This is a genomic window from Lunatibacter salilacus (assembly GCF_009797935.1).
Lineage (GTDB): Bacteria > Bacteroidota > Bacteroidia > Cytophagales > Cyclobacteriaceae > Lunatibacter > Lunatibacter salilacus.
The window spans coordinates 403,700-461,370 of sequence record NZ_VOLC01000001.1 but is presented as its reverse complement, the minus strand read 5'-3'; the positions used below and the strand labels follow the sequence as shown (position 1 = coordinate 461,370).

Genomic DNA, 57,671 nt, shown 5'->3' with positions numbered 1-57,671 from the left:
AACAATATTCAATACCTGATTAAACTTTCTTACCCCTCGCTCTGTCTAAGTGTAGCATTTACATTATAGCTATGAAAATTTCTACACTTGTTTTTCTATTTGCAATGCTTTTTGGCATTCAATCCCTTGAGGCCCAACAAAGAGGCAATCAAACACCGCCAATGATCCGCGGTCAGCTCTTGGAGGGTACTACCAAAGAGCCCCTTATCGGGGCCAATGTCCTTATCAAAACACTGGGCGACACACTTATTTCTAACACCGTAACAGGTGCTGACGGAACCTTTGAATTAGCTTACCCGCGGCTTCCTTCTTTTTTATTGGAAATATCGTATGTGGGATATGAAAAAATCACCAGAACAATGAGTAGGGGTGTCCCGCTGGATCTGGGTGTCCTTACCCTAAATGAAGACAGCAAATTACTTGGTGAAGTGGTCATTCAGGGAGAAACTGCAGTGGGTGAAATGAGGGGTGATACTGCTGTATTTAATGCCAGTGCTTTTAAGACTAGGGAGAATGCGATGGCGGAGGACTTGATCGGTAAGCTTCCAGGCATAACCATTGAAAACGGCCAGGTGCAGGCACAAGGGGAACAAGTTCAAAAGATATTGGTAGATGGTAGGGAGTTCTTTGGCACTGACCCGTCTATTGCGTTGAGAAATTTACCTGCCGATGCAATTTCAAGTGTCGAGGTGCTGGACCAACGCTCAGACCAGTCTCGGCTTACGGGATTGGATGATGGTAACTACGCAAAAACGATAAATATCATTACCAAAAGCGGTATGGCTAACAGTCACTTTGGTCGTATATATGGGGGGTATGGTACTGATAATCGATATTCCTTAGGAGGAAACATCAATTTTTTTAGAGGAGATAAAAGAATTTCCGTCATAGGAATGTTTAACAACGTCAATCAACAGAATTTTTCCTCAGATGATATGCTCGGACTTACGGCTGGCGGTACGGGCGGCGGCGGACGACGCGGCGGTGGTGGCGGCGGCAGACCTGGAGGTGGCGGGGGCGGTAATTTTGCCGTTGGCCAAAACAATGGCATCGTTACTACGAATTCCCTGGGTTTGAACTACAGCGATAAGTGGGGTGAAAAGATAAACTTTACAGGAAGTTACTTTTATAACGATACGGACAATAACGTATTGGATAGAACTAATCGAGAGACAGTACTTACTGAAACGCAGCGGCAGTATTATCAGGAAAACCAACTGTCGACCATCAACAACCGAAATCACCGGATGAGCGGTAGAATGGAATATGATATAAACGAGAAAAATGCGATCGTCGTAAGTCCATCGATCAACTATCAAAACAATGCCCGTTACAGCAATCTGGATGGTTTAAATCTGAATACAAATCAGGAGCCTTTGAGCGATACTAGAACCATCACGGACAACGAAACAGAGGGATATAGCATTTCCAATTCCTTTACTTACAGATATAAGTTTGACAAAAAAGGCAGAACCTTCTCCACGGATTTATTTACTTCATTTAATAAGAGGGATCAACTCACTGACTTGCTTGCCGCAAACAGGGATTATGTTCGTAATTCGATGGATACCCTTGTTCAAGAGACCATCGCATTGTCTGATGGCTTTAATTACAATGCCAATTTTACCTATACAGAACCATTATCAAAACGCTCTGTTGGTACGGCCAGATATTCAGTGGGTAATAACAAAAGTGCCGCAGATCAAAAAACTTTCCAACTGGCCAATGAGCAGGGAATCATGGTTTTGGACACAGCACTGAGTAATGAGTTTGATAACAGATTTCTTACCCAACGGGCAGGCTTGGGATATATGTACAGTTACAAAGGCTTGAATGCAAACGTCAATTTGGACTATCAATATGCGGTCTTGGACAACGATATCTTATTCCCGACTGAAGGGAATTTTTATCGTGACTTTAGAAATGTGTTGCCATCAGTGGTCGTCAATTATCGGACAGAAAAAGGAATCAGTTACCGGTTCCGATACCGTACCCGAACCAACGAACCCAGTGTCAATCAACTCCAGAATGTCATCAACAACAATAATCCGATTAATCTGACGGTAGGTAACCCGGATTTAGGACAGGCTTTTAACAACACGTTCTTTTTCAACATGTCTAAAGTGGACATGGAGAAAAATAAGACACTCTTTATGTTCCTGTTTGCTTCTCTTACCGATAATTTTATCGGCACTAATACCTTTATAGCGACGCAGGATACGCTAATCAACAACGAGGTGCTTCTTCGAACCGGGGGGCAGTTGACACGCCCGGTAAATATGAACGGTCAAATGATGAGCCGACTGTTTGTCAACTATGGAACCAGCATTCCAAAACTAAAGACGAAGGTAAATTTTAATCCAGGAATCAGCTACGGCCGCACACCAGGTATCATCAACGACCAAATGAATATCAACGAGAACTTTGATTACAGAGCAGGAATCACTTTGGCCAGTAATATTAGCAAGGATGTAGACTTTACCTTATCCACTTCTGGGACTTATACTGTTGTGAAGAGTAGTTTACAGTCCAACCTTGAAAACAATTATTATATCCAAAATAGCAACTTGAGGTTTTACTACTCGCCTAATGACGGAAAGCTCTTTTTCGCCAACAATGCGAGCAACATGTTGTACCGAGGACTTTCTGAGGGACTAGATCAGTCTGTCTGGTTATGGAATATAGAAGCAGGCTATAGGTTTATGAAGAACAACAAAGCAGAACTGAAGCTATTCGTCTTTGATGTGTTGAAACAAAACAACGCCATTTCCAGAACCATATCCGACGTGGCTATCACGGATGTATTCTCTAACGTTCTGACCAGATATGGGATGTTGTCATTCACCTATATTATTGGAAACTTTAAGAAAGCGGAAGAAACTCCTTCTGATGGAGGATTCCGCCCTTCGGGGAGACCGGGCGGCGGCCCAGGTGGTGGAGCAAGAAGTTGGTAAGAAACATAGGTATCTACTTAAAAGGCCGGGAATATTTCCGGCCTTTTGTTGCGTGAACATTTTTAAAGACGTTGTCTTTAATATTCTAGTCAGACTAAAATTGTTTGTGTATTTTACCGTAGAAAACGAATATTCGGAATTTTATTTAAACTAGAAATCATTTCAGAAGTTATTTAAATGTATTTTAATTGGTGATCAAACCATTAACAAGGCCTATAACCATTAATTCGAAAAACATATTTTAAAAGGTTTGTTTAAACTCCTAGAGTTTAACAAGGTCTGATTCCTCACCTCAGGGAAAGAATCAGACCTTGTTTGTTTTTGCTAAAATCAATAATTATTTGCCCCAGAAGGTAAATTCATTGAAATTAGCTTCAGTTTCCCCACTGATTGATGAAATTCCAACAATTCTGATGAACTTGTATGTCCTTCCGTTTGAAGGTATATTTACCGTAGGAGAATGATCGGTGTTATCCTGCACATCAAGTAATTTCACCCACCCTTTGGATTCTGCGTCATTTTCCCAAACCTCCAGACCCAATTCAGATAAATTTCCTGTAGGACTACTTCCTAATTCATTCGTCGCCCAGATCTGAAAGTGGCGGGGACCTCTCTCCCCGCAACATTCAGGTCTTTGATCGATTTTAAAACGAGTGGTTTCTATTGCTGCACCCAAATCAATGCTCATAACCCATGGGTATAGATCATTGGGCTCTGAACAGCTATGCCAAAATCCAGTGGAAGTTGTTCCATCCAACAATTTGGAATATTCGGATCCCCAGCACCCATCGGAAGCGTCTCCGGGAAGGCGCAAAAAAGACATTGGGCTTTTGGGCACAATTCTGTCTAAGGGCAAATTAAGCTCACTGGTGTTTGACTGGAAAACCTCCATTTTTCCTAAAATTGGAAAATAGTAGCTTCTTATTTCCAATGTGCTTCCCAGTAAATAATTATCAATCAGTGTTGACGATTGATTGTTTGCAATTTCCATAATCGTCTCTAATCCAAATTCATCCAAATATTGAATTTCTGAATACGCCATATTCGAAGTTGCGGGTGTCCAATTAATCAGAATTCCGTCCTCTACCTCTACCAATGGTCCAATTGATCTGGATAGTAACGAGTTTCTATAATTTTCTCCCAAGACCCTTGCCGGAAATTCCCGTTTGACAGAGGTGTTTCCTTTGTTGTCCATAAGAACCATTTGAAAGGTATATTCTCCCTCTTCAAGTGCTAGTTCAAAATGAATAGTGTCATTTCCGCTTCTGGTTCTTGCCACATCAAATTCATGGTCTACTGTACCCTCCAAATTGGAAAGAACTCCTTTAGAGATTTTTGGATCCGCATTAATGGCTACATTGAATTTTAACTTGTTAAAACCTTGTTCAACAAACACTGAATCAGGAGCTCCGATATATATTTTTCCGGCGTCTACGATAAATTCTTTATAGGTATCTCGCAGGTCAGAAGAGCAGGAAAACCCTGTAATCAACAAAGCAAACCACAGTAACTTTTTGCTATTATTTCTATCTGATTTCATATTATTAATTTTCTATTTGTCCCCAAAAACCTAATTCCATCACATGCATAAACTTTGCGCCGGACCACGACTCCTTATTAACAAATCTGATGTATCGGACAGCAGGAACTTCAATATTACACTCAAATTCCTCACCATTGGTAGCTTGGGCTAAATCTTCCGCACTATTTACTCCCAACGGACCTCCTGAAGGTTTAATAACTTCGCCATTTTCAATCAACTTAAACCAACCCTCAAGTGATTCGCCATTATCTGCAGGTAGCTCATTTGTCCCCCAAAGATCAAAATATCGGGGATTGCCATGTCGGAATTCCCATCCATCTCGTCTTTGCCAAAACTTAAATCTGCTAAGTTTGGCATCAACCCCCAAGTCTATTGTGAATGCATGGTACGGTTCATCATACGGAGCAAAAACAATCCCCAAATTATCCTGAGAAGTATGAAATCCGGATCCGGCAATGGAGCCATTCCACATATTGGTTTTTACCCAACCGAAGGCGGATCCTGCATCTCCTTGCATAGAAATGTCCCTAAATAGGGATCTGTCTAGCTGAATCTCTTCTAAGGGAACAACTGTGGATTCAAATATGTCCGTAATATTGTCCCATCTGTCAATAGCCCGAATCCCAAATCCCGAACTGCTGGGAGGAAAATTTCGGAATGTTAAATGGCTTCTTTGGTCATCAGCAATAAAAGCAGACTGATTATATACCATGTTTCCATTTTGATCAGCTTTATATAGAAGAATTTCTGCTTTGACTTCTAAATCGTTGTTATAAACAAGCCTCACGCCACCAAAATCTTCAGTGAGATCAAATGAATCAAATAAAATATCAATGGGTGCTCTTTCCGGAAATATAGAGACTGAAATCGGTTCCGACGCCACATTTCCCCGGCTTACAGTGCTTAATTGAACTTCTTGGGATTTGCTTTCTCGAAGACCCTCTATATCAATAAAATTTTTGTAAATGGAGGAACGAGTGCTGATCTTGCGTCCATTGTCTAGTACATATTGGGCCTCTACAAACAATGCATTGTCATCTGCTGGAACTTTGTAGGTAATCCGGGCTCCACCAGCTAAGTTCTGAACTTCGACTTCTTGTACTAGACCGGGCGCATCTCCACCTAAAATTAGGGGGGTGTTCAATTCTTCTTCGCAGGAAATCAATAAGAATGGTAATACCCCAGCAATAAGCTTCTTAATTAAGTTTTTCATAATGCAGAATAGTTAATGTTTACCAACCGGGATTTTGAACCAGGTTATTATTTGAAATAATATCAAATTCGGCAATGGGCCAGAGGTAGTCCCTATTGAGGAAATTATGCTTTCCATAGGTGATTACGTTATAATAGGTCTCGGTATTATCCCCTTCTATATTCCATCCCTGAATATCCCTGTTAAGAAAGTCAATAGATTTTTTCCATCTTCGTAGGTCCCAGAACCGATGACCTTCAAAAATAAGTTCAATCATGCGTTCATCATGAATGATCTGTCTTAAACCTTCCTGAGAAGTCGGTTTGGACGGGTTGTTGGAATGAGCGCTCCACGATTCGAGAACCCCATTGAGGCCGGCTCTTTCTCGAACTTTATCTATCCATTCATATGCGGCAGTTGGACCTGAGGATTCATTTAAGGCTTCTGCATATAGCAAGTATAAGTCGCCAAGCCTCATTAATGGAAATGGGTAAGACCTAATAGAATAACTATTCGTAGAGGTTTGTTGAACGTTTTGATAATAAACTAGCTTTTTTGCCCAATAACCTGATTGGGTGTACCTCGTTTCGTCCAGTCTGCCTGCCCTTTGCCCCCGTTTACCTTCAACGACTAACGCATTGAGGTCATTGGTTACTCCGTGGCCAAACCAAACGCCACCATCAAATCCCAAAGAGGCATAATAGCGTAACTCCCTGTTTAGATTTAGTTTAGCAGTCTGAAAGCCGGTTCTAACATAATGACGGTGGTCTGGACCTGCAGTAGTAACTGCGTACCGATTTCCATAGTCAAAATCTTTGTCTTCGTTGATTGGGACACCATTTTCAGAATAAAATTGTTCTGCGACATGCAGAGGTGGTCCCCAATATGATTGAGTGCTTTCCCTGTTTTCAGCAGTTAATCCAATTGCAATCTTTGCTTGTGAAAGTCCCTGAAGACCACCGACTGCACTGGTGCCACTTGCCCAGATTATCTCCTCATTCCATCTTTCAGTAATACTGCCTCGAACACTTAGTTTTCTAACCGTAGTATCAGACCAAGAAAGTGGGGCGTTGGGGAAGGTATATAATAAATGTCCTGCCTGATGTGCGATATCTATTGCTTCTTTGCAGGCCACTGAGGCAAGGTCCCATTTGGAATTATCGGACGTGATGTTGAATAGCGGGTTACCCTCTTTATCTACAAAATTCGCGTAGTCGGTATTTCCATTAAAAAGCGGGCTTGCTGCTGTTACAAGAACTTGTGCTTTTAGCATGGCAGCGGCGACAGCAGTTCCCCTTCCCAGCTCTAGCGCACGATCTTCTATTACCAAGGGTAAATTGGGAATGGCTTCGTCCAATATCTCCACGATATAATTTACCACGTCATCAATCGGTTCTCTTTTTACCCTGACTGCCTCAGCCCCACTGCTTACTTCAATATTTTCACGGATCACTGGTATGGGACCGTACATCCTCATTAGGTAAAAATGAAAATATGCTTTTAGGAACTTAGCCTCGGCTGCCCAAATGGTTCTCTCTGAATCTGTCAGGTTGAAAGGCCTATCCAAATTTTCCAATAGAATATTGCAATCACGCAGAGCAACGAACAAATTTCTGACTGTTCCATTATTTCCCCAATAACCCAAAGCCGGATCAACTACATTTTGCCCACCTCTATTGATTCTTCTACCAGCCCATGTCCTAGATACATTGTCATTTACAAACACTTCGTCACCTGCCACCAATGCCGGATTGGATGTACCATTATATGGAGGTAAATAGGCATATAGGGTTGCCAAGAATCTTAAAGTGCTTTCCCGTGTTTGAAATGCATCTTCAATCACAGCTATATTATCAGGAATAACATCTAGAAAATCACCACATGAAGCGGATGAAAAAACTAAAAGTAATCCAATGCTCAACTTTATTAGTGTCTTTTTCATATCATTTGAATCAAAAGCCTACATGAATTCCAAGGTTGATAACCCTTTGTAAGGGATAATTTAATCCTAATCCACCAAGCTCAGGGTCCCAAGTCTTAAACTTGCTCCATGTCATTAAATTGGTTCCTGTAGCGTATATCCGCAAAGTGTTCATCCCCCATAATTTTTGATTTTTCTGTAAAAGACTATATCCCAATTCTACCTGCTTTAATCTTAAAAATGAGCCGTTTCTAAGCCACCAAGTGCTTGTTTGAACATTGTTTCGGATGATTTCCGTTGATAGTCGTGGCCAGATAGCATATATGTCTCTGTTTTCTTCTGACCAATGGCTGTCTGCATAGGCCTGAAGCAGTCCGTTTTCGCTCAGTAAGCCATTTCCAAAATTGTTTCCTAACTCATCCCTTACTAATGGAATATCTCCGTCAGCACCCGCACCTTGTACAGAATTGATAAAGGGACCAGTTCTCACTGGATTAATAAAGAATGAAACTCCAGCCAATCCTTGAAAGAACACATTTATGTCAAATCTTTTGTATCCGGATGAAAAGCCATAGCCATAGGTGATTTTTGGGACTGTTGGATTACCAATTGGAGCCCTATCCAGCTCAGTAATAACTCCGTCACCGTTAAGATCCAAATATTTTATATCCCCACCACCATAATCTACCCCCGGTACGCCAAATTGCAGTGGGGAATTAATTGCTTCTTCGTCATCTACAAACAATCTCTCGGCGATATAACCTTGGGATACACTTACATTGTTACCGATCATGGATCTCCAAGGAGCATTAATTGCAGTATAATTGGGCTCTTCAAACGCCAGATATTGGTTATTGGAATAAATAAATGTTCCCCGTAGAATTACCCAAAAATCATTGTTGAAGTAGTGATCAATATCTAAAGAAGCATCAAAACCCTTAACCAATACCTCTCCAACATTTGTTTGTAATGGGGCTTGAAGTCCTAGCGTACTCGGAATATCAGCTCTATTTTGAAGAATGTTAGATCTAGTTTCTCTAAAATAATCCGCCCTCAATTGAATGGCATCATTTAATAGGTTAAGCTCCAATCCCAAATTCGATGATACTGATTTTTCCCAAGTGACTAGAGGGTTGCCATATCGACTAATGGATACACCCGGTATGTTGGTATTCAATTCGGTGCCAAAGACGGCATTGTTTGCTCCACTATTTAAGTTAACTTCGGATAGGTAAAAAAATCTATCTTGTCTTGTATTTCCGATTTGATCATTGCCGACGGTTCCATAGGTAGCTCGAAGTTTTAGACGACTTATTACTGAGGTGTTGTGTTTCAAGAATTCTTCGTTGGAGATAAGCCAACTAGCTCCGACGGAAGGAAAAAATCCAAACCGATTATTTCTCGCAAATCGTTCGGATCCATTGTACCCAAATAGAAACTGCAAGAAATATCGATCGTCGTAGTCGTAATTGTATCTCCCTGAAATTCCAAGGTTCCGACTGGGAAGGGATAACTGCACGTTTTCCGCATTACCATCCAAAAACTCCCTCGCAATCACCACATTCATTCCACTCACGGTATGCTTACCAAATACCCTGCTATAATCTACAGCAGATTCCATATAAATTACAGAATTGTTTACGCGATTTCCTCCAAGCAGGCGCAATGCTTCATCTCCTGAAGCGGCAGCGGTCCTTACTAGCGTATAATCTTCAGATACCGGGTCAAATGACAACATTCGGTAAAAGAATGGTGAATAGCCTCTTCTATTTTCGAAATAGGAGGTAGTATTGGTGTTTCCCAAAAACCTTGCAGTCAAGCCAGGAGTAATCCCACTTAAATTTTGTTTAAATTCTAGCTGTACCAACGAAAGTTGTCTTCGAGTGTCCATATAACCTCTCTGTAATTCTGCATAAGGGTTGAACCACACTGGTACTGGAGAATTATCACCTCCGAAAGATGACCCTCGTGGAGGCATCCCATTACCGTAAAGAATGTGTGGAACACCTGTTAATGCTGCGTCAGGTTCATAAACAGCGGGAAATCTAACAGGACTAGTTCTTACTGCAGTATTATATATTGCATTGCCTCCTTGAAGTGGGCCGCGATAATCATCCATCGTCGAATGGAGCCTGACAATCATCTCACTATTTTGATGCAAGTCAATATTTATGTTGGACCTGATCAGGTATCTTTTCAGATTAATTCCATTTGTGAAATTGTTATTTCTATCCACCTTAAGCAAACCATTATCCTGACTGAACGATCCTGCAACATAATACCTGACTTTTTGACCTCCCCCAGTAACGTTTAGATTGGCCCGGTGGGTCATGGCTACATCCTTAAATAAAGCCTCATTCCAATTAGTAGCTGGGTAAATATTTGGATCGCCCCCTCTGAGTGTGCCTGCTATTTGCTCCTCTGTAAAAGTGGTGAAATTTCCTCTAGTTCTGTCGGCCTCATTTTGAAGTCGCATATGGGTCACCGCATCCGCAAGTTGGATCATTTGGGTAGGTTGACTAAAGGAGTTCTCAATTCTTAAACTGACTTTGGCCTCCCCTTCTGCTCCGGATTTAGTAGTTACCAAGATAATTCCGTTTGCTCCTCTTGCGCCATAAATTCCGGTTGTAGAAGGATCTTTCAATACGGCAAAACTTTCAATATCGTCCGGTTGTAATCGGGCAAGGTCGTCTGCAGTAAGCTCGACCCCGTCAATAAGGATCAGGGGACCATTTTGGTCGTTGAATGAAGCTACTCCACGAACAAAGAATTGGGCATTATCCAATCCCGGTTCCCCGCTTGTTTGATAGGCAACTACACCTGATACCCTTCCCGCAAGAGAGGTAGTTAGGTTGCTGGATGGAACTCGCAATTCTGAAGGGTTGACAGAACTCATCGCACCAACCACACTTTCCTTTTTCTGGGTACCAAATCCAACAACAACCACTTCATCCAAAGCAGCCATATCCGTTGATAGTGTTATGTTTACAATTGTCCTATTCCCGACACTTTGTTCCTGCGTAACAAACCCAATGAACGAAAAGACTAGTATTGCTTCATCATTTGGCACTAGAATGGTATAATTCCCATCAATATCGGTAACAGTTCCAATTGTAGTATTCCTTACCCTAATATTAACCCCTGGAATACTTTCCCCATCATCACCAACTACTTTTCCGGTTACATTTTTTTCAATTTCAGGATCATCTTTTACCTGGGAAAGAGAACTATCCTTAATGGCAACATGAATAGTATTGTTCACTTGTCTGAATTTCAAGCCATAATCCCGGGACAACTTTTCCAAAATTTCAAGTAGAGGCCGATTTCTGAAATTAATTGATATGGGCTCTAATCGTTCGTCCAACTGGTCTTCAAAAGCGAAAGAAACCCCAGATTTGTCAGATATCTCTTTCAACACATTCAGAGGGGGTTGATTGTTTGTCTGTATGGAAATCCGAATTTCCATAACCTCAGTTTTTTCTGAAAAGCTTTTTTTCTGCACGACGTCACTTCTCAATGCATATTGTTCAGCATAAAGTGAAATTGGAGACATATGAGTCGCAAATAAAAGAAAGCATACTGATCTGCAGTAGTTTGGTAGATATTTTTTCATTTTGCTATAAAAAAGGATGGATGAAATAATTTAAAATTCCGACATCTCATGCAAAAATTGAAGGAGATTGTTTTTTTGGGTATCTTATTGTTTGTCATGGTTAATTGGTTTGGTAAATGTTTATATTCTTATTGTTAATTTTGAACTTGAAATTTTTGGTATAGGATATTCCAAGTAGGATATTCTCCAATGTTTCATTTTCATATCTGCCACTGAAAGTTCCTTGCCAAGCAATTCCTTTTTCGACTGAAATATTTACTCCATACCATTCGCTCAAAATCTCAAAAACTTCTTCATACTTTTGTTCCTTAAAAATAATCACCCCGTCCTTCCATCCAGTGTATCTTTCCAGATCCACTTTTTTCTTAGAGAGGCCTTTATTCCCGTGATTATAAAGTAGCATTTCTGATGGTAACACATGTAGTATATTGCCTTCTTCGTTGCTTACAGATACCTCTCCCGTTAATACCACCACATTTTTTTGTTTTATTCTCGGATATGATTTCACGTCAAAGGAGGTACCTAATACTTTTATTTCCAAGTTATCTGTGGACACGATAAATGGAGCATTTTCATCTTTCTGAACTTCAAAATACGCTTGTCCAGAGAGAATCACAGATCTTAAGGTGTCAGAAAAAGCTGATGGAAATGAAAGTTCACTTGATGAATTAAGCTTTACCATGGTTCCATCTGGTAAAAAAAAGGTGGATTTAATTCCTGGCGATGTCTTTTTAACTTGCCATGTTATCTCCTCGATATTTTCTTCCTCTATATAGTTTTCTTCTATCCAGAAGGGTCTAAACAAAATGACTAATAGTGTAATACATGCAGCTACTAAAATCCAAAATGGCCTGTCCGAAATCGAACGTTGACCAGTTGTTTCTGGCTCTTGGTGTCTAGGTGTGATTAAGTTTTTTTTATTTTGAAAATGAATCAAAATGTTGTTTAGGATTTTATTAGATAACTCTTGGTTAATCTCTGGTTCATTAGCCAATCGAAATCCCTTCGCCATCTCCTGGGCGTTACTGAGCATTTCTACCTTTGATGGATTATTTGCCATCCATTCCATCCAATAGCGGTCGGAATCTTTGTCAGGAGATGTCAGCCAATAAATAAAATATTCGTTCTCGAAAAAATCTATAACAGATTTTGGTTCAAACTCCATGCTGTGGGGATATGATGTTATTTATAAATTAATAGTGCAGATTTTGTAAAAAACAACCACTAAAAAATTCATAAAATTTTGGTAGAAAATATTAAATACTATTTAAATTGAAATTAAAATTATCTTTTTTTCCAAAAATTCAATTTAATATTCTGATTTTGAGCATCTCATTTTGAAAAATAAAATATTTTAATAAAAAATTCCTCAAAAACCAAATAAAAATTATTTTTGTAATTTAGGGTTCAGCAGTAAGGCATTTTGCCTTTTTTGATGAGAATGAAAGATCAACAAGGTCTAATTGAATGAAACCAAATTATAATTTTACGTATGAGATGGCTAGAATGATAGTGGTTAAATCTTCTTTATGAGGTGAAAGAATGTCAGATAGCCTATGGTATGACCTGTACATCATTGTCCTTACTGTCTTAGAATTGGCTAGTCCCATAGTATCCGCAATTTCAGAATAGCTCATTCCTTCAAAAAACCGAAGAATCAACATTTCTCTTTGTCTAACAGGCAGCTGGTTGCATGCATTTTCTATCATTTTTTTCTGATGGAAATCAAGATTTTTGTTGACTGCAAAGAATTCATCGTTCATGATAATCTGAAAGCCTTCATAGTCATTTTCTTTTCCTGAAACCAACATTCGCTCTTTCTCTAAAGCCTGCAGTAACATGCGCCTAAATACTGCAAAAAGATATTGCTTAACGGATTTGGCTATAGAAAGCTTTTCTCTGGCTTCTGTCAAATAAATGAAGACATCCTGAACCGTATCATATATTTGTTCGTCACAATGGGTGAATTGGCGTCCGTACACGAAGAGTATTTTTGAGTAGATGCCATATAACTGAGAAAGAGCTTTATTACTTCCTCCAAGAAATTCGACCCAAATAACATATTGACTTTCATTCGAATTGGCCGAAATTCCTAGTGGAGGCATTCCGGTTTCAAATTGTAAAGTTCTTTTATTTGACATATTATCGAAACTTAATTTGAAAAATAAACCTTTTCAATTCCTGATGGTACTATTCTTATAATAATAAGTAATTAGTAAACACGTTCAGAAATTTATTATTCCTACAACAATATTTATATTCATGGGATCAACTGTCCTGTACTTACCTGCAATCCGCAAATTAAAATAAGTTTGTTGTTTCGCAAATTTTCCTTCTTTAGAAAACGGAAATTTCTTGTTGATATACTTTTCTCATACAATTTGAGTAAAAAGTTGTCACTATGCATATTTTATCTTTTATTTATAACCCATTCTAATACAAACAATAAACCCGACTATCGTGAGTGAAAGAAGATCCTTTTTGAAAAAATCAATTTTAGGTACTGCCGGTATCAGTATAGGTGCTATGGGCTTCAGTGCCAAATCCTATGCATCCATCATGGGTGCCAATGACCGGCTCCGCATTGCCGTTTGCGGCTTAAATGGCAGAGGAAAATCGCATATTGGTGGTTTTACCTCGTTGGAAGATGTGGAAATTGCCTGTTTAGTTGATCCCGATTCCAGGGTCCTTGCTGAGCGACTACAAACTTTAAAAGAAGGTGGTGGAGTTCACTCCCGAGCAAGGGGGGAAGCTGACGTTCGTAGGGTGTTAGAGGATAAAAATATTGATGCCATCAGCGTGGCCACACCCAACCACTGGCACTCCCTAATGGTAATCTGGGCGGCACAAGCTGGAAAGCACTGTTATGTCGAAAAACCCGCCAGCCACGACGTCTATGAAGGCAGAGTTGCATTGGCTGCCCAGCAAAAGTATGGGGTAGTTATTCAACATGGAGCCCAACGGCGCAGTGACGATAAATGGGCAAAACAAATTAGCGACATCCGTTCCGGTAAATATGGAAAAATGGTGGTTTCCCACGGTTTTGCCTGTAAACCTAGAGCGGGTATTGGTCATAAACCCTATACGTCACATCCAAGCAACCTGGACTGGAACTTGTGGAAAGGACCTGCTGTAATCGATAAGTTTAACGAAAACCTCGTCCACTACAACTGGCATTGGAACTGGCAGGTGGGTAATGGGGAACTGAACAATCAAGGAACACATCAACTGGATGTGGCCTATTGGGCACTCGATCCGGAAGTAGCAAATACCCACCCCAAGCGGGTAATGGCTATGGGAGGAAGATTTTTGTGGGACGACCAGGGTGAAACTCCCAATACCATGTTTGCCATTGCGGAATTTGCCAACGGGCAGCAGGTATTTTTCAATGTACGGAATGTTAACCATGAGGGCTATGTCAACGAGGTGACAAACCGCTTTTACTTCGAAGATGGTGGAAAACTGATAGACGGAGAATACCATTCCCATAATGGAAGCCAACCCAGAAATGTGACGGTTAAAGATGTTAAAATAACTCCCGGGGGACCTTATGGAAGCTTTGTTGCGGCCTGCAAAGCCGGGGATCCCATGATGGCTAATGGAAATATGTACGATGCCCATTATAGCTGTACCTTGGGCCATTTGATGAATATTTCTTACAGACTTGGAGAAAAGGTGCCTTTTAATTCCAAAGCAGGAAGTTTTGGGGACAATAAGCTTGCGTATGAAGAATTTATGAAAATTCACACCATCGCTAGAGATGGAATGGGAGTGCCGGAAGATAAAGCGGACTATATAGTCGGACCTTGGCTGGAATTTGACGGAGAGGCGGAGCATTTTGTCGGAGACCATTCCGTAGAGGCCAACCGTCTGCTGTTTGATCCTCGGAATGCGGAATATGATATCCCGTCACCAAAGTATGTGTAAATATTTGATCTAGTTTTCAAGATGTATAGGCAGCCAAGAATATTTTTCTTGGCTGTTTTTTTTCTATAAATGGAAACCTGACAAAACTAGAAACATCTTGGAATTTCGTGCGAAGTCATAGTGTAATAAAGTCAATTCGCTAATTCAAAACTGGATGACCATGAAACCTGAACTGCAAACTGTTGCGCACGTGAAGGAGCTATCCTTTTTTCTGATCGTCAAAATTTTTTTCTAGAAGAGATCATATTCATAAATTTTGGCATTCCATTCGCTTGGAGGCTTTTTGATATCTTAAAACAATCCACATAACATAATGAAGACCCAACAAAAATTAGTCGTTAGTGAGCATATGAATTCTTACCCAAAATTCTTTAACCAACTGCGCTTACTGGTGATAGTAACAGCGATGCTCCTTACAGGATGTCTCGACGACAATCTCTCAGTTGTTTCTGAAATCAATGAAGAATTTTCAGGAATCAAGAAAATTGAAGTCGATGGTGGTTTTCTGGAAGTGGAGTATATCGGAGAAAGTGGCATGCAGGATGTGTCCATGGATGCCGTCTTGAGATCAAATTCCGATAAAAGGTATGAAATCATTTACAATGTAGATGGGGAAACGCTGAAAATAGAGGTTAAAACAAGCAAAGGTATTTCCGGAAACCTCAAAGGGGAGGGCACAATTTTGCTGAAAGGCCCCAGAAACATATTGTTGGATCTTGAATCAGGGTCTGGTAGTTTGTCTGTCCAAAATGTGGTTTCCACCGAAACGAACATGACGGTTGCTTCAGGTTCTATTTTTGCAAAAAACATATCCGCTACCAACATTTTCTTAAGTTCATCTTCTGGATTGGTCAAAGCGGAGGATCTAACCGGCAAACTGAATGCCGTAGTTTCTTCTGGAAAAATGGAGTTTTCAGGAATTGACGGAAATATCGATGCCGACGGTTCCAGTGGAGAATTGAAATTTAATGGTATCAACGGAGTGGTTAATGCCACTATCAGTTCCGGAAAAATAGAAATGAACAATGTCAGGTTTCTTGGTAAAACGCATCTGACTTCAGGACAGTTATTTGCAACTAATTCAGGGTTGGGAGCCGAAACATCCCTAAAAGTGTCATCAGGATCTATTTATATTCAGACGCTAAGCAATCTAAGTAATTTTAACTTCAACATTACTACGGGAAGCGGAATAGCCCGAGTTGGCAGTCAGCAAGCATCAGGTTCGCTTATCATCAACAACGGCGCATCAAATACTATCCGCGGGGAAGTCAGCTCAGGGAAGATAGAAATAGAAAATTAAGGTTGCATTTATAGATCAGTCTACTAAGATAATCCACCTGCCAGGTTAAAGCAGTGAAATCGATTTAGTTGGATTTCACTAATGGAAACTTGGCAGGTGTTTTTTTCATTTACGTGTAGTTCCTACGTCCATTTATCATTTTTTAGAAACACCATTTATAAACGGCTGTCTGCAATAGCCTGACTTCTAATAGTCGGGAGCTCAATAAATTCGAGGATATTTAAATGGTTACTCAAGTAAATCCTCTACGGTTTGTTGCTTAGATTGGTATGCTGTACTACTCTCATTTTTCCGTGAAAAAGTTTTCCAGCGACTTAGAGAATCCTCCCCAATTTTTCTGACCTGTCGCCTCAAAAGATGTCACGAATACTGTTGAATTGTTGATTAGACTAATAGACGTGATGTTAGTATCCTCAAGACCTAAATTGTCGAGTTCGGTAAATGCTATTGCTTGGTCATCCATGGCTAAACGGTATATTGAATCACCGCCGGCAACAACTATAATTCCATTTATATTGTAAATATTATGAAATACACTGCCTAAAAGACTGCTATGGGAATGAGAAAATTGGCTTAAGTCATAGGTACCGATCAGTTCATTGTTTTTTCCCAAAATGTCCGATTTGTAAACCAATAAGGGGTAGTTTCGGAATCGAAGTCCTTCAATTGCGAAAGTGATAATTTCATTTCCTACCTGTACGGATTTCGTCAAATGATCAAAACGCAATTCAATATTTCCGTTTAGATCGATGTCAAAAGTTTTGTAACCTATCGTGACCCTAGTAAAATTATCAAATACCTTTAAAAACCAAATGCTCACAAATTCATCAAAATATTCCTCTTTGATCAGTTTCTGTTCCAAGATCTTCACTTCTCCTTCAATTATCCCAGTCTTGAGCCAAAGAAAATCAGGGGTGTACTTTCGCCTGCCATCCTTTGATGAATTGTAGGGTACAAGTACGTTTCCTTTTGTATCTATACTAATCTGTTCGCCACCAGGCGTTAAATAAATATATTGAAAATTACGAAAATCTGGGTCAAGTTCAATCATCGGGAGTACTAGGAGACTTTCTTGATTTCCGGCGGGCATCAGGTAAAGATCCTGCTCCTTGAAAGTAGCCATTAGCTTTTCTGAAAGTGGAAGTCTGAATTGGAACTCACTGGGCATAATCTGGCTTAGCTGATTAAAGGTATTTGGTCCTTGAAGAGTTGCTTGCCCATAGATTCTGGTCTTGGAAGCGGCATATAGTTTTCCGTTAATTTCTTGGGCGTGGGTTAGGCCCTCATGAAAGCCCTGCACCATTTTCCATTGCTCACGTACAGCAGGTTCTTCTATCGGTTCACACGAAAATAGGAACAGTGCTAAAAAGCAGGGTAGGATAAAGTGGAAAAAACCTTTGAGCATAACGCACAAATTAGATCTAACTGATTGATTTAATGTGATTATGAAAACAAAAATATGAAAAAAAACTCACTTTAACCTTCCCCTCTCCTTCAAGATGCTTACTACTTCTTCCTCCGGCAATTTGACGATCTTTGCTATTTTTGACATTACAAATCACTCATCAAAAAGGCTAAAAATAACCTCGTGTTTTTCTTCGAGTTTCCCTCTTTGAATTCCTATTTTAACCCCTTCTGAATACCAATCTGTTCTCCTTCCAACTTTCCCTCCAACTTTCAATATTAAATGGTGGGCTCACTCAGCATATTCATACCGCAACAAATGGCTGTGGGCGGAGCTCAAGATTGACAGTTCGTTGGATTCAAGTAGGATGAGGTTGCGGTTGGCGTCAAAAGTTCTTTTTACTTCCCTAAGTTGCTCCATGTCCAGGCCTTGAAAAGTATCTGACTTTGTCTGGAGGCCGTTTGTATAGCTGTGTTTTATCACTCTAAAAAGCTCATTATCTCCCGAATAGAAATTTTCTTCGATTAGCTCCCCTGCTTGATTGTAAGCCAATTCGGTGTACATTTCCAGTTTGTCCAAGCCGTTGTAATGCTCCTTCTTGACCAAACGGCCATCTTGGTTAATATATCTTACATATTCAAACGAACCTATCTGAGGAAATTCCAGTTGCTCTTTTTCTTTTAACCCATCAGCACCGTAGGAATAAATGGTATTCCTAAGGTTGAGGAAACCAGCATTTAGATTGGCGTTGTAACTCATGATTTTCACTAGCCTGTTCATGGCATCATACTCATAAAGGTCATAATTGGATGTCCCTTTAATAACGCCGTCAATGTATATTGGAGAAGAAACCTTGGTGATTTTCCCGGATGCGTCATATTCATATTCACTGACAATGCTAATGGGATCTTTGGCGTCTATCGTGGCGTAAAGCAAAATGCGCTGCAAAGGGGCATTTTCGGAATAGGTTTTAGCTTTAAAGGAAACATCCTCCTCATCCTGGCATCCAAATAGAACCACCATGAATACCAAACCTAAAAGAGTAGGTACATATCCTCTTTTTTTCATTTTTGTGATTCGCTATTTAGTTTACCCTATTTGTTATTAATATCAATCGTAATTACCTCAAATTAAACGGATTCCACGTTCGAAAAGTTAGGCTTTTCGTCCCAATGGATAAAATAACTTACCACTAGCACTGATAAAACCTGATAGCTGGCAACTGCTACAGTCATCCAAGCTCCTAAATTGGACCCGGAACCAAACCAATCTCCCAACCAGAAGATAATTGCCAATCCCACAGCAGATTTAACAAGCTCGTAAATCCAAGCCCTCGGATTGCGATCCATCAGTTCAGTATAGGCATACACGGAAGCAACAATATATCCCCCGTAAATAAATGCCAAGGGAATACCAATTTCCATAATATTGGCAAATAGATAAATTAGCAGGCCGTAATTGAAAAACAACTGCGTCCACGCCCACAGGTTAAATGCCGGTGATGTAGGAGAAGAGTATTTCTCAAATCCCCGTGGATTGGAAATGGCATATACCGGATACTTCTCAGCAACATCAACTGGCCTCCAACCCGTTGGTTTATACCAAATTCGAAACTTGTCCTTCCAACTTTGGGTATAATAGGCATCCTTTGTCATCAGCCAAAAATGCTGAAAATTAATTTTAATCGGATTCCAGGTTCTTGCCGGGCGGGTAATGCCATAGGCACAGGGCTCATCTTCCAATTCTTCCTGGAAGGTTCCAAACAGTTTGTCCCAAAAGATAAAAATCTGTCCGAAATTTTTGTCCATATACAGCTTATTGATGGCATGGTGTACCCGGTGGTGAGAGGGAGTTACAATAATATTTTCCAGCCACCCCATTCTGCCAATCAACTGGGTATGGTACCAAAATTGCAGAAAAAGGTGAATGGGTGCAACCACTGCGATTACCTCCACGGGCACACCTATTACAGCCGTTGGCAACAACAAGAAGGCAAAATAATCAAAAACGGTAGAAATGGTTTGCCTCAATCCGCAGGACAAATTAAATTCCTCACTGCTATGATGGATCACATGCCGATTCCAAAGGATATTGATCTTATGTTCCCAGCGATGAGTCCAATAGCCTTTGAAATCAATCACCAAAAAGGTAATCAGATAGGTGAGTAAAGTGGATCGAATCTCAAATATAGCGAGATGCCCAACCAACCATTCATAGGTAAGCAAGGAAATGGTAAGTCCTAAAACATCTTTAATGACATTCGTCATTCCGGAACTTATACTGGAAACGCTGTCCAGGCTATTGGATACCGTTTTTCCCAACTTCCTTGCTGCTAATGTCTCAATGAGAATCAACAGCAAAAAAATGGGAATGGTGTAGTTCAATACCTGAGCGTATGCTTCCATAATAAACTATAAGATCTTTGTTTTAAATTTAAAAAAAATCGGGCATTATTTCAAATAGGAATACACCTCTGGAGTTTAGAGAAGAATAAAGGGCTATCCGTTATATTTCCTCCACAAAAACACCAATAAGGTAAGAAGCAGACTGATTATTATAGAAGTTCCCAATGGAAAGTAAAACGTAAAATTTTCCCGCTTTACGACTATGTCGCCTGGCAGGGATTTCCAGTCTGTCATTTTGGGCCATCCCCAGAGCAGAAGCCCAATCGCAACCAGTAAGAGTCCGGCAAAAATCAGTAGTTTTGCAATCGCAGGTAACCCGTTATCCATAATTCAAAAATAATGAATATACCCGGAAAACTCTATTTGATTCCCAGTGTTTTGGCTGAGGGGACAGCCCATAAGGTAATTACTCCCCAAGTGAAAGATGTCATTTCACACACCAAGTATTATCTGGTCGAGAATCTCCGAACGGCCAGGAGGTATATCAGTAGCCTAAAGTTAGGAATAGAAATTGAGAAATTGGATCTTCAAATATTGGACAAAAATACCGGGAATCAAGAGTTGCAGCAATTAATGAAGCCCCTGTTTGAAGGAAAGGATATTGGCATTATATCTGAGGCAGGGTGCCCAGGGATTGCGGATCCGGGAGCGGTGGCTGTGGCTTTTGCCCATCAGAAGGGCATTCAGGCGGTACCCCTTTCCGGACCTTCATCTATATTTTTAGCACTAATGGGGTCTGGTTTTAGCGGTCAGTCTTTTACGTTTCATGGGTATTTGCCAATCGACAAAAAGGAGCTAGTCCAATCTATACATTCCTTAGAAAACGCATCGAAAAAAGATCGAAGTACTCAGATCTTTATGGAAACTCCCTTCCGCAATCAGAAGATGCTGGAAAGTCTGTTACAAAACCTGCATCCGGAGACGTTGCTTTGTATTGCCAAAAACATTACAGCCACCGATGAGATGATCCAAACCAAACGAGTGCAGGATTGGAAAAGAAACCCTCCAGACCTACACAAAATCCCCACCGTATTTTTACTATCGGCTTCCTAGGAAATAATACCTGATACCTAAACTGGGAGAACTCAATTTGCCTACCAGATTAAAGGCCCAGCCATTAAATTGATTATTGATCTCGTCCTCAATGAGGGCATTTGTGCGGATTCGGTGTAGATTTGTTTCGAGGACTATTAGTTCCAAGCTCCAACGGTCAGAGGGAAAATAAATGAGGCCAAGATTTCCGAAGATTCCAAATTCATGGATCTTCGTGTGGGCTTCGCTTCTATCTGTCTCCCTAAAAAATTCCGATTTGGAATTTTCAAACGTATACTCCAGACCAACCGTACCAATTAGGAAAAGTTGATTTTGAAGGGGATAATGCCTGCGAATACCTGAAAATGCCCGAAAGTCTTTTTCCAATTGCTCACTTGTATTTCCTAAGCTAGTATCCAGACTTCTAGTTAATTTAGTATAGGATCCACCAGCCATTAAACTCCAATTGTCATCCAAGAAGTAGGCATATTCGGGAGAAAATGAAAATGTTTTTGATCGTATAAGAAAGTTTTGCGACGCTTCATACCTATTCAGAGAAACTGTAGCACCAACGGCGTGGGTTCCTTTCTCGACTTGGGCCCATCCCGAATATCCAGCCACCAAAAAAAGTGCATACGATAGAAATAAATTTTTCATACCAATCATTGCTTTTTGGCAGAAATAATAAAGAACAATCCCAAATTACTGTTTGTCAGAATGTTGAAGGAAAACTGGTTTACAGTTAGTTCATTATCCATTCCTATTCCGTCTTTTCTCCACTCTTGCGCAATTCCTCCTAGATTTAGTTCAGCCATCCAGCGGCTGTTGAATCTATAAGCGGCTCCGGGGTTCACGGAAATCCGAAATTGATTATGTCCGGGTTCAGAACCGAAACCTGTCAGGTAGGTTGCTGTTGGTTGAACAAAGGCCAGCACTTTATCCGAGATCTTGAAGTAGCGACGAAAAAAAAGTCCCATTCCTCCACTTGATCGAAAACTATCCGGAGACTCGGGTGTGTACCAACTTAAATAAAGGGTTGGCATTATACCCACTGCCGATCGGGAACTCATAAATCGGCCAATTTGAGGTTGAAGGCTAAGGTTGGTCTGGCTATTAGTGAAGGTTGAACTAGAATGCCTTGACACGCCAAAGCCAAAACTTCCCCCCAACAATACCTCTCCCTTGGTAAACTGAGCCATTGTCTGGTGGGCAAAAAGCGTAAAAATGAACAGGAGTAGACAATAGGAATATTTGCTTAGCATATGTTTGAAATATAAAAAGGTAACGAACAATTTTGAGAAAATTCCATAAATAGCAACAAAATGTAACCGTAAATTTAAGGATACGAACGGGTGATTTTTTCTTAAGTTGCGGTCGCAACAAAATTATTTTTAAAAAATTAGTACATAGTGTTTGGACTGCTTTTTCTTTTTTTCCAGCGGATATTTCTTTCTTCTTTTTTTTTGTCCCACTTTCGGGGCATGGATTTACAATGGATCGTAGAGGGATTACAGGCAGGCATTCAGGAGATGACGTGGTTGGAGGCTATTGCTGTATTTTTTGGGCTGGCGTCGGTCTTTTATTCGATGAAAGAAAATATCCTAGTTTTCCCGACGGGTATTGTAAGTACGTTGATCTATGTTTGGATTTGTCTGCAGGTGAAGCTATATGCCGATATGGGGATCAATGCTTATTATTTCATTATGTCGATTTATGGTTGGTATATTTGGTCCCGTCCCAAGGCAGGGGAGGTAAAAGTTCCGGTCACTTGGCTTGACCGGAAGGGGATAATTGCTTCATTTAGCTTATTTTTGGGATCCTATGCGGTCTTGTATTTCGTTCTTGCGACATTCACTGACAGTGATGTTCCATATTGGGATTCGTTTACTACCTCCTCCGCATTTGTGGGGATGTGGCTGATGGCCAAAAAGAAAGTGGAGAACTGGATTGCTTGGATTGTCACCGATTTGGTGTCGGTGCCACTTTACATGTACAAAGGGCTACTTTTGACATCCTTTCAGTTTTTGGTTTTTACCATTCTAGCTATACTAGGTCTGATGGCCTGGATCAAATCAGCTAAACTCCAAATCGCAAATGCCTAAGAAAATAGTCGTCATTGGCCCCGAATCTACTGGAAAAAGTACGCTGACAGAGGCGTTGGCTTCCCATTTTCGCGAGCCTTGGGTACCGGAATATGCCCGGGAATATTTGGAAAAACTGGATAGGCCTTATGAATTCAACGACCTATTGAACATAGCAAAGGGACAAGTGGCATTAGAGGAAAGTCAATTGAAGTTAGCGAATAAATATCTCTTTTGCGATACTGACTTGCATGTCCTGCAAGTATGGAGCGAATCCAAATACAAGGAGGTACATCCATGGATTTTGGCACAGATTGAAGTGCGCAGGTATGATTTGTATATCCTGACTGATATTGATACGACTTGGGAACCGGATCCCCTACGGGAACATCCTGAACCGGAAATGCGGCAATTTTTTTTCGATTGGTATAGGAATTTGCTGGAAAAAAGTGGAACTTCCTTTCAGGTTGTGAGGGGGGATAAAGAGAACCGGATTTCACAGGCACTTCGGTTTATAAATCAAATACTTTAGACTGAAGTTTCCGAGTCCTTAATTAATTTTTCTTGAAATTTATTTGTTTAATTCGATTCAGAACGATTATTTTAGTGTTATATATTTATTAAATTTGAATAACGAAACTATTACTGCTACAGAATTTGTTAATCTTGTACCAAATAAGGTAATTCCTCACCGACTCGGCTTCTGCCCCACCCATTTTCAATCAATAATTCACATCATACTTATATGAAGGCCACTCCAAAGTTTTCAAAATCAACTATTTCCTTTCATCAAGATCTTAAGCAAAGAATTAATAACTATTTTCAGGAAAGCTCCATAAATAAAACCGGGGATAACCCGCTTATAGTAAAAGCTATTCTGTTAGTGGTCTCCTTTATTGCCCTTTACGTTTTCCTCGTGTTTTTCACACCTCACTGGGCTATTGCTCTTTTAGGTTGTATTCTATTGGGTGCACTGACGGCAAGTATTGGATTCAACGTGATGCATGATGGCGCACATGGAAGTTTTAGCAAGCATCCGTGGGTCAATTCACTTGCTGGTCTTTCCATCAATTTCTTGGGAGCCAATGTGTTTATGTGGAAAACCAAGCATAATGTCGTTCATCATTCCTTCACAAATGTGGAAGGGGTGGACGATGACCTGAATGCCCGGCCATTCCTCAGGCTTTGCCAGAACCAAAAACGATTTAAAATACACCGTTACCAACATCTGTATTTCTTTTTTACATATTCCTTGTTGTATTTGTATTGGGTGTTTTTTACCGATTACAAAAAATATGTGTTGCGTAGGGTAGGGCAGGTTCCTATCCAACCGATGAAAATCCAAGACCACATTTCATTCTGGGGATTTAAATTGATCCATTTGCTGCTGTTTATCGCACTTCCAATCTACATGGTTGGATTCAGTACGTTTATTGTCGGATTTTTAGTTTATGGTCTGGCTACTGGATTGTTCCTCACCACGGTGTTCCAGTTGGCGCATAGCTTGGAAGAGACAGAATTTCCTTTACCGGATGTGAAAACCAACAGCTTGGAAGATGAATGGGCCATTCATCAGTTTAAGACCACCGCCAATTTCGCGACAAGTAACAAGATCCTTTCTTGGTTTATTGGTGGCCTAAACCATCAGGTTGAACACCATTTATTCCCAAAAATCTCACATGTCCATTATCCGGCAATAAGTAAGATTATCAAGAAAACATGTGCGGAATATAATGTTCCTTATTTAGAACATCCTAAGCTTCGATTAGCCTTCGCTTCGCATTATAGGCATTTGAAAGGATTGGGAAGGGAGTAAACTCTAAATACATAGTTATTTTTATTTTCCTTGCTGTTGATTTTAACTTCTAATGATGAAAATGGACAAAAATGCTTTCAAAATGCAGAGTTTCGAAGAAGCGGCCGATCATCAGAGGCATTATATGAATCTCAAGGATGAAGATAAAAAGGATCTATTTTTCACATTGATGCAGGCAGCCTACGGATTTGTCGGTAATGATTGGCCAAAAATGGATAAAAACCACTTCGAAGAAAGATGTTTGATTCAGAATGAAAAGAGTAATTCTTAATGTCTTTAATAGTGATTTTAAAGAATTCATTGATAGTCTAAATATTTTTGACGTTGAATATATCCTTATTGGGGGATATGCTGTTATTCTCCATGGTTATCATCGGACTACGGGAGACCTGGATATTTGGGTTAATCCAACTGAAGATAACTTCAACCAGTTGACGAAAGCATTTTCCTTTTTTGGATTTCCTACTAATGCGATTGACTTAAATAGATTTTTAAGAAAAGATGATTATAATGTATTTACGTTTGGAAGACCACCGATGGCAATTGACATTGTGACTGCCATTCAAGGGGTTGAGTTTGATGCAGCATTCAAAAATGTCAAAGTTGTGACAATTCAGGATATTGAGGTGAAACTCTTAAATATTTCAGATTTAAAAGCGACTAAAAAGGCTACTGGAAGGTATAAGGATTTAGATGATTTAGAAAATTTGGAGTTAAATAGCAAGTAGTCTTTTCTTTTCGGCATTTGACTTTTCTAAAAAGCGACTTTTCAACTCAAGAAATAGTATGAGCCTTAACCATTAGCGTTTATTTAAAAATAAATTGCTTTTTGTAAATCCTTCTTTTAAGATTTCCGTAAATACTGGCTCAGGCACCTGGTTTATGCTGTTTTGTTCGATATATCAAAAATATTTATGGTAATCATAGGTGTTTTTTGCGGTATCCGAATAATATTTCATAAAAATAATTCCTATGATAGCCGAAAAGATGAAATTCACTGCACTAAGCCCATTGGTGCAGTTTATACAAAAAAGTACCTTCAGTTCGTTCCTGCTTTTCTTTTCCGCATTGTTGGCTCTAATATTGGCCAATTCACCTGCAAATACATCCATACAATGGTTGCTAAATCAACGAATCGGTTTTACCATAGGTGAATTTAGCGTGTATAAATCCCTATTGCTTTGGATCAATGATGGCTTGATGTCCGTCTTTTTCTTTGTTGTAGGCCTTGAACTGAAAAGGGAAATTATAGCCGGTGAACTCTCAAACCCGAAAAATCTGCTATTACCCATCGTTGCCGCAGTTGGAGGGATGTTATTTCCAGCGTTTATTTACTTGGCAATAAATTATGGCGGGGTCCCCGAAGCAATGAATGGCTGGGGGATACCGATGGCCACTGATATTGCTTTTGCCCTGGGAGTACTCTATTTGTTGGGGCCAAAGGTTTCGTTGCAGTTGAAGGTTTTCCTAACCGCCTTGGCAATTATTGATGATTTGGGAGCAGTTTTGGTTGTCGCATTGTTTTATACTTCTGAAATTTCTTTATTGAATCTAAGTATCGGAATATCTATTTTGGCATTGATGTTCTCCCTCAACCTTCTTGGAGTTAGAAGTGTTTTTATATTCGCGCTGTTGGGAATTGGAGGTGTCTGGCTGGCAACCCTATTGTCCGGCGTACATGCAACGGTGGCAGCCGTTTTGGCGGCGTTTATGATTCCGGCTGACAGAAGAATCGATAAGTCAGGTTACCTAGAATCCATTTCCGAGCTTACTAAAAAATTCAAAACCGCTAACAAAGCGGAAAAAGATCAATATCTGCTTTCTCCAGATGAGGAAAATATAATTGGGGAAATTAAACGAATATCCAAGGCCTCTATTTCTCCCCTTCAACGACTGGAACGAAGCATGCACAGCTTGGTTGTATATTTGGTAATGCCAATTTTTGCCATAGCCAATGCAGGCGTAGTGATTGAAAGTAATTGGCTGGAAATGATCAGCAGTCCGGTAGCGCTGGGTGTGGGTATGGGGTTGGTATTCGGAAAGCTTGTTGGAATTTTCGGACTTTCCATCCTGGGAATTAAACTAGGTTGGTATAGAATGCCTAAAGGAATTAATACTTCCATGCTGTTGGGCATTTCTTTTCTGGCAGCGATAGGATTTACCATGTCTCTTTTTATTAATTCCCTCGCATTCAATGACCAAACCTTCATTGGGCAGGCGAAAATGGGGATTTTGATGGCCTCATTCTTTTCTGGTATTGCGGGATATGTTATTTTGAAAAAGGCTGAAGGAAGATTGCGATAAACAGCTTGCTTCAAATTTATTCCTCGAATTAGTTGGTGAAATCAAATACTTTGGCCTAAGTTTGTGCCATCGATCATTAGGGGTGCCCCAATACTACGGGCTGAGATCATACCCATTGAACCTGATCCGGGTAGTGCCGGCGAAGGGAAATGAGAATAAGCTACCACTATAGCTTTTTGGGTGAACTGAAAAGGGAGAGATACCCCTTTATCTCTTTCGTGTTTAACCGTAAGTACATGTTATTATCATGAAAAAGTTTTTATCAACACTGGTCCTCGGACTGGCAGCTTGCTATGCGATGGCACAGCATCAGGTAACCGGACGCATTTACGATGCCGGATCAAATGAGCCCCTACCCGGAGCGAACGTACTGGTAGAGGGGAAAGGCAAAGGAACCGTATCTGACCGAAGCGGTTCCTTTACCTTAGCGGATTTGGAAGAAGGAATATTACAACTGCGGATCACCTATGTAGGCTTTGAGACCCAAAGGGTGACCGTAAACGTTCCATCATCTACCCCATTGCAAATTTTACTCTCGCAAGGGACGCTTTCAGCAGAGGAATTTATTGTTAGTGCCACTAGAGCCTCGTCGACCACACCTACAACCTTCAAGGTAATTTCCAAAGAGGAACTTAACAAAAATAACCTAGGTCAGGATATTCCTTTTCTGCTCAATTTCACACCATCAGTGGTGAGCCACTCCGATGCTGGGGCAGGTGTGGGCTATACGGGGCTGCGAATACGGGGTTCCGATCAGACTAGGATTAACGTCACGGTGAATGGCATACCGCTCAATGATTCCGAGTCTCATGGGGTCTTCTGGGTCAATATGCCGGATTTTGCTTCCTCCGTGGAAAACATTCAGATCCAGCGTGGTGTAGGTACATCAACCAATGGAGCGGCAACCTTTGGTGCCAGCATGAACATACAAACAGATACCAAACGGGAAGAGGCCTATGCCGAGACAGACCATTCCGTGGGATCCTTTAATACCAGAAGACATACCATCAGAGCGGGTACCGGAGTATTGGACGGGAAATGGGCAGTAGATGCCCGTCTCTCTCAAATTTCCTCAGATGGGTATATAGACCGGGCCTTTTCCGACCTGCGCTCTTACTTTGTGTCGGGCGGGTACTACGGCGACAACCACGTTTTCAAGGTAAATATTTTTTCCGGTGCCGAACAGACATACCAAGCGTGGAATGGCGTACCTGAACACCTGCTGGAAAGCAACCGTACCTTTAACAGCTATACCTACGAAAATGAAACTGATAATTATCAACAAGATCATTATCAGTTTATCTATGCAGGCAATATAGGCAGTAACTGGAAAGCCAATGCGGCCTTGCACTATACCTATGGCAGGGGCTATTACGAGCAGTTTCGGCCAAATGACCGCTTGGAGAGAAATTATGGCATTGCACCCATACAAATAGGGGATGCACTGATAGGCCGTACCGATATTATCCGTAGAAGATGGTTGGACAATGATTTCTTTGGGGGTGTTTTTTCCCTAAACTATGTGTCGGATGACGGACGTACAGACCTGCTCTTTGGCGGCGGGGCAAACCGCTATGATGGGGACCACTTTGGGGAGATTATCTGGATGGGTGTAGCAGGCAACACGGCTATTCGGGACCGGTATTACGATAATGTGGCGGTCAAAGATAACCGAAACCTGTATCTCAAGGCTACCCATGAGGTGCGTGAAAACTTGTATTTGTTTGCGGACTTACAGTATCGCAGCATTGATTACCGTTTTGAAGGAACGAATAACGACCTTAGAAATATCGCAGGCAACCAGTCTTTCGGCTTTTTCAATCCAAAGGCAGGGCTTTCTTATGAGTCATCTGCCGGCAAAACCTGGTATGCCTCATATGCTGTAGCAAACCGGGAGCCCGTTCGAAGGGATTTTACCGACTCACCCCTAAGGGAGATACCGAGGCCGGAAAACTTGCAAAATATTGAAGCAGGGATCCGCGTAAATAAGGGTAATTACCAATATAACGTCAACGGTTACTATATGGGATATAGGGATCAGCTAGTCCTTACTGGCCAATTGAATGATGTGGGAGCGTATATTCGTGAAAATGTAGCCAGTAGTTACCGTGCAGGCTTGGAATTGGACGGTGCCTACCGAGTAAATGATCAGTGGACCTTTGGGGGCAATATTACGTTCAGCAGAAACAAAATCGCTGAATTTATTGCCTATGACGACATCTACGACGAAAATTGGGATTTAACAGGTCAGGAAGCCACTGCTCACATCAATACAGATATTGCCTTTTCTCCCAATGTTGTCGCTTCTGCGGTGATTGATTACAGCCCTGTTAAAAATTTTGGGCTTAGCCTAATGAATAAATATGTCGGAGACCAATATTTGGACAATACCCAAAATGACAACCGCAAGCTAAATGCTTTTTGGACCACAGATGTTAGGCTTTCCTACAGTGTTTTCCCCGGATTTGTAAAGCAGATGGATTTTAATGTAATTGTATACAATGCGTTTAACCGCCTTTATGAACCTAACGGGTATACATTCAGCTACTTCGTCCCTTCCGAGCAGGCAGGAGGCAGGGAGTTGCTTACGGAAAACTTCTACTACCCCATGGCTGGGACCAATGTTATGGCCGGCGTGAGTATTAAGTTCTGATAAATATCGTAGCGACAAACTTTTCCAAAGTTTTAGAACTTTGGAAAAGTTTTTTATCGTAAACCGATAAACGCTTCAAAATTGGATCTTGAGATCACTGAAGTCTGATGTTCTGGATATGCTTGGAGAAAGGAGGCCGGAAACCTGACTTTTTGATCTTTCCATTTGAACTCAAAGGCATGCAGGATCCCATCTGCTTCTTCGATATAGTTTATTTCCGCCCTGTCATGAGTTCGCCAAAAATAGGTGTTGACAAATTTGCTGTCATAGTGATTGGATTTGAGTCTTTCTGAGATGAGGTAATTTTCCCAAAGCGCACCTTTATCCAGTCTCATTTCAGGAATGGAAAAATTGCTAATCAGTACATTTCTGATTCCATTATCGAAGAAATAGTATTTTTTACCTTTTTTGATTTCGTTCCGCAAGTTTCTATTGAAGGCAGGGAGCTTGAAAATCACGTATGCTTTCTCCAGTAAGTCAAGATACTTTTCTACGGTCGCAGTGTCTATATTTCCGACTGTTTGCGCAAGTTCATGATAGTTGACTTCACTGCCAACCTGAAAGGCCAACGCTTTCAGCAATTTATCGATATGGCTTGGCTTTCGGATGTTGTCTATTTGTAACACATCCTTATAGAGATAACTCTGGGTAATTTCCACCAAAATTTCCTTTTCATTTCCGGGATTATTTACCACTTCCGGATAGGAACCATACACCAATCGTGTGTCCAGAAGCCTTTTCGCTTCAAGCAAGGAAGTGTCCTCAACGAGTTCCCTGAAACTCAGGGGGAATAATTGATAAGTCTTTTTCCTTCCGGTGAGTGGTTCGGCTGTTTGATTTTGAAGATCAAAGGCGGAAGACCCTGTAGCGATCACCTGTATATCCGCTTTACTGTCGTAAATCAATTTTAACTTTTTCCCAATATCCGGAATTTGTTGGGCTTCGTCAATGACTACCAACTTCTTGTTTGAACCAACCAATTGAAGCAATTGACTGCTTGTTTTGGCATTGGTAAATGCTTCAAAAATATCAGCCTCGTCTGCGTTAAGCCAGTTAGATGGCTGATCGATCATTTTTATTAATTCTTCCAGCAGCGTGGTTTTGCCCACTTGGCGGGCACCAAGTATCAAGATTACTTTTCCTTTAAAGCAATTTCGGACTATGTGGTCTAGTTGTTCTCTCTTAACCATTGGGGTAGAATTAAGCTGTAAATATAATGCGAAAAATACTCTAATCGAAAAAATAGGCCTAATATTTAGATTATAATCGAAAAATTAGGCCCGAAATTTAGAATATAATCGAAATAATGGGCCAGTATAGTTCAGGGAAGCGGTCTCTTGAAAGGACCTTTGGGGTTTTAAACACCCCGAAGGTCTTGTTGGTACGTGTTACAGTTTGGGTTAATCCTTACCGAATGTGCAGACTGAAAACCTTCGAGGTCAAAAAAAGACCTCAAAGGTTGCAGATGCAGACCTTTGGGGTTTTCAAGAACCCCGAAGGTCTTGTTTGTAAGGATTACACTAGTGACGAAAAATATCAATTCAATATAAAACGAACGGGAAAGTACATCCAAGCAGTAATATAATCCCCCTCTATATCCCGTGCGGGAACAACGTCTCCTTTGTATAATTCCAAGATTCGCTCAACTTCCTTAATTAGCGAGGGATGGGATATAGATCCATTCACGACTGCACGTTCTAAAATCTCTCCAAATTCACTGATTTTCATTCCTACCCAAACTTCTGCCTCCTCATTAGCATTTCTAGCGGCAGGTGGATAGGTTAAATTTTTCGTTAAAAATTTCTGCCAGACTTCAATGGTTGGGAAGCTAGGTTTCAAAATATCCCTATCTACATCCTCCTGATATCCGGAGGTCGAAACAAATATGCCATCACATTTTGAAGAACCCTTGCATTCTAGATCTAATATTAATTCTTCTCCGGCTACAACCTTTGTATGCCTAGAGTTAGCTTTTCTGTACTTTAGTTGGGTAAATTCCAATTCACCATCGGGCAAAAACTGCTGCTTCTCCTCCCATAAAGGTTCCCTCGGTTGCCCTTCTTCGTAAATTGATTTTGTAATTGAAACCAAAGAATACTCCAAGGAATAGATTTTTTCTACAAGTTCTCCCTCTGGGGAAATACTCACTATTTTGCTGTACTGTTGATTTTCTCCTTCTGTTTCAAGAGGGAAAAAATGTTCGTTTAATGGGATAATTTTCTTTTCCTGGGCAAGAGAAGTAGTTGAAAGTACCAACCAGCAAAAAGCTACCATTAAGAGACGAATATTTAAAATTAATTTCATGTAACTAACCTATTAAGATTATGATGGTTTTCCAAAAATTCCCCCCCAAAATATATACAATATCTCTATTTTTGTAAATTTGCCAATAATTGTTGCGTTCTATCTATTTTTACTTGGCTATACTTATTGTGTTGGAAGTCTGTCCATAACGTGATTTTTGTCATAAATGAATTCTCCGTACTATTGTACTTTTACGATATACAATAGAGCCATGGAAAGAACAATCGCGACGATGGAATACTCCTTCACGGAAACTTAAATTGCCCAATTCGCAAAAGCTTTGGGGTATTCGGTTAGGATACAAATTTTAAAAATTCTTAGTGAGCAATCCTGTTGTTTTACTGGAGACCTGACTGAAATCATTCCTTTGGCACAATCTACCATTTCCCAACATCTCAAGTCTCTCAAAGACATTGAACCAAGGAATTTGGAAAGAAGACGAAAATGGAAGCCTTGGGCAGAATTACGACACATACCGCTTATCATGCGGGGCAGTTGGCTTTAATTATAAAGTATGGGAAGTGAACCTCCAGCCTCCTCTTTGATCAAGGTTGTTTGGGCGCTTTCATAGCAGATTCTACGTAAATGTGGGGTCATTTTGGCTAAAAATCACAACATTTCGTGACTAAAATCATGCCCTATTTCATCTGATTCTATTTATTTTGGGAAATATAAAATCAAGAAAAATGGAAAAGAAAACAGTCATCGTTACCGGTGCAGCTTCGGGAATTGGAAAAGCTACCGCAGAATTGTTTGCAAAACAAGGTGCCAGTGTCGTTGTATCTGACATACTGGAAGACGAAGGAAATGCAACTACGGAAAGTATTGTCGCACGTGGAGGCAGAGCTTCTTTTTTTAAGACAGATGTTGCCAATCCAGAAGAAATGGAAGCACTGGTTAATTTTGCGGTAGAAAAATATGGAAGGCTAGATGTGGCTGTAAACAATGCCGGGATCGGGGGTGAATTAAATCCTATTGCTGATATGAGTATAGAAGGCTGGCAAAAGGTAATAGCTGTCAACCTGAACAGCCTGTTTTATGGAATGAAATACCAAATACCAGCCATGCTAAAAAATGGAAGTGGAAGTATTGTAAACATGTCATCCATTTTAGGTAATGTTGGTTTTGCCGGATCCGCCGCATATTGTGCAGCCAAACATGGCGTAGTCGGTATCACGCAAACCGCCGCTTTGGAATACTCTGCACAAAATATTCGCGTGAATGTGGTTGGGCCAGCTTTTATTGACACTCCTTTGTTAAATGCGCTCGACGCCGAAATGAAAAGACAGCTTGTTTCCTTGCATCCCATCGGCCGCCTTGGCTCAAGCGAAGAGGTAGCCGAATTGATTCTCTGGCTGGGCAGCGACAAATCATCTTTTGTAACAGGAAGTTATTATCCCATCGATGGGGGGTATCTGGCTAGATAAAAATAGTAATTCTAAAAATAAGCGAAGTAAAATTCTGGTGCAGTTTGAGTCAATTTCGAAACCTATCCAGTAGGTTTTGAAAGATGTGGTAAAGTTTGGAAAATGTGTAGTTAAATGCTTTCAATTCCCATATAACCCCTTATATTTACTTATATAGAAAATTTAAATTGTCATATGGAAGAGGTGAGCGACTTTTTTACCAAACTATTTTTGGCCGATGATTGGCCCCCACGTTGGGTATGCGGCAATTGGTCGTCATTTCATGGGTGGCTTTACATCATCAGCGACATTGCTATTTGGCTTGCCTACTTTGTGATTCCGGCGATATTAATATTTTTTATCCAAAAGCGGCACAATCTTCCGTTTCAACCTGTCTTTTGGCTTTTCGGATCGTTTATTATATTATGCGGAAGCACACACTTGATCGATGCGGTAATGTTTTGGTGGCCTGGTTATAGGCTCAGTGCACTAATAAGGTTGATGACTGCTCTTGTAAGTATGGCTACTGCCTTTGTGCTTATTCGTGAGTTGCCAAAGTTGATTGATCTGCAACCCGAGGACGAATTGAAAACATATCAGATGGAAAAACTGCTGAAAAAATATGAAGCTGAGATTGTAGACCTGAAGGCGCAATTGATTGAAAAAGAGGAATAATGCTTTCCAAGCAAAAATCAATGATTGGTATTCAAAATGGTGCTCTGATTTTCATTGCGGCATTCTTTGCGGGCATCATCTTTCTGGTAGATCTTAATACTTCGAACACAGTCGCAGTTGCTTCCCTGTACGTAATTGTAATCCTTTACAGCTGGCTATTACCGGGAAAGTTTGCCTGCATCTACACCGCAACAATCTGTAGTTTCTTAACACTAACATCAGTCATACTTACTGGAGAAATGGCATCAAGCGCCAACGAATTATCAAAAATAAATATGGTGATATCGTTGGTTGTGATTTGGACTAGCGTAACGCTAGTTTTTATTGCCAAGAGCAGTTTTTCCAGTCTTGAGGGCATCAACCAGCAACTATCGGCTAGTTCTGCTGCATTACTGGAGAAAATAAAGGAATTGGACCTGCAACAAGAGGAATTGTCATCCAACAAGGCAAAGCTTGAGAGTCTCAATTCGGACTTGTTGATTAAAAACCGGGAACTTGAAAGATTCACGAGTATTGCCAGCCATGATTTACAAGAGCCACTTCGAACTATTGGGAATATGACTCAATTGATTACAAAGAAGTATCATACTCACTTTGATGATCAAGGTAAGAAGATGTTGAATTATGTGACTTCCGCGGCAGACAGGATGACAATCCTTATCAAAGGATTACTGCAGTTTAGCAGAATTGGTAACACACGGGAAACCCAAAAGGTGGACTGCCAAGAATTGGTACGCACCATATTACTTGATTTTGATGCAGTCTTGAAGTCAGCTGATGGTATGGTTAAATTCAATGAGCTACCGATCGTGAGCGGTAACCCAACTGAGTTACGGATGCTTTTTCAGAACTTGATCAGTAACGGGCTAAAATTCAGGAAGCCGAATATGTCGCCAACCATTGAGGTGACTGCGACTGAGAGGAGTACCCATGTAGAGTTTTGCTTCAAAGATAACGGCATTGGGATAGAAGCCGCTGATTATGAAAAAACATTCTTAATTTTCCAGCGTTTAAATGATATAGAGGAATATGAAGGAACAGGTCTAGGCCTAGCTTACTGTAGAAAAATTGTCGAACTTCACGGCGGGAAAATATGGATTAACTCGAAGAAAGGGGCTGGTAGCTCTTTTTATTTTACCTTGGCAAAAATAATATGAGCGAAAAAAAAATCTTGGATTGCGTTTTACTTATTGACGATGATGAAGCGACGAACTTTTATCATACAATAATCGTCGAAGAAGAATGTGACTCTGTACACATACAATCGGTAAAATCAGCAAAGGAAGGGCTAGACTATTTGCTTGGAAAAGGAGATTATTCAAAATGCCCACAACCAGGTATTATTTTTCTTGATATTAATATGCCGGGTATGAACGGGTGGGACTTTCTGGCGAAATATGATGAGTTATCCAAAAATATACATGAGCGAGCGGTAGTTACAATTCTGACCACTAGTATGAATCCCGATGATAAAAAAAGGGCAGCTACAATACCGGCGGTTAAGGAATTTGCAAACAAACCCCTGACTCCCGAAACGTTTTGGAAAGTCGTCAATGAAAATTTCGCCTGAAGTCTTTTGGCTAACAGCAAAATAATAGTCTTGATTTACTGGGCGAAGAATATAATTCTCTCCTGACTATTCCAAGGTACTGACATGTGTTTTGATAGATGAAATGGAGCCAAGGGTTTTTCCATTTTCAGCTATTTCAACCCGGTAATCCGGTTTGCCACGATGTCGAAGGCAATATTCTTTTTCCTCGAAAGTATATTGTGCCGAGCAAAGCGAATCTACTTTGTGCCATAGCATTTTGCCCAAGACCACCTCAACATCTTTTTTGATTACTTCATGAAAAACAGAGGTCTCATACTTCTCCTCGCAGTGCCAGCCATTGGTGTTGGATTGTATCCGCTATTGTATTTTCTAATAGACAGGAATTTCGGGTTGCTGCAATCAAAGGAGCACTTGCTATTACAGGACCCGTACTGGAATATTGGCTTTTACACCCATATAATTTTCGGTGGCATTGCCCTATTGGTCGGTTGGATTCAGTTTGTGGAAAAGTGGCGGAATTCTAGTCTAGTACTGCATAGAACTATAGGAAGAATCTATCTTTTCAGTGTTTTGCTAAGCTCAGTAGGTGGTATTTATATTGGGTTTTACGCTACCGGCGGTCTAATACCTTCTGTTGGTTTTATCAGTTTGGGAGTTCTTTGGCTATTAACAACTTATCTGGGCTACAGTTTTATTCGAAGGAAAAGGATCAATGGCCATAGAAAATGGATGATTTACAGCTATGCATTAACCTTCGCCGCAGTAACGTTAAGAATTTGGCTGCCCCTTTTGAGTATTCTATTTGGTGAATTTTTAATCGCTTACAAAATTACAGCATGGCTTAGTTGGGTACCTAACCTAGTGGTGGCCTATTTTATTAATAGGTCGGTAGAAAATAATCCCTCAATGAGCTAAGCTGATATAACTCACTTACTGCAAATTTTATATAGCGCATATAATAAAAAAAGTGCAGTTTCGCTATTTTTATAATACGTAAGCTGGAGACGTGACCCGGTGGATTTTTCTGCAAGGTGATTTAATGACATGGATGACGATGAATTCACCTATACAAATACCCGAACTGAAAGGGTGGAGATACACAATGCCAACAACATCGGCATGGGCAACACGCCGTTCTTTGTGAATGTAAGTATTGGATATACATTTGGGCTTCGGTGATATTGAATGATCATATAGTGTTTTAAATATAGAATTTTAATTTAATACAGAAAAACTCCGTTTCATCTGTTTCATCCTTGTTCTATTTCACCTGCAAAAAAGATGGCCCGCAGAAGTTGTCCTGTGTTTTCGGGATTGCGCTGATTTCCGCAGATTATTTTTATTGAGGTCGAACTTTATTTCAACACAAAAAAATCCGCTTCATCTGCGTTCAATTTTACGATGAAGCATAAAAAAGAACCACAGAGAGGTCATAGAGGTACACAGAGAATATTAAACACTTAGTGCTCGTAGTGCCTTCTTCGCACCCTTTGTGGTCATTTTATAGAGAACCACATTCGGCGGATTGTACGGATTTCTTATTCCAAAATAGGTAGACAGTTTTTTTTACTCTTGCGGATATTCGTACTCCAAGATCCAGCCTACACCAAATTGATCCCATAAACTTCCAAAATAAGAGCCCCACGGAACATCTCCTACTGCCATTTCCACCGTTCCGTTAACGACTAATTTTTCAAAATAATCATCGAGTTCTTCCTTACTTTCCAAGGCTAGAAAAATATAGGAATTATTGCCAAAGGATACTGTTTGTCCCATTGATTCCATCATATCTGATCCCATCAATATTAGATCCTTGCTGAGTGGTAAGGACATATGTGCGATTTTATCCAGTTCAGTGTCCGGGGGAGTCATCTCGCCCAAGGGCATATCCTTGTATGAAATTTTGGCCGTGAAGTCGCCACCAAAGACAGTTTGATAAAATGTAAACGCTTCTTCCGTGTTTCCGGCAAAATTCAGATAAATGTGTACAGCTTTCATAGGTAAAAGAGATATTTTTGTAGATAAAGAATTTAGTTGAACCCAAAAATAGATAGGTAAACTGACAAAATACTTGTCCTAGGACAAGAAATGTTTCTGTCCCAAATTATTGTCTTGCTATTTCTTTTCTAATTCTACTGAGGGATGAATCAGTGACACCAAGATAGGTCGCTATATGTTTGAGTGGTGCCTTTTCGATAATCTCAGGATAGTTTTTTACCAAGTCTAAATACCTATCCAGCGCACTCTCTGTGATCATGGAAATAGATCTTTTTCGGTGTGCAAAAAGTGCCTTCGACATCCAGTTTCGTCCCCATTCGCTCAACCCAGGAATGGAATGAAAGAGCTCCTGAAAATCCTCAAAGTTTATTTGGTAGCATAAGCATTCACTTAGACATACAATTGTCTCGGCCGCAGGAATTCTAGTGAATATTGATACCACATCAATTGCAATTTCTCCTGATAAGATAAAACCTGTAGTGATTTCCTGACCACTATGACTCACCACATATGCCCGCGCCAGGCCTTTTTCCATGCAATAATAGGCGTTAGCTTGCCGGCCTTTCTCCAGTATTACATCTCCTTTTTTGAATTTAACCCGATGATGTTTAGCTCGAATTTTCTCTAAATCAGCTGCCCCTATTAGCGGGTGCGTATAAAATTGATTCAGTGTCTGCATAAAATCTTTTGGTTGGATCACAAAAATGCAGTTTTTGAATTTTAGTTGGGTAAAAAATCCTGGTATTCTTTTGTGAAAAGATGCGGTTCTTTTGTTTTGACAAATAACTTGGTTTTGAGAACGGTAAGAAAATCGGCGGAAATCAATAGGCAAAAATTGATGGGTTAACCTCAGGCTGGACAGGCCTAAACAAACAAATTTTCGCTAATACCTTGAAGTTTCGACAGGTTTCTATAACTTTGAATCAACTTTAGGGGTGTCCACGACGGACTGAGATCATACCCTACGAACCTGATGCAGTTAGTACTGCCGAAGGGAAAAGTGAAGATTTACATTTTCGTTTTTTCGATCCATTGTTAGGGTCCACTCCTGAAGTTATATGTTCAATCAAACAGTTTCTAAGGATGGATATTACCGTAAACAATGAACCGTATCAGATTTCAGACTCCTGCTCTATCACCCAGTTACTTCTAGATCATGTCCGGCAAAAACCTGCGGGCATCGCTGTTGCAGTCAATCAATCTGTGATTCCCAAATCAGAGTGGGGTAGGACTTTCATTTGTTCTGGTGATAATATAGTCCTAATCAAAGCTACTCAAGGAGGATAAAATCATAAGAAGATGAAAACAGAAATGAAATCTACCTGTAATTTGAAACTAATTGTCATTTCATCTCCCACGCCTGTCTCAAATGAAGCCGAAAACATCAATCGGCTCTTTGAAGCAGGTTTGAAGGTGTTCCACCTGCGCAAACCTTACAGCGATTTTGTTATGATCGCGAATTTGATATCCCAGATAGATTCCAAGTACCATGACCGGATCGCTATCCATCAATACCATACTTTAGCGGGTGAGTTCGGCATAAATAGGCTACATTTCACAGAAATGGGTAGGAACGATATTTCTGTTCTCGAATTATTGAAAATTAAGGAAGGAGGATATAAAATCAGCACTTCACTACATGAGCTATCATCCCTAACTGAGGTAAGTCATTTTGACTACGCTTTTTTTAGCCCTGTATTTGACAGTATTTCCAAACAAGGATATCAAAGTTCGATTTCAGCAGATTTCATTTTGGAAAAACCAGAAAATGCTCCTGCAGTGATTGCTTTAGGAGGCATTCATCAAGAAAATATTCACCTGGTAAAATCAATGAAATTTGATGGTGTGGCTGTATTAGGCATAATTTGGAATGAGGAAGAAAATCAAAGAGTGGTTGTTTTGAAAAATTTGTTAAAAACATGTGAAAAAAACAACTGTCCCTGAAGTAGTACTTTCTGGTCACAAGTTGTCTTAAACCGTTATTTATTAATATTATTTGATATTTAGATATTGTATAAAAAACATCTTTACAAGTAAAAGCAATGAATTCAAATTTCAGGCTTATATGAGCCAATATTTCAATATCTAATATCAATCAGTATCTAAAATAATAAACATTGATTTCAAAGAACATTGATAAAATAGGATGATGAAAAAATATGATTAAAAAAATAAACAAACTCCAATATATCTCGCAAGAGAAACCCTTCAACTCACACGTAGAGGCAATTAAGCATGTCTTGGAAGCAGGATGCAAATGGATTCAACTGAGAATAAAAAATATAGAAGAGCAAGAAATCATAAGGATTGCCAAGGAAGCTAAGAAACTTTGTGAAAAGCATCAAGCCACTCTGATCATGAATGATTTTGTGAAAATCGCAAAAGAAATAAACGCTGATGGTGTTCACATAGGCTTGAATGACATGTCTGTTGCCGAAGCAAGGTTGATTTTAGGGGAAAATAAAATTATCGGAGCGACAGCAAATACAATCGAGCATGTGAAAAAGCATGCTCAATCTACCCCTGATTACATTGGTATCGGACCATTTAGATTTACCCAAACCAAGGAAAAGCTAAGTCCTATTCTGGGTATTGATGGCTACCAAAAGGTCTTGGATGAAATGAAACAGTTGGGATTATACATTCCAGTCATTGCCGTGGGTGGAATTACTGCCGAAGATTTGCCTGAATTGATGCAAACAGGCATCCATGGAGTAGCGATCTCCGGAGATATCAATCATGCTATGGATCTAGGGCAGAAAATAATAAGTCTCAATCAATTGATTTCCAACAATTCCTTTTCAATATCAACATAGGAATAAAACCTTTTCTCAATAAAAACTTCTGTTCTGTATCCAGCCCAATATCTATTAATATCTAACCCGCCTCCCGGAGGGCAGGTATCAATTACTATCTAATATCCCCTCCTAATATGAATCAAATTTTATTTGTAGAAATGGATTTGAAGACAAAGAAATAAAAAATCAATATGCTAAAAATAGGCAACATACAATTCAACTCCAGACTATTCATAGGGACAGGAAAATACAGTTCTTCTGAAGTCATGGAAAAATCCCTCCTCGCTTCAGGTTCGGAACTGGTAACTGTAGCTTTGAAAAGGGTGGATTTCAAAAATCAAGATCAGGATGACCTTTTGGCCAAGCTCAATCACCCGCACATTAAACTCCTACCCAACACTTCGGGAGTTAGAAATGCCAAAGAAGCGATTTTCGCAGCACAATTGGCAAGGGAAGCTTTGGGAACTAATTTGATTAAACTGGAAATACATCCTGATCCGAAGTATTTGATGCCGGACCCGATCGAAACATTGATCGCTACAGAAGCATTGGCAAAGTTGGGATTCATCGTACTTCCGTACATCCATGCTGATCCGGTTTTATGCAAAAGATTGGAAGAAGCTGGTACTGCTGCGGTGATGCCATTGGGTTCACCGATTGGCAGCAACAAAGGATTGAAAACAATTGATTTCCTTGAAATCATCATTGAGCAAAGTAATGTTCCTGTCATTGTAGATGCAGGTATAGGCGCGCCATCCGATGCTGCCAAAGCAATGGAAATCGGGGCAGACGCTGTGCTGGTCAACACCGCCATTGCGGTATCTCCTGACCCTGTGGCCATGGGATTGGCGTTTAAGTTAGCTGTTGAATCTGGACGAATGGCGTTTGAGGCAAGATTGGCACCAAAGCATGCAGGGGCAGTCGCAACTAGTCCACTAACTTCCTTCCTCGATGTCTAGTTTCAAAGATCTTTTCAATACCTACTGTTGGGACGAAGTAAAGGAGAGTATCTACAGCAACACCGAAGCTGACGTGCTCCAAGCCCTGCAATCAACCAAAAGAAATATCGAGGATTTCAAAGCACTGATTTCTCCAGCCGCCGAGCCATTTTTAGAGGAAATGGCTCAATTAAGCCAACAGATAAGCCAAAAAAGGTTTGGGAAGACCATGCAGCTATACGTCCCTCTCTACCTTTCCAACGAGTGCAATAACATCTGCACCTATTGTGGGTTTAGCTTTGACAACAAAGTGAGAAGAAAGACGCTTACCGATAGGGAAATTCTCCAAGAAGTGGAAACCATCAAAAAAAAGGGTTATGACCATATTCTTTTGGTAACTGGAGAAGCAAATCAAACTGTGCATGTGGACTACTTCAAAAATGCCATGGAATTGGTCCGTCCGCATTTCTCCAATGTATCCTTGGAAGTACAGCCTTTGGAGCAAGATGAATATGAAGCATTACTTCCTTATGGGCTACATGCGGTATTGGTCTATCAGGAAACTTATCATCGGGAGGATTATAAAAAACACCACCCAAAAGGGAAAAAATCGAATTTCGATTACCGGCTTGAAACTCCAGACAGACTTGGCAAAGCTGGAATCCACAAAATGGGGCTAGGTGTTCTTATAGGATTGGAAGATTGGAGGACGGATTCTTTTTTTACCGCGCTGCATTTGTCTTATTTGGAAAAAGCCTACTGGCAAAGTAAATACAGCATTTCTTTTCCCAGACTGAGGCCATTCTCGGGAGGATTGGAACCAAAGGTAAACATGAATGATCGTGAACTGGTACAATTGATCTGTGCCTATCGGATATTCAACGAAGAAATAGAACTCTCCATTTCAACAAGGGAATCGGAAATTTTTCGAAATAATGTGCTAAAACTTGGAATCACCTCCATGAGCGCAGGCTCCAAGACCAACCCAGGAGGCTATGCAGTAGAACCCGAAGCGTTAAAACAGTTTGAAATATCTGATGAGCGGAGTCCTGAGCAAATCGCCCAATTAATTAAATCCCAAGGTTATGAACCGGTTTGGAAAGATTGGGACTCAAGCCTGACCATTCCATTGGACAAGTGAAGCCGGGTCTTTCTAGTTGATCTTTTCCCCATGGGTCCGTCGCATAATTTGACGGGCAAGATAGGGAAACTGATTGACCAGTCCGACAGCAAAATCCGATTGCGCTGCAGATCCGAATAGACGTTGCACCATTCTACCGATATACAGTCTTTTTTCAAAATAGGACTCCCAAGAACTAGCATAGGCAGTCTGAATTTTTTTCAAAGAATTATGCGCAAGTATAGCCTCTGCAGCGAGTTTTCCGGTGTGAATGGCTATGGCCATCCCGTTTCCACAGAGGGGGGTGATCATACCTGCGGCATCGCCGAGCATCAGGATATTGTTTTCTACCGGTTTTTTGGTGCAAAAGTTTATCTCGTTTATAACCTCCGGTTTTTCCCATAAAAATTCCGACTCATTAAACAGTTTTGCCAACTGGGGATTTTTAAACAAAGCTTCGGTCTCCATAGCAGCAATGCTACCATGTTTTTTCAGCAAATGTCGATTAGCCAAATAGCATATATTAAAGATGTCATCTTCAACCTTATTGATACCGCAATACCCGCCTTCAAAATTATGCAGGGCTACCATATCCGGCTCGTGCAGGGTCCTTACATGGTATTTAACGCCAATAAAAGGAGACCTTTTCGCAAAAAATGGACGTTTAAGTGCCTTGTCGATTTTGGAACGTTTTCCAAATGCGCCAAGAACGAAACTTGCAGTAACGGTACTTCCGGTATCCAGTGAAAGCTCAAAGAGCGACTCTTTAGGTTCTACCACATCCGATACTTGTGTGTTTAGGAGGAAATTTACCCCCATGGCCTTACATTTTTCATAAAGAAAATGATCGAAGCCAAAACGACTAATGCCAAATCCTCCCAAGTCAAGCGGCATTTCGGCCACTCTTCCGTTAATGGAAGAAAGGCGGAATCGGGTCAGGGTGGAAGGTCCCAAGGCAGTTGGAAAAAGACCCTCTTCCACCAAAAAAGCACTAACTTCATTGGAAATATATTCTCCGCATACCCTATGAAAGGGGTAGGATTTTTTTTCAACAAGTAAGACATCTCTACCTGATTTTGCCAACAAATATGCGGCAACCAACCCACTTAAACCTCCTCCGATAATGGCAATTTCCACTTGGTGCATAAAATCTTCGGTTATTTCGTTGCTAAAGTTACGTGTTTCTTTTTCAACCATACATGGAAAATTAAAACCCAATTTCAATAATCTGAGTTATATATAGTTTATTTGAATAAAATAAATCTTTATTTTGAATAGTGATAAAACAACGTATGCATGAAGATGTTTGAGAAACCCGGGGTGCCCTTTCTCCGAATTTTATTGGTAATGGTAACTTTGTCAATTATTTCCGAACAGGCATTTGCCCAGCGGAGTATGAGAAGAAGGGCGCCTGAGCCGGAAAAAAAGGAATCGCCAAAAACCGATTCAACCGAAGTAAAAAATGGGCTGAAGCCTTATCGTCAAATAATCCCCTCTTCAGCCATTACCAAGGAAGGCTTATTTTCTGTCCATGAGGTAAAAGGTAAATATTTCTACGAAATACCGGATTCCCTGCTTGGGAAGGAAATGCTGATGGTAACTACAATTGCCAAAACAGCCGCAGGAATCGGATATGGGGGAGAGCGCACCAATACGCAGATGCTCCGATGGGACAAGAAAAATGAGACGATACTTCTAAAGGTGGTGTCGTACAGCAATACTGCTGCAGATTCTCTACCGATTTTTCAGGCAGTGAGAAGTTCTAATTTAGAACCTATTCTGCAAAAGTTTGACATCAAAACCAAAAACCCCGATAAGGAAAACTGGGTCATAGACGTAACAGATTTGTTTACCAAGGATGTACAGGCGATAGGATTGCCCAAAAACCGCCGAACTCAGTACAAAGTGAGTCGGCTGGATACAGATCGGTCTTATATTGAAAGTATTCGCCCTTTTCCAATAAATATTGAAGCTAGGTACTTGATGACCTATGCGGCGACTGATCCACCATCAAATTCCAGTACAGGGTTGATTACCGTCGAAATGAACAGCTCCATGGTGTTGCTTCCCGAGGTGCCTATGCAACAACGTCTGGCAGACAGAAGGGTAGGTTGGTTTAATACCACGGTTACTGATTATGGTTTGGATGAGCAAAAAGCAACCAAAAGGACTTACCTTGACCGTTGGCGTTTGGAAGTAAAAGAGGAGGACATTGAAAAATTCAACGCGGGTGAATTGGTAGAACCAAAGAAGCCCATCGTCTATTATATTGACCCGGCCACCCCTGACAAATGGGTTCCCTATCTGAAGGAGGGTGTGGAAGACTGGAACAAAGCGTTTGAGGCGGCGGGGTTTAAAAATGCCATTGAGGCCAAAGATGCCCCAAGTGCTGAAGAAGACCCCGATTGGAGTCCGGAAGATGCCCGCTATTCGGTCATCCGCTATTTTGCGTCAGATATTCAAAATGCATATGGTCCTCATGTTTCCGATCCGAGGTCCGGGGAAATATTGGAATCAGATATTGGCTGGTATCATAATGTCATGAACTTGCTGCGCAATTGGTTTTTTGTACAAACCGCAGCCATAAATCCTGAAGCAAGGGGACCAAAATTCGGTGACGAGGTAATGGGCCGATTAATCCGCTTTGTTTCCGCGCATGAGGTAGGCCATACCTTGGGTTTGCCCCACAACTTTGCCTCCTCTTTTGCCTATCCTGTGGATTCGCTGCGTTCGGCGACATTTACCCACGAGTATGGAACAGCCCCCTCCATCATGGATTACGCCAGGTTCAATTACATCGCTCAGCCTGAGGATGAAGGGGTAAGTTTGATGCCGGATGTAGGACCCTATGATAAATATGCTATCAATTGGGGGTATAGACCGATCTTGGAAGCTGGAACTCCAGAAGAGGAACAATCAACTCTGGATCAGTGGATTTTGGAGAAAGAGGGAGATCCAATCTACCGGTATGGTAGGCAAGGAAATCAGTATGATCCCAGTGCGCAAAGCGAAGACTTAGGCGATAACGCAATGAAAGCCTCCATGTATGGAATAAAAAACCTTCAACGCATTCTGCCAAACCTCATGGAGTGGTCTGCCGAAGACGACAAGCCTTTCAAAAATTACGATGATTTGCAGGAGTTGCAGGGTCAGGTTTTCGGGCAGTTTGGCAGGTATATGGGTCATGTTCGCACCAATGTAGGTGGGGTCTATGAAATATATAAGTCCTCCGGTCAGGGGGAAGAGGTGTATACGCACGTGGATAAGGCTACCCAGCAGGCGGCAGTACAGTTTATACAGGAAAATCTATTCAAAACTCCTACTTGGATGCTGGATGATGCCATCGTGCGGCGAACCAAAGATTTTGGCGCGTTAGAGACTATCCGTGGTCTTCAGGTAACTACCTTGAACGGACTTTTGGATTGGGGCCGACTGGGTAGAGTTATCGAAAACGAAGCATTGAACGGAGACGAAGCCTATGGATTATTAACCCTTATGGAAGATTTGAGAAAAGGGCTGTGGTCAGAGCTCCCCGGAGGTAGATCTATAGATGTATATCGGAGAAGCTTGCAACGTGCGCATATCGAGCGTTTGAAGTACCTATTAACGGAAAATGCCCCAAGTATTCCACCAGCTTTGGCTGCACGGATAGGACCTGCTATCACTGCATCCCAATCAGATATTCGACCTGCAGCCCGGGCGGAGTTGAATTCCCTGCAACGTCAAATTTCAGCAGCCATATCCCGTACAGCTGACCGCTCTTCGAAGATCCATTTGGAAGACTGCTTAGCCAGAATTAGGGATATCTTGGAAAACAAATAAGCTTTATTTACCATAAAAAAGCAGGATTTATTCCTGCTTTTTTATTTATTTAATCGGTGCTTTCACAATGAGCTCTATTATTTTTTACTTTTTTATTACCTGTAATCCCTCCTCCCGCCTTCCAAATTCAAGCGTATTAATTAGATGCATAATGTCGGATTTTATGTATTCGATAACTGGAGCAAGGGAGTCGTTTTTAACCGCAGTTTCAAAATACAATGCACCTCTCAGAAAATGTTGGGTGGAGTCGGTGACAAAAAACTGAAACTGCGTGGGAACATCACCGACGAGTTCAGCGACTAACCCCGTATAGCCTTCGGGGGTTCGTACGACCATTTCGTCTATCCCATACGCTTTGATCTGATGTTTTGAAGTTAGTGACATGGCGTCACCCAAGTAAGCTTTGAGGTTTTCTCGGTTCCCCTCTATCGGCTTATAAGTCAAATGGACTTTTGCTTCGAATCCCTCATAATGAAGGTTGATCCAATCCTTCTCATCCAAACTAAAGGAATCAGGCTCAATACGGGCATATTGTGAATGCTGAAACGTATAAGGCAACTCCGCTGATAATTGACTGTAAGCAGGCTCAGGGAGGTCTATACGGTTATAACCTTTTGGCCGGGGAAGATAATCTGCCTGACAGCCACCGAAACCACTGACCACTAACAACCAAATCCAAAACTGGGGGCCGATGGCTACAGATAGATTTTCCGTTTTGAGTTTGAGCGATTTTTTCATCTGTAGTATAACCAAAGATTGGATAAAAATATTTCTTTCAAATCAAAAAAAGCCTCAGAATTAGTCCTGAGGCTTTTAGTTGGGGCTTATAATTTTTACATTTTCGCACTATAGTTGGGTGCCTCACGGGTGATGTTTACATCATGTGGATGCGATTCCCGCACCCCAGCAGCTGTGATCTTGACAAATTTCCCATCCAGTTGGAGTCGCTCTATGGTAGGGGTACCGCAGTATCCCATACCTGCCTGAAGTCCGCCTACTAGCTGATACAGAACTTCAGAGACCAACCCTTTGAAAGCTACCCGGCCTACTATTCCCTCGGGAACTAGTTTTTTCACGTTTTCTTCCGCATCTTGGAAATATCTGTCCTTGGAGCCGGATTCCATGGCTTCCAAAGAACCCATTCCCCGATAAGACTTAAACTTTCTTCCCTCAAATATGATGATTTCTCCGGGGGCTTCTTCCGAACCTGCCAGGATGGATCCAATCATAACCGAATTGGCGCCAGCCGCAATGGCTTTAACCAAATCCCCGGAATAACGAATGCCTCCATCGGCAATGACACATACCCCAGTACCTTTTAGTGCTTCCGCACATTCAAATACTGCAGAAAGTTGGGGTACGCCTACACCGGCAATAACCCGGGTGGTACATATACTGCCCGGGCCCACACCCACCTTTACCGCGTCTGCGCCGGCTTCAGCTAAGGCCTTCGCGGCTTCAGGAGTAGCGATATTTCCAACCACCACATCCAAATCGGGAAAAGCGGCTTTTATTTTTTTGCAAGCTTCAATGACCCCCCTCGAATGTCCATGAGCAGTATCGATGGATACTACATCGACTCCAGCATTTTTAAGTGCTTCTACCCGATCTACGATATCCGCAGTTACTCCTACAGCTGCACCAACCCGCAAACGGCCAAATTCGTCCTTGCAAGCATGGGGTTTATCCCTTCGTTTGAGTATATCCTTATAGGTTATTAATCCGGTAAGCCGTCGCTCATCGTCAACGATAGGAAGTTTTTCGATCTTAAATTCCTGGAGAATTTCCTCAGCTTGCTCCAGGCTAATACCTGCTTTGGCAGTAATTAGGTTTGTAGTGGTCATGATCTCCCGTATAGGTCGATTCATGTCTTTGATAAACCGGAGATCCCGGTTGGTGATGATGCCTTTTAGAAACCTGTCTGCATCCACTACGGGAATACCTCCAATATTGAATTCAAGCATAATGGCTACCGCATCCTTCACCCTGGAATTTATATCCAGCGTAATGGGATCCAAAATCATCCCACTTTGGGAGCGCTTTACCTTCCTGACCTGGGCTGCTTGCTTCTCGATGGACATGTTTTTGTGAATAAATCCCAAACCACCCTCTAGGGCAATGGCTATGGCCAGCTCAGCTTCGGTAACAGTGTCCATGGCAGCAGAAACCAATGGAATTTCCAGCTTAATATTTTTGGTAAGGAATGTGGAGGTGTCAGTTTCTCGGGGCAATACTTCAGAGTATCCGGGAACCAACAGCACATCATCGTAGGTGAGTGCTTCGTAGAGGAATTTATCAGAATTTCGATTCATGGCAAAAGGGTTACATAACCGTATTTGCACGTCAAAGATACTATGTTTTTACCATGCAAATCAAACATTATTAAAAATATCTATCACTTTTCTTATAAACCAACTGATCTAGGGGAATTTTCTTTGGCTCCACTGAAAGGGATTACACCAATTTTAAACATTTCTGATTTGAGATTTCTATTTATTTAACACCTAACCTTTATAAGGTTAAAGCTTGTTTAGCCCCACTTTAAACGTTCAGGCGAGAAAATTAAGTATTACTGCCACCCTCATCAGACCTCTCCAATGTCGCAAGATAAAAGCCGTCATAGCCGCTTTCGTGGGCGAGCACTTTTTTATCCCTTAGTAAATGAAAATTCTTGCCAGCCTCTGAGGCCAAAAACTGTTGAACTTGAATTTCATTTTCTTCAGGCAGGATACTGCAAGTAGCGTAGACCATTTGTCCGCCGGGACGCAAGATTGAGCTGTACTGTTGAAGGATGTCCTGTTGAATTCCCTTGACCCGCTCAATTTCCTCCAGACTGATCTTCCATTTGGTATCGGGATTTCTTCTCAGTACACCCAATCCTGAACAGGGGGCATCTAGCAGTAGCCTGTCGGCAGAGTTTTTCAGACGCTTAATTGTCTTGGTATTTTCGATTACACGTGTCTCGATTATGGATACTCCCGCCCTTCTTGCCCGCAGCTTTGTATTTTTCAATTTGTAATCCAGCACATCCATGGCGAGAATTCGTCCTTTATTTTCCATGAGAGCAGCCAAATGCAGAGATTTACCCCCTGCACCTGCACAGGCATCCACAACCCGCATACCGGGTTCTACATTTAATGCTCTAGCCACCAGTTGGGAGGAGGCATCCTGTACCTCAAAAAGTCCTTCTTTAAAGGCTGCCGATCGGAATACATTCTGACGTTCCTTTAACACCAATGCATCGGGATAATCCCGGGGCTGATAGGTAATAATCCCCTCCTCATTTAATTTATTCGCAAGGTCATGCCTGGAAATTTTCAGGGTATTAACCCGGAGCACTACATCAGCTTGGTCATTCAAGGCTGCAAGTTCCATCGGCCATTTGTCACCTAACGATGCTTTCCCAAGCTCATCCAGCCAATCGGGAATAGATGATAGCGTGGCCCTATCAGTGATCGTCCGTAGTTTTTGGAATACTTTTTTAGGATCTAATTTTGCGAATTCCTTCCATTCGGGCAACTCTTTTCCCCTCCATATCCAATAGGTGCCAAATAGGTGATACAGGTTATCGGAAGGGCTCAGTTCACCGATCAGCCTCCACCAGCGCACCATTTCGTATATTGTCTCAGCTACGAATGCCCTGTCCCTTGCTCCCCATTTGGGATGGGCCCGAAAGATCCGCTCAATGACTTTATCGGCATAGGCTTGATGGTGAAAAATTTCATCTAAGGCGTCTATTACCCCCTGTACAGTATTGGAATGCAACTTCATGTCGTTCGAATTAAATAAGTGTGCAAATATACGGAAATTGAAACGGTAACTGAGATCAGGCTTTTAACTTTACCTTCCTTGCTGCGTTTTGGTCGTTTATTGACAAAGTTTTGGCAAGGTTTTGGTATCTTTCGACACTATGGGAGAGAAAAAATGTCCTCATTGCGGAGAATGGTCCAATTGGAACCAACAATTTACAGATATTTGCGAAAACTGCGGAAAAACGCTCGGAGGGAGAGACCTAGACTACCAAGAGAAGCGTGCCGTCCAAGAACAGGAAAATAGGGAAAATTGGATTTTTTATATTAAGGAACATGACAATGACTTTGTGAAAGGCATGAAAAAAGTCGGTAACTTTTTTTATACTGTTTACATTTCCATCATTACCTTTATCGCTTGGCTTATAGCAGTTCTGCCTGGCTAATGACCGTTCTAAAAAATCCCCACTTTTGGCTACCTGCATTTCTTTTTTGGGTAAATCAATATCTGGAAAAGATTCAGAACATTTTTATACCCTTCATTCACAGTTATTTGGATGATTTGTTGGCCATGCCTGTGATTTTGGGAATTACCCTTCAGGTTTTCAGGTATATATACAGAAATAGAAAGACGTTCATTTTCACCAAAACTCAAATTTTGATAGGCACTGCATATATCAGTTTTGTATTTGAAGTGCTTTTACCACAGTGGTCTGACAGATATACTGCTGATCCATGGGATGTGCTTTGTTATGGCTTGGGCGCAGTGTATTTTTATTTCTTTATTAACCGTCAAGGGTGATCAAATACCTTTACTTTTGTAGTATGAATTCTAAGTCCAGTAGAGCACTATTTAAAAACTACACGCAGAAGCTTCAGGACCTATATGCTACGGATGAGGCAATCAGCCAAGTTCAATGGTTGTTTGAGCACTTTCTAATGATATACCGGAAGGATTTGCTGCTGGATAAAAAAATAACTGCAATTCCGGAGGGGCTGGAATTTGCCATGTCAAAACTTTTGTCAGGCACCCCTATTCAGTATGTTTTGGGAAAGGCACATTTTTATGGGAGAGATTTTTTTGTCTCACCCCATGTATTGATTCCCCGATTTGAGACGGAAGAATTGGTCCATCTAATCATTGGGGAAAACACTTTCGACGCTCCAAATATTCTTGATGTGGGGACGGGGTCGGGGTGCATTCCTATTACCCTATGGCTGGAAATACCACAGAGTAAGGTGACCGGCATTGATATCAGTCCGGAGGCAATAGCCGTCGCCTCCCAAAACGCAGGTACACTGAACGCCACCGTTGATTTCCTTCAGGTAGATATCCTTCAGGACGAAATCCCTACTGGTCCTTGGGATATCATCGTAAGTAATCCTCCCTATGTACGGAACTTGGAAAAGGAGGCGATGCATCAAAATGTATTAGATCATGAACCAGCACTTGCACTTTTCGTATCCGACGAAGACCCGCTATTGTTCTATCGGGTAATTACCCAAAAATCAACTCGTAACCTTAACGCCGGCGGTAAGCTTTATTTTGAAATCAACGAAGGTTTTGGCCCTGAGACTAAGCTACTACTTGAACAAAAAGGGTTTGTTGACGTGACCATCCATCGGGATTTGCAGGGAAAGAATCGGATGGTTCGAGGGACTTGGTTAGGGTAATTAGCCTTTCAAAAACTCCCCTATCCAAAAGACTCCGTTTCCCTTAAACGTAACTAGTCCTTCTTCTACCTCCACGAATGTGGCGTGATTGATCCGGATAAGTCTGGAGCCTTTGGATGTGGTTAATTCTATAAAACTGTTTTCAGGGGCGTGTAATTGTACGGATCCAGCAGGGAGCCATTTTTTTAGTATTCCTGATTTGACGGGGTAGTATCTAATTGGGCCGTCGTAGATGACCAAATTAAGATTGGGTAACATGGGTTCAAGTTCTTTCACCTGGGTATGGTCAAAGCCCAAGATAACGACTGCGGTATGCCCCGATGCTAATAAATAGTTAAGGCCTTCATTCAAAAAACCGGCTCCTTCTGCAATTAAAAATTCTAGTGGAAACTGCTCCTCAAGCAATAGGGTATTATTCTTCACAAATTCTGCATCAGCAACCACCCTGTCAATTTTGATCCCCCAAGACAAAACCTTGTCCAAAGCATCTTGTGTGACCACCACGGTAGGGGACCATTCCAATATTTCAGAAACTAGGTCAAAGTCATAATCATCCGCATGTAGAATCATCAAGGCGGGCTCCTGTTGTTCTTTGACAAAATGGTGCGAGGACATACGACTTATTTTGAGCCCCAAATTTACCAAAAATGCGACAATCCCAAATCCCGAATAGCAATTTGATTAACTTTATAGCATAGAAAATGTAATCTTGTTTGTAAAATCTCTTAAGAAGGGAGGATGCTCCTTTTGTTATCCAATGCTTTTTTATACTTTTAGGACCTTGATCAACCCAATTTTCTAGCTTCTTTATAAATAAATTACATTATGGCAATTTCCCAACCTATTAATTTTACCCGCTGGATCGAAGAGAACAGACATTTGTTAAAGCCACCTATTGGCAACCAAATGATGTACAAGGGGAATGATGATTTTATTGTCATGGTAGTAGGAGGGCCTAATTCCCGAAAAGATTTCCACTACAATGAAGGGGAGGAGTTTTTTTATCAGGTAGAGGGAGACATTACCTTAAAGGTTGTAGACGAAGGTCAGGTGAAGGACATTTTAATAAAGGAAGGAGAAATGTTTTTATTGCCGTCCAAAACCCCCCATAGTCCTAGACGGCCGGCAAATACAATTGGACTGGTGTTCGAGCGATACAGAAAGCCCGGTGAACAAGACGGGTTTATCTGGCATTGTGAAAATTGTGGAAATAAACTTTATGAGGAATATGCGGTAGTAACTGATATCGTAAACCAACTGCCTCCTATCATGGAGCGTTTCTGGAGCAGTCCTGACCATACCACCTGTAAATCCTGCGGCACGGTGATGTCAAAAAGTTGAGTGAGTGCAAATCCAACGATTTTCGTTTGGTGATCTATAAGATTTCTGGAATTAGATATAATCCCCTGAATTGGAATTATTTATATGATTATTTAGTTTCCTATTTAAACCGTTTGTTTTAGTTTAAATCTTGACTATCTTTGGAGAGATCAGGATCAACCCATGGCGTTTACACCGTACATATCGCAACTTTCTTTTAAAACTTCTCCCAAACGGAGGTGTGCTGCATTGTTTTTCCGGCACAATAAAGCCTTTGTATAGGTATCCCCTGCAGATGTTATGCATGTAGGGGGCTAACGCCGCAATTTTCAAATTTCTTCTATTCTAGGAACTTCCGATGAGCAGACTCATAGGCTAATCTCCACACCCATTTATATCTATGAAACCGATATTAAAATCATCCGATTATAAAAAAATAAAATCCTTAATTTCAGACTTACCAAGACAATACCGCACACGTGAAATCGGCGAATTGCAATTGGAGATGGAAAAGGCAAACATCGTCCCTGACGAAAATATTGAAACTGACGTTATTCAGGTGAATTCTTATTTTGAAGTAACAGCAATGGATTCGGACCAACGAATTTGTTATTCCTTGGTACTTCCTGCGGACGCAGATCTCGAAAAAAAGAAAATTTCGATATTTTCAAGACTCGGAGTAGCTCTAATCGGCTTTCGTGAGGGGATGGAAATCGAATGGAAACTGCCCGGTGGGATAAAGAAATTTAAGATTGAAAAAGTGCTACAACCTTTGACTTCACCTCTTTAATCATAAGCACTATGAAATGGACATACAGTATTAAAAATAAAATAAGGGCTGCGATGCTCCTTTTTATCGTATTGGCTTTGGTACTTTTGAATAATTTTTCGGAAAGAAATAATTCATCTAAGATCAACAAGGCCATCCATTCCATTTATGATGACCGACTAATTGCCGAAAGTTATATATTCCGATATCTAAACAACTCCCATCAGATCATCGAGCTTATAGATGAACCATCTTTATTAGGAACTGAGAAGCTGGAGGAGATTAGAAATAGACTGGCTAATGTCAGGGAGATAAATGGCTTTTTTGAGCAGACTACTTTGACAAATTTGGAAAAAACTGATTATCTGGAATTAAAACGGCTTTATTTTGAGATTAATCAGGCTGTATTGGACGGTAATTTGGAACAGGCAAAAAATATAGCCAAGGAAACTTTAGGGATACTTGAACTGCTTTCTGAGATTCAGCTCACTGAGGCGAAAAATCAGATTCAAGAAATAAATCGGCTTAACAGTTCTATCACGCTTAATTCCCATTTCGAAATAGCAGTGCTGATCATTATAGGTGTTTGGATCCAAGGACTGGTATTTGCTTCAAATACCCTAAAAGGGGGGAAACCTCAGCAAGATCCTTCTTTAAATTAAAAAGGAATGTACTAATTTTTGGGAATTTAGCTTGGATTTCTTTTATATTTGTCTGGATTTTTGTTCAAGTAATCCTATTTCCTACATCGTTACATGCCAGCTAATTTCTTTGAGTATTCACTTGAATTTGCCCAGAAAATGGATATGGCTGATCCAGTAGGTAAGTTCAAAGAGAATTTTTTTATACCTGAAATTGGTGGAAAACAGACAATATACTTCTGTGGAAACTCCTTGGGCTTACAACCTAAAACTGTACAGGCATATATTCAGGAGGAGCTTGATTCATGGGCTACTCGAGGTGTTGAGGGGCATTTTGTGGGTGGGAATCCATGGCTGTATGCCAGAAAAAAATCAAAGCACGCACTTGCCAAGCTCTTAGGTGCCAATGAATCTGAGGTAGTTGCCATGAACAGCCTAAGCTCCAATTTGCACCTGCTTTTGGTTTCTTTTTACCGTCCCACCAAAACGAAATTTAAAATTCTTACAGAAGCAGGCGCCTTCCCTTCTGATCAATATATACTGGAATCACAGGCTCGATTTCACGGATTTAATCCAGAGGAAGCTATTTTGGAAATTAGTCCAAGAGATAATGAGCATACCCTGCGAACGGAGGATATTTTGGTGCAATTAGCCCTTCGGCAAAGCGAAATAGCCCTTGTGATGCTTTCTGGAATCCAATATTATACAGGTCAGCTTTTTGATATGAAGGCCATTAGTGAGGCAGCTCATCAGTTTGATATTCCAGTTGGATTTGATTTGGCACATGCCATTGGCAATGTCCCGTTGGAACTTCACGACTGGAATGTTGATTTTGCTACCTGGTGCAGCTACAAGTACCTCAATGCTGGACCGGGAAATGTTTCGGGAATTTTTGTGCACGAAAAGCATGGAAATTCCAGTCAAATTCCACGGTTTGCAGGGTGGTGGGGACATGACGAAGATGAGCGATTTCTAATGAAAAAGGGCTTTAGCCCCATGTCTGGGGCCGATGGCTGGCTTTTGTCCAATGACAACGTTCTGGGGCTCGCCGCGCTGCAAGCTTCTCTAGATATCTTTGATAAAACCTCAATATTGGAATTAAGAAAGAAAAGTGAACTATTAACTAGCTATTTGGAGTTTTTAATATATCAAATTAGCAATACAACCCATCTACTAGAAATCATAACTCCTTCTGAATCAAATAAAAGAGGCTGTCAACTCTCTCTTCTTTTCCGAAAGCGTGGAAAAGAGATATTTGATAGTTTGTCATCTGCTGGCGTAGTTGCCGATTGGCGTAATCCCAATGTAATGCGCTTAGCCCCTGTCCCACTTTACAATAGTTTTGAAGATATTTATAATTTCGCCAAGGTTTTTGAAACATCTGTTAGAAAATCCGATTTATAGTTTATCCTAATCAAACCAACCGAACCGTATAAATCATGAAAAATCAAATCAGCATACTTGGTGCCGGCCTTATCGGTTCGTTACTGGGAATATATCTCAAGAAAAAAGGCCTGGAAACTTCCATTTACGAAAAGCGGAAGGACTGGCGACAAAATCATACCTCTTCCGAAGGCAGGTCTATAAATATGGCTCTCAGCTTTAGAGGCTGGAAAGCGTTGGAGAAAGCTGGGGTAAAGGAAAAAGTGGAGCCTTTCACTATCCCCATGTATGGCAGGAGAATCCATGATGAACATGGAACTACTTATTGTCAACCTTATGGAAAAGATAATGAAGCCATTTATTCGATTTCAAGAAATGTTCTGAATGGTATTCTTCTCGATGAGGCTGAAAAGGCCGGGGTCAACATGTACTTTGAACATACAGTGGAGGATGTAGATGTTCATCAGAATGTGGTTACTTTTTCCCTTCCAGATCAAGAAAAAAAACAGTTGGATGCTTCTGTAATTATCGGATCAGATGGAGCTTTCTCTTCGCTGAGAAATGCCATGCAACGTCAGACGAGGTTTAATTTCAGCCAGCAATATATTTCTCACGGCTATAAAGAATTAACCATTCCGGCAACGGATGAGGGGGAATTTGCCATGGATCCAAATGCGCTCCATATATGGCCAAGAGGTAATTTTATGCTCATTGCACTACCCAATATTGACAAGTCATTCACTTGTACGCTTTTCTTGCCATTTGAAGATTCGATTGTTTCTTTTGATAAGATACGGGATGATTTGGATGTAATTCATATTTTTCAGACGTATTTCAACGATGCGTATCAGCTGATGCCAAATCTGACATCTGAATACTCCACAAATCCAACTGCATCACTTGTCAATACAGAATGCTACCCGTGGACGGTAAACAGTTGCCTCCTGATCGGCGATGCCGCCCATGCCATAGTCCCCTTCTACGGCCAAGGCATGAACTGTGGATTTGAAGATTGTTATATTTTAAATGGTTTGATCGAAAAATATGGGACATTTTCCTGGGATTTGGTATTTGAGAAATTCCAAAAGTCAAGAAAACCCGACACTGATGCCATCTGCCAATTGGCAATGGATAATTTCAAGGAAATGAGTGATAGTGTATCCGACCCGAAGTTTCTAATTCGCAAGAAAATCGAAGCGAAACTTCATGAATTGTTTCCTCAAGAATGGGTGCCTTTGTACAGCATGGTGACATTTTCTGATATCAAATATTCAGAGGCTTATGCACAGGGAAAAATCCAAGCCGCAGTACTCGACAAGGTCATGAGCGATCCTTTGATTGCCCAAAAATGGAAAAACCTCGACTATCATGCCATC

53 protein-coding genes and 2 riboswitches (1 of these 55 cut by a window edge) are annotated in these 57,671 nt (G+C 40.9%); of the genes, 32 read left to right on the top strand and 21 right to left on the bottom strand.

The features are described from left to right. Positions 1-71 precede the first annotated feature (71 nt). Positions 72-2,954, top strand: a complete 2,883-nt coding sequence (locus FQ608_RS01875) for a TonB-dependent receptor (RefSeq protein ID WP_158856098.1) — start codon at positions 72-74, stop codon at positions 2,952-2,954. A gap of 337 nt (positions 2,955-3,291) precedes the next feature. Here FQ608_RS01875 and FQ608_RS01870 read toward each other — a convergent pair whose 3' ends face one another. The 6 genes from FQ608_RS01870 to FQ608_RS01845 all read right to left on the bottom strand — a co-directional run bounded on the left by FQ608_RS01870 (position 3,292) and on the right by FQ608_RS01845 (position 13,364). Continuing rightward, complete coding sequence (locus FQ608_RS01870; protein ID WP_158856097.1) at positions 3,292-4,494, bottom strand: DUF4998 domain-containing protein; 1,203 nt, start codon at positions 4,492-4,494, stop codon at positions 3,292-3,294. Positions 4,495-4,498: 4 nt separating this feature from the next. Beyond that, entirely contained in the window at positions 4,499-5,710 is a 1,212-nt protein-coding gene (locus tag FQ608_RS01865; RefSeq protein WP_158856096.1) for a DUF5000 domain-containing lipoprotein, read from the bottom strand. Between the two features lie 19 nt (positions 5,711-5,729). Next, complete coding sequence (locus tag FQ608_RS01860) at positions 5,730-7,631, bottom strand: RagB/SusD family nutrient uptake outer membrane protein (protein WP_158856095.1); 1,902 nt, start codon at positions 7,629-7,631, stop codon at positions 5,730-5,732. Between the two features lie 10 nt (positions 7,632-7,641). Then, entirely contained in the window at positions 7,642-11,163 is a 3,522-nt protein-coding gene (locus FQ608_RS01855) for a SusC/RagA family TonB-linked outer membrane protein (RefSeq protein WP_234364008.1), read from the bottom strand. A 160-nt stretch (positions 11,164-11,323) separates the two neighbouring features. After that, on the bottom strand, positions 11,324-12,388 hold the full coding sequence (locus tag FQ608_RS01850; protein WP_158856094.1) for a FecR family protein: 1,065 nt from the start codon (positions 12,386-12,388) through the stop codon (positions 11,324-11,326). A gap of 313 nt (positions 12,389-12,701) precedes the next feature. Beyond that, on the bottom strand, positions 12,702-13,364 hold the full coding sequence (locus FQ608_RS01845) for a sigma-70 family RNA polymerase sigma factor (RefSeq protein WP_158856093.1): 663 nt from the start codon (positions 13,362-13,364) through the stop codon (positions 12,702-12,704). A gap of 319 nt (positions 13,365-13,683) precedes the next feature. Between FQ608_RS01845 and FQ608_RS01840 the strand changes: the two genes are divergently transcribed. Together FQ608_RS01840 and FQ608_RS01835 are read left to right on the top strand one after the other, a co-directional pair. After that, a complete protein-coding gene (locus FQ608_RS01840) occupies positions 13,684-15,150 on the top strand; it encodes a Gfo/Idh/MocA family protein (protein ID WP_234364007.1) in 1,467 nt (488 codons plus the stop codon). Between the two features lie 313 nt (positions 15,151-15,463). Then, positions 15,464-16,450, top strand: a complete 987-nt coding sequence (locus FQ608_RS01835) for a DUF4097 family beta strand repeat-containing protein (RefSeq protein ID WP_158856092.1) — start codon at positions 15,464-15,466, stop codon at positions 16,448-16,450. 283 nt (positions 16,451-16,733) lie between these two features. Here the strand turns inward: FQ608_RS01835 and FQ608_RS01830 are convergent, their stop codons facing one another. The 4 genes from FQ608_RS01830 to FQ608_RS01815 form a co-directional block, all read right to left on the bottom strand. Then, positions 16,734-17,855: a hypothetical protein gene (locus FQ608_RS01830; protein ID WP_158856091.1), complete on the bottom strand. Its 1,122-nt coding sequence runs from the start codon at positions 17,853-17,855 to the stop codon at positions 16,734-16,736. A gap of 291 nt (positions 17,856-18,146) precedes the next feature. Continuing rightward, positions 18,147-18,923 carry a hypothetical protein gene (locus tag FQ608_RS01825; protein WP_158856090.1) on the bottom strand — a complete coding sequence of 259 codons (777 nt, stop codon included), beginning with the start codon at positions 18,921-18,923 and terminating at the stop codon, positions 18,147-18,149. A 62-nt stretch (positions 18,924-18,985) separates the two neighbouring features. Continuing rightward, a complete protein-coding gene (locus FQ608_RS01820) occupies positions 18,986-20,260 on the bottom strand; it encodes a sterol desaturase family protein (protein ID WP_158856089.1) in 1,275 nt (424 codons plus the stop codon). 93 nt (positions 20,261-20,353) lie between these two features. Continuing rightward, positions 20,354-20,587, bottom strand: a complete 234-nt coding sequence (locus FQ608_RS01815; protein WP_199856286.1) for a DUF2905 domain-containing protein — start codon at positions 20,585-20,587, stop codon at positions 20,354-20,356. A 12-nt stretch (positions 20,588-20,599) separates the two neighbouring features. Here FQ608_RS01815 and FQ608_RS01810 point away from each other — a divergent pair, with 12 nt between their 5' ends. Further along, the gene (locus FQ608_RS01810; protein ID WP_158856088.1) at positions 20,600-21,313 is read left to right on the top strand and encodes an SAM-dependent methyltransferase; all 714 of its coding nucleotides are present in this window, start codon (positions 20,600-20,602) and stop codon (positions 21,311-21,313) included. Here the strand turns inward: FQ608_RS01810 and FQ608_RS01805 are convergent. Together FQ608_RS01805 and FQ608_RS01800 are read right to left on the bottom strand one after the other, a co-directional pair. Further along, on the bottom strand, positions 21,299-21,949 hold the full coding sequence (locus tag FQ608_RS01805; protein WP_158856087.1) for an outer membrane beta-barrel protein: 651 nt from the start codon (positions 21,947-21,949) through the stop codon (positions 21,299-21,301). The genes FQ608_RS01810 and FQ608_RS01805 overlap by 15 nt on opposite strands. Positions 21,950-21,954: 5 nt before the next feature. After that, positions 21,955-22,554: a hypothetical protein gene (locus FQ608_RS01800; RefSeq protein WP_158856086.1), complete on the bottom strand. Its 600-nt coding sequence runs from the start codon at positions 22,552-22,554 to the stop codon at positions 21,955-21,957. A 219-nt stretch (positions 22,555-22,773) separates the two neighbouring features. Here FQ608_RS01800 and pnuC point away from each other — a divergent pair, with 219 nt between their 5' ends. The 7 genes from pnuC to FQ608_RS01765 all read left to right on the top strand — a co-directional run bounded on the left by pnuC (position 22,774) and on the right by FQ608_RS01765 (position 30,146). Continuing rightward, positions 22,774-23,394: a nicotinamide riboside transporter PnuC gene (gene pnuC, locus FQ608_RS01795; protein WP_158856085.1), complete on the top strand. Its 621-nt coding sequence runs from the start codon at positions 22,774-22,776 to the stop codon at positions 23,392-23,394. Next, positions 23,387-23,905 carry an AAA family ATPase gene (locus FQ608_RS01790; protein ID WP_158856084.1) on the top strand — a complete coding sequence of 173 codons (519 nt, stop codon included), beginning with the start codon at positions 23,387-23,389 and terminating at the stop codon, positions 23,903-23,905. The genes pnuC and FQ608_RS01790 overlap by 8 nt, the downstream gene beginning before the upstream one ends. Before the next feature lie 213 nt (positions 23,906-24,118). Further along, the gene (locus FQ608_RS01785) at positions 24,119-25,189 is read left to right on the top strand and encodes a fatty acid desaturase family protein (protein ID WP_158856083.1); all 1,071 of its coding nucleotides are present in this window, start codon (positions 24,119-24,121) and stop codon (positions 25,187-25,189) included. Positions 25,190-25,271: 82 nt separating this feature from the next. Further along, a complete protein-coding gene (locus FQ608_RS01780; RefSeq protein WP_158856082.1) occupies positions 25,272-25,460 on the top strand; it encodes a hypothetical protein in 189 nt (62 codons plus the stop codon). Next, on the top strand, positions 25,441-25,917 hold the full coding sequence (locus FQ608_RS01775) for a DUF6036 family nucleotidyltransferase (protein WP_158856081.1): 477 nt from the start codon (positions 25,441-25,443) through the stop codon (positions 25,915-25,917). Before FQ608_RS01780 ends, FQ608_RS01775 begins: the two co-directional genes overlap by 20 nt. A 244-nt stretch (positions 25,918-26,161) precedes the next feature. Further along, positions 26,162-27,493 (top strand): Na+/H+ antiporter NhaA, encoded by a 1,332-nt coding sequence (nhaA, locus tag FQ608_RS01770; protein WP_158856080.1) that lies wholly within the window; start codon positions 26,162-26,164, stop codon positions 27,491-27,493. Positions 27,494-27,561: 68 nt separating this feature from the next. Further along, positions 27,562-27,658, top strand: a riboswitch (TPP riboswitch). Positions 27,659-27,740: 82 nt separating this feature from the next. Next, positions 27,741-30,146, top strand: a complete 2,406-nt coding sequence (locus FQ608_RS01765; RefSeq protein WP_158856079.1) for a TonB-dependent receptor — start codon at positions 27,741-27,743, stop codon at positions 30,144-30,146. 53 nt (positions 30,147-30,199) lie between these two features. Here FQ608_RS01765 and FQ608_RS01760 read toward each other — a convergent pair whose 3' ends face one another. Both FQ608_RS01760 and FQ608_RS01755 read right to left on the bottom strand, forming a co-directional pair. Next, complete coding sequence (locus FQ608_RS01760; RefSeq protein ID WP_158856078.1) at positions 30,200-31,336, bottom strand: ATP-binding protein; 1,137 nt, start codon at positions 31,334-31,336, stop codon at positions 30,200-30,202. 346 nt (positions 31,337-31,682) lie between these two features. Then, on the bottom strand, positions 31,683-32,450 hold the full coding sequence (locus FQ608_RS01755; protein ID WP_158856077.1) for an energy transducer TonB: 768 nt from the start codon (positions 32,448-32,450) through the stop codon (positions 31,683-31,685). A gap of 280 nt (positions 32,451-32,730) precedes the next feature. On the opposite strand from FQ608_RS01755, the gene FQ608_RS27955 reads away from it, so the two are divergent. The 7 genes from FQ608_RS27955 to FQ608_RS27715 all read left to right on the top strand — a co-directional run bounded on the left by FQ608_RS27955 (position 32,731) and on the right by FQ608_RS27715 (position 37,262). Then, positions 32,731-32,955 carry an ArsR family transcriptional regulator gene (locus tag FQ608_RS27955; protein ID WP_199856285.1) on the top strand — a complete coding sequence of 75 codons (225 nt, stop codon included), beginning with the start codon at positions 32,731-32,733 and terminating at the stop codon, positions 32,953-32,955. 181 nt (positions 32,956-33,136) lie between these two features. Beyond that, positions 33,137-33,877: an SDR family NAD(P)-dependent oxidoreductase gene (locus FQ608_RS01745; protein WP_158856076.1), complete on the top strand. Its 741-nt coding sequence runs from the start codon at positions 33,137-33,139 to the stop codon at positions 33,875-33,877. Between the two features lie 174 nt (positions 33,878-34,051). Then, the gene (locus FQ608_RS01740; RefSeq protein WP_158856075.1) at positions 34,052-34,531 is read left to right on the top strand and encodes a hypothetical protein; all 480 of its coding nucleotides are present in this window, start codon (positions 34,052-34,054) and stop codon (positions 34,529-34,531) included. Continuing rightward, positions 34,531-35,688 carry a sensor histidine kinase gene (locus FQ608_RS01735; RefSeq protein ID WP_158856074.1) on the top strand — a complete coding sequence of 386 codons (1,158 nt, stop codon included), beginning with the start codon at positions 34,531-34,533 and terminating at the stop codon, positions 35,686-35,688. The genes FQ608_RS01740 and FQ608_RS01735 overlap by 1 nt, the downstream gene beginning before the upstream one ends. Next, positions 35,685-36,101, top strand: a complete 417-nt coding sequence (locus FQ608_RS01730) for a response regulator (RefSeq protein WP_158856073.1) — start codon at positions 35,685-35,687, stop codon at positions 36,099-36,101. Before FQ608_RS01735 ends, FQ608_RS01730 begins: the two co-directional genes overlap by 4 nt. A 276-nt stretch (positions 36,102-36,377) precedes the next feature. After that, positions 36,378-36,998 (top strand): DUF2306 domain-containing protein, encoded by a 621-nt coding sequence (locus FQ608_RS01725; protein ID WP_158856072.1) that lies wholly within the window; start codon positions 36,378-36,380, stop codon positions 36,996-36,998. 129 nt (positions 36,999-37,127) lie between these two features. Next, the gene (locus FQ608_RS27715; RefSeq protein ID WP_262885463.1) at positions 37,128-37,262 is read left to right on the top strand and encodes a hypothetical protein; all 135 of its coding nucleotides are present in this window, start codon (positions 37,128-37,130) and stop codon (positions 37,260-37,262) included. A 387-nt stretch (positions 37,263-37,649) separates the two neighbouring features. Here the strand turns inward: FQ608_RS27715 and FQ608_RS01720 are convergent, their stop codons facing one another. Together FQ608_RS01720 and FQ608_RS01715 are read right to left on the bottom strand one after the other, a co-directional pair. Next, entirely contained in the window at positions 37,650-38,081 is a 432-nt protein-coding gene (locus FQ608_RS01720) for a VOC family protein (RefSeq protein WP_158856071.1), read from the bottom strand. A gap of 106 nt (positions 38,082-38,187) precedes the next feature. Next, positions 38,188-38,760, bottom strand: a complete 573-nt coding sequence (locus FQ608_RS01715) for a Crp/Fnr family transcriptional regulator (RefSeq protein ID WP_158856070.1) — start codon at positions 38,758-38,760, stop codon at positions 38,188-38,190. A gap of 242 nt (positions 38,761-39,002) precedes the next feature. Beyond that, positions 39,003-39,095: riboswitch (TPP riboswitch) on the top strand. 69 nt (positions 39,096-39,164) lie between these two features. On the opposite strand from FQ608_RS01715, the gene thiS reads away from it, so the two are divergent. The 5 genes from thiS to thiH all read left to right on the top strand — a co-directional run bounded on the left by thiS (position 39,165) and on the right by thiH (position 42,958). Next, positions 39,165-39,368: a sulfur carrier protein ThiS gene (gene thiS / locus FQ608_RS01710; protein ID WP_158856069.1), complete on the top strand. Its 204-nt coding sequence runs from the start codon at positions 39,165-39,167 to the stop codon at positions 39,366-39,368. 12 nt (positions 39,369-39,380) lie between these two features. After that, positions 39,381-40,025, top strand: coding sequence for a thiamine phosphate synthase (locus tag FQ608_RS01705; protein ID WP_199856284.1), 645 nt, complete (start codon positions 39,381-39,383; stop codon positions 40,023-40,025). A gap of 215 nt (positions 40,026-40,240) precedes the next feature. Beyond that, positions 40,241-40,897 carry a thiamine phosphate synthase gene (locus tag FQ608_RS01700; RefSeq protein WP_158856068.1) on the top strand — a complete coding sequence of 219 codons (657 nt, stop codon included), beginning with the start codon at positions 40,241-40,243 and terminating at the stop codon, positions 40,895-40,897. Positions 40,898-41,070: 173 nt separating this feature from the next. Beyond that, on the top strand, positions 41,071-41,838 hold the full coding sequence (locus tag FQ608_RS01695; RefSeq protein WP_158856067.1) for a thiazole synthase: 768 nt from the start codon (positions 41,071-41,073) through the stop codon (positions 41,836-41,838). Continuing rightward, the gene (gene thiH / locus FQ608_RS01690) at positions 41,831-42,958 is read left to right on the top strand and encodes a 2-iminoacetate synthase ThiH (RefSeq protein ID WP_158856066.1); all 1,128 of its coding nucleotides are present in this window, start codon (positions 41,831-41,833) and stop codon (positions 42,956-42,958) included. Before FQ608_RS01695 ends, thiH begins: the two co-directional genes overlap by 8 nt. Before the next feature lie 12 nt (positions 42,959-42,970). Here the strand turns inward: thiH and FQ608_RS01685 are convergent, their stop codons facing one another. Beyond that, positions 42,971-44,134, bottom strand: a complete 1,164-nt coding sequence (locus FQ608_RS01685; RefSeq protein WP_234364006.1) for an NAD(P)/FAD-dependent oxidoreductase — start codon at positions 44,132-44,134, stop codon at positions 42,971-42,973. Positions 44,135-44,233: 99 nt separating this feature from the next. On the opposite strand from FQ608_RS01685, the gene FQ608_RS01680 reads away from it, so the two are divergent. Continuing rightward, positions 44,234-46,759: a zinc-dependent metalloprotease gene (locus FQ608_RS01680; protein ID WP_158856065.1), complete on the top strand. Its 2,526-nt coding sequence runs from the start codon at positions 44,234-44,236 to the stop codon at positions 46,757-46,759. An 84-nt stretch (positions 46,760-46,843) separates the two neighbouring features. Here FQ608_RS01680 and gldD read toward each other — a convergent pair whose 3' ends face one another. From gldD to FQ608_RS01665, 3 genes are all read right to left on the bottom strand, one after another. Continuing rightward, complete coding sequence (gldD, locus tag FQ608_RS01675) at positions 46,844-47,497, bottom strand: gliding motility lipoprotein GldD (protein ID WP_158856064.1); 654 nt, start codon at positions 47,495-47,497, stop codon at positions 46,844-46,846. Positions 47,498-47,592: 95 nt separating this feature from the next. After that, positions 47,593-49,071: an IMP dehydrogenase gene (gene guaB / locus FQ608_RS01670; RefSeq protein WP_158856063.1), complete on the bottom strand. Its 1,479-nt coding sequence runs from the start codon at positions 49,069-49,071 to the stop codon at positions 47,593-47,595. A gap of 250 nt (positions 49,072-49,321) precedes the next feature. Continuing rightward, positions 49,322-50,530 (bottom strand): RsmB/NOP family class I SAM-dependent RNA methyltransferase, encoded by a 1,209-nt coding sequence (locus FQ608_RS01665; protein WP_158856062.1) that lies wholly within the window; start codon positions 50,528-50,530, stop codon positions 49,322-49,324. 139 nt (positions 50,531-50,669) lie between these two features. On the opposite strand from FQ608_RS01665, the gene FQ608_RS01660 reads away from it, so the two are divergent. From FQ608_RS01660 to prmC, 3 genes are read left to right on the top strand one after another with little or no spacing between them, the layout of a single operon-like run. After that, complete coding sequence (locus FQ608_RS01660) at positions 50,670-50,954, top strand: hypothetical protein (RefSeq protein WP_158856061.1); 285 nt, start codon at positions 50,670-50,672, stop codon at positions 50,952-50,954. Then, positions 50,954-51,310, top strand: a complete 357-nt coding sequence (locus FQ608_RS01655) for a magnesium citrate secondary transporter (protein WP_158856060.1) — start codon at positions 50,954-50,956, stop codon at positions 51,308-51,310. Before FQ608_RS01660 ends, FQ608_RS01655 begins: the two co-directional genes overlap by 1 nt. 23 nt (positions 51,311-51,333) lie before the next feature. Then, positions 51,334-52,182, top strand: a complete 849-nt coding sequence (gene prmC, locus FQ608_RS01650) for a peptide chain release factor N(5)-glutamine methyltransferase (RefSeq protein WP_158856059.1) — start codon at positions 51,334-51,336, stop codon at positions 52,180-52,182. Here prmC and FQ608_RS01645 read toward each other — a convergent pair whose 3' ends face one another. After that, entirely contained in the window at positions 52,183-52,797 is a 615-nt protein-coding gene (locus FQ608_RS01645) for a thiamine pyrophosphokinase (RefSeq protein WP_158856058.1), read from the bottom strand. Between the two features lie 210 nt (positions 52,798-53,007). Here FQ608_RS01645 and FQ608_RS01640 point away from each other — a divergent pair, with 210 nt between their 5' ends. The 5 genes from FQ608_RS01640 to FQ608_RS01620 form a co-directional block, all read left to right on the top strand. Continuing rightward, a complete protein-coding gene (locus FQ608_RS01640; RefSeq protein WP_158856057.1) occupies positions 53,008-53,523 on the top strand; it encodes a 3-hydroxyanthranilate 3,4-dioxygenase in 516 nt (171 codons plus the stop codon). Positions 53,524-53,902: 379 nt separating this feature from the next. Continuing rightward, positions 53,903-54,292, top strand: coding sequence for a GreA/GreB family elongation factor (locus FQ608_RS01635; RefSeq protein WP_158856056.1), 390 nt, complete (start codon positions 53,903-53,905; stop codon positions 54,290-54,292). 11 nt (positions 54,293-54,303) lie between these two features. Then, positions 54,304-54,933 carry a hypothetical protein gene (locus tag FQ608_RS01630; protein WP_158856055.1) on the top strand — a complete coding sequence of 210 codons (630 nt, stop codon included), beginning with the start codon at positions 54,304-54,306 and terminating at the stop codon, positions 54,931-54,933. Between the two features lie 93 nt (positions 54,934-55,026). Further along, positions 55,027-56,316 (top strand): kynureninase, encoded by a 1,290-nt coding sequence (gene kynU / locus FQ608_RS01625; RefSeq protein ID WP_158856054.1) that lies wholly within the window; start codon positions 55,027-55,029, stop codon positions 56,314-56,316. Positions 56,317-56,351: 35 nt separating this feature from the next. Then, positions 56,352-57,671, top strand: the 5' portion of a protein-coding gene (locus FQ608_RS01620; protein ID WP_158856053.1) for an FAD-dependent oxidoreductase. The gene runs 33 nt beyond the window's last position; only the first 1,320 of its 1,353 coding nucleotides appear in the window; its start codon is at positions 56,352-56,354; its stop codon lies beyond the right edge, outside the window.

Coding starts and splice junctions, on each gene's coding strand:
- FQ608_RS01745 (WP_158856076.1), top strand. CDS start 33,137: ATGGAAAAGAAAACAGTCATCGTTACCGGTGCAGCTTCGGGAATTGGA.
- FQ608_RS01870 (WP_158856097.1), bottom strand. CDS start 4,494: ATGAAATCAGATAGAAATAATAGCAAAAAGTTACTGTGGTTTGCTTTG.
- FQ608_RS01765 (WP_158856079.1), top strand. CDS start 27,741: ATGAAAAAGTTTTTATCAACACTGGTCCTCGGACTGGCAGCTTGCTAT.
- FQ608_RS01790 (WP_158856084.1), top strand. CDS start 23,387: ATGCCTAAGAAAATAGTCGTCATTGGCCCCGAATCTACTGGAAAAAGT.
- guaB (WP_158856063.1), bottom strand. CDS start 49,071: ATGAATCGAAATTCTGATAAATTCCTCTACGAAGCACTCACCTACGAT.
- FQ608_RS01850 (WP_158856094.1), bottom strand. CDS start 12,388: ATGGAGTTTGAACCAAAATCTGTTATAGATTTTTTCGAGAACGAATAT.
- FQ608_RS01635 (WP_158856056.1), top strand. CDS start 53,903: ATGAAACCGATATTAAAATCATCCGATTATAAAAAAATAAAATCCTTA.
- thiS (WP_158856069.1), top strand. CDS start 39,165: ATGGATATTACCGTAAACAATGAACCGTATCAGATTTCAGACTCCTGC.
- FQ608_RS01780 (WP_158856082.1), top strand. CDS start 25,272: ATGCAGAGTTTCGAAGAAGCGGCCGATCATCAGAGGCATTATATGAAT.
- FQ608_RS01640 (WP_158856057.1), top strand. CDS start 53,008: ATGGCAATTTCCCAACCTATTAATTTTACCCGCTGGATCGAAGAGAAC.
- FQ608_RS01825 (WP_158856090.1), bottom strand. CDS start 18,923: ATGAAAAAAAGAGGATATGTACCTACTCTTTTAGGTTTGGTATTCATG.
- gldD (WP_158856064.1), bottom strand. CDS start 47,497: ATGAAAAAATCGCTCAAACTCAAAACGGAAAATCTATCTGTAGCCATC.
- FQ608_RS01630 (WP_158856055.1), top strand. CDS start 54,304: ATGAAATGGACATACAGTATTAAAAATAAAATAAGGGCTGCGATGCTC.
- thiH (WP_158856066.1), top strand. CDS start 41,831: ATGTCTAGTTTCAAAGATCTTTTCAATACCTACTGTTGGGACGAAGTA.
- prmC (WP_158856059.1), top strand. CDS start 51,334: ATGAATTCTAAGTCCAGTAGAGCACTATTTAAAAACTACACGCAGAAG.
- FQ608_RS01815 (WP_199856286.1), bottom strand. CDS start 20,587: ATGGATAACGGGTTACCTGCGATTGCAAAACTACTGATTTTTGCCGGA.
- FQ608_RS01830 (WP_158856091.1), bottom strand. CDS start 17,855: ATGCTCAAAGGTTTTTTCCACTTTATCCTACCCTGCTTTTTAGCACTG.
- FQ608_RS27715 (WP_262885463.1), top strand. CDS start 37,128: ATGGATGACGATGAATTCACCTATACAAATACCCGAACTGAAAGGGTG.
- FQ608_RS01665 (WP_158856062.1), bottom strand. CDS start 50,530: ATGAAGTTGCATTCCAATACTGTACAGGGGGTAATAGACGCCTTAGAT.
- FQ608_RS01715 (WP_158856070.1), bottom strand. CDS start 38,760: ATGCAGACACTGAATCAATTTTATACGCACCCGCTAATAGGGGCAGCT.
- FQ608_RS01660 (WP_158856061.1), top strand. CDS start 50,670: ATGGGAGAGAAAAAATGTCCTCATTGCGGAGAATGGTCCAATTGGAAC.
- FQ608_RS01685 (WP_234364006.1), bottom strand. CDS start 44,134: ATGGTTGAAAAAGAAACACGTAACTTTAGCAACGAAATAACCGAAGAT.
- FQ608_RS01645 (WP_158856058.1), bottom strand. CDS start 52,797: ATGTCCTCGCACCATTTTGTCAAAGAACAACAGGAGCCCGCCTTGATG.
- FQ608_RS01875 (WP_158856098.1), top strand. CDS start 72: ATGAAAATTTCTACACTTGTTTTTCTATTTGCAATGCTTTTTGGCATT.
- FQ608_RS01805 (WP_158856087.1), bottom strand. CDS start 21,949: ATGAAAAATTTATTTCTATCGTATGCACTTTTTTTGGTGGCTGGATAT.
- FQ608_RS01655 (WP_158856060.1), top strand. CDS start 50,954: ATGACCGTTCTAAAAAATCCCCACTTTTGGCTACCTGCATTTCTTTTT.
- FQ608_RS01755 (WP_158856077.1), bottom strand. CDS start 32,450: ATGAAATTAATTTTAAATATTCGTCTCTTAATGGTAGCTTTTTGCTGG.
- nhaA (WP_158856080.1), top strand. CDS start 26,162: ATGATAGCCGAAAAGATGAAATTCACTGCACTAAGCCCATTGGTGCAG.
- FQ608_RS01855 (WP_234364008.1), bottom strand. CDS start 11,163: ATGTCTCCAATTTCACTTTATGCTGAACAATATGCATTGAGAAGTGAC.
- FQ608_RS01720 (WP_158856071.1), bottom strand. CDS start 38,081: ATGAAAGCTGTACACATTTATCTGAATTTTGCCGGAAACACGGAAGAA.
- FQ608_RS01760 (WP_158856078.1), bottom strand. CDS start 31,336: ATGGTTAAGAGAGAACAACTAGACCACATAGTCCGAAATTGCTTTAAA.
- FQ608_RS01865 (WP_158856096.1), bottom strand. CDS start 5,710: ATGAAAAACTTAATTAAGAAGCTTATTGCTGGGGTATTACCATTCTTA.
- FQ608_RS01860 (WP_158856095.1), bottom strand. CDS start 7,631: ATGAAAAAGACACTAATAAAGTTGAGCATTGGATTACTTTTAGTTTTT.
- FQ608_RS01785 (WP_158856083.1), top strand. CDS start 24,119: ATGAAGGCCACTCCAAAGTTTTCAAAATCAACTATTTCCTTTCATCAA.
- FQ608_RS01835 (WP_158856092.1), top strand. CDS start 15,464: ATGAAGACCCAACAAAAATTAGTCGTTAGTGAGCATATGAATTCTTAC.
- FQ608_RS01705 (WP_199856284.1), top strand. CDS start 39,381: ATGAAAACAGAAATGAAATCTACCTGTAATTTGAAACTAATTGTCATT.
- FQ608_RS01845 (WP_158856093.1), bottom strand. CDS start 13,364: ATGTCAAATAAAAGAACTTTACAATTTGAAACCGGAATGCCTCCACTA.
- FQ608_RS01735 (WP_158856074.1), top strand. CDS start 34,531: ATGCTTTCCAAGCAAAAATCAATGATTGGTATTCAAAATGGTGCTCTG.
- FQ608_RS01820 (WP_158856089.1), bottom strand. CDS start 20,260: ATGGAAGCATACGCTCAGGTATTGAACTACACCATTCCCATTTTTTTG.
- FQ608_RS01740 (WP_158856075.1), top strand. CDS start 34,052: ATGGAAGAGGTGAGCGACTTTTTTACCAAACTATTTTTGGCCGATGAT.
- FQ608_RS01680 (WP_158856065.1), top strand. CDS start 44,234: ATGAAGATGTTTGAGAAACCCGGGGTGCCCTTTCTCCGAATTTTATTG.
- FQ608_RS01695 (WP_158856067.1), top strand. CDS start 41,071: ATGCTAAAAATAGGCAACATACAATTCAACTCCAGACTATTCATAGGG.
- FQ608_RS01700 (WP_158856068.1), top strand. CDS start 40,241: ATGATTAAAAAAATAAACAAACTCCAATATATCTCGCAAGAGAAACCC.
- FQ608_RS01775 (WP_158856081.1), top strand. CDS start 25,441: ATGAAAAGAGTAATTCTTAATGTCTTTAATAGTGATTTTAAAGAATTC.
- FQ608_RS01800 (WP_158856086.1), bottom strand. CDS start 22,554: ATGCTAAGCAAATATTCCTATTGTCTACTCCTGTTCATTTTTACGCTT.
- FQ608_RS01810 (WP_158856088.1), top strand. CDS start 20,600: ATGAATATACCCGGAAAACTCTATTTGATTCCCAGTGTTTTGGCTGAG.
- pnuC (WP_158856085.1), top strand. CDS start 22,774: ATGGATTTACAATGGATCGTAGAGGGATTACAGGCAGGCATTCAGGAG.
- kynU (WP_158856054.1), top strand. CDS start 55,027: ATGCCAGCTAATTTCTTTGAGTATTCACTTGAATTTGCCCAGAAAATG.
- FQ608_RS01730 (WP_158856073.1), top strand. CDS start 35,685: ATGAGCGAAAAAAAAATCTTGGATTGCGTTTTACTTATTGACGATGAT.
- FQ608_RS01725 (WP_158856072.1), top strand. CDS start 36,378: ATGAAAAACAGAGGTCTCATACTTCTCCTCGCAGTGCCAGCCATTGGT.